The organism is Promicromonospora xylanilytica (assembly GCF_054782895.1).
Window position 1 is genome coordinate 1 of record NZ_BAAGRP010000010.1, and the last position, 57,671, is coordinate 57,671.

The window sequence follows — 57,671 nt, forward strand, 5'->3', positions numbered from 1 at the left end:
GGATCAGCATCGCGACGGCCTACCGGTACCTGCATGAGGCGATCGACGTGATTGCTGACCAGGCACCCACGCTCGCGCAGGCCTTGGAGCGTGGCAGGGCCCAGGACTGGGCGTTCGTCGCTCTGGACGGCACGCTGATCGCGACGACGAAGGTCGCTGCCCGCGGTGCTGGGGCGGCGGACCTGTGGTGGTCGGGCAAGCATGCTCAGCACGGCGGGAATCTCCAAGTCCTGGCCGGACCGGGCGGGTATCCCGAGTGGGTCAGCCCGGTCGAGCCCGGCACCGTGAACGACATCGTCGCGGCCCGTGCTCACGCCCTGCCGTTTCTCTACCCCGCCGCAGCCGGCGGGCTGCCCACGCTGACCGACAAAGGATACGAGGGAGCCGGGATCGGCATCATCGTGCCGTTCAAAGGCGCCAACCTGAACGCGGACGCGGTCAGCCGCAACGCCACGATCAACGCGCTACGCGCACCAGCCGAGCGAGCCAACGCTCTACTCAAGGCCACCTGGCCCGCCCTGCGCCGCATCACACTGGATCCCTGGCGCATCACCGAGATCGCCGCAGCTGCACTCGTCCTGCTCCACCTTCAACGCCCCGTCAGCGAATGAGGCGAGAAAACCTCATTGCGTCAAGGCGTCGGTGAAGTGGTTCTCCGTCGATGACGGTCAACATCAAGTCGCGCATCGTCTCCCAGTGACCCCTGGCGTTTGGGAGGCCCAGCGCAGAACCGACGACCCTGTCGTAAATGGGAATCAAGTCGCCGCGCTTACGAGCCATGAGCTTGCTCGTGGTCGTCCGGCCAAGCCCGTCCCTTCCTCCACGAAGCAACCACCAGAGTTCCACGGCAGCCGAGCGTGGGCCGATCGCGGATTCGGGGACTTCCCAAAGCGGCGCCCCAAGCCGAGGCATCGCCGCAAGCAATCTGTTGATGGAATCTGCCTGGATCTCAAGGATCCGGATCGCGGCAGCACCCGGTACATCGACCGATAAACACGACACTGCGACCACGTCACCCGCGGTGAAGCTGTCAGCGTACGACGGGTCGTTCCACCGCCCACCAAGTGTCTCGAACCGAGCACCGGTGAACGCCGGCCGACCGTTCACGGTGCCGGTGTAATAGTCGCGAAGCAGCGCGGTCGCGAGCGGTGCGAGCGCGGGCTCGAAGATGGCCGGTACTCGACGAGTACCGCAGTTCGCGGTCACCATCACACGCTAGCTTTGGCCAGCAAGTTCATGCGGGTGATCTCTGGTCGCTGTTGGGGCCGTGGAGCCCGTTCGGCCCTACTGTCTGGCTCATGCCGGAACCGTCGAAGTACGAGCGACGTGCGTGGGACGCACTGAGGTTTTCTCGCCTCATTCGGCCATGGGTCGTTGAAGGTGGAGTAGGACGAGCGCGGCGGCGGCGATCTCGGTGATGCGCCAGGGGTCGAGGGTGATGCGTCGTAGGACGGGCCAGGTCGCCTTGAGCAGGGCGTTGGCCCGTTCGGCCGGTGCGCGTAGCGCGTTGATCGCCGCGTTGCGGCTGACCGCGTCCGGGTTCAGGTTGGTCCCCTTGAACGGCACGATGATGCCGATCCCGGCGCCCTCGTAGCCCTTGTCGGTCAACGTGGGCAGCCCTGCCGCGGCTGCGGGGTAGAGAAACGGCAGGACGTGAGCTCGGGCCGCGCTGATGTCGCCCGTCGTGCCGGGGTGCACGGGCGAGACCCATTCGGGATAACCGTCCGGTCCGGTCAGGACCTGCAGATTCCCGCCGTGCTGAGCGTGCTTGCCCGACCACCACAAGTCGGCGCTGTTGTGGCCGGGAGCGGCGTTCTTCGTGGTCGGGATCAGCGTGCCGTCCAGACACAGGTACGGCCACTGGTCGACCTTCGCACGGGCCAGGACGTCCGGCAGTTCTGGCGCCCGGTCCGCGATCACGTCGATCGCCTCGTGCAGGTACCGGTAGGCCGTCGCGATGCTGATCCCTGCGTCCAGGGCCAGGATCCGCAGCTTGGTCGCGTCCTTGAACCAGCGCAACACCAGCAGCGCCTGCGCCCGGGCGGTTGCGGCCCGCTGGACCGGACGGCTACCGGGCCGGCGGCGGTGGGCGGCAAGCCACCTCGTCACCATCTCCAGGGTGGTCGCGGGCACGTCGAGACTGGCACGATAGGTGATCAACGCGGGGTCCTTGCTGGTGGGGATCAGGCTGTCTTGGCGGACTTCCGATCCTTCCGGTCAGGACCCCGCGTCCTGACCTCGACACACCGCGAACCTGCAGGTCATAGCCCTGCACGCCGATCTCCGCGGTCAGCCCCTTCCTCAAAAGACGCACCATCGCGCCGAGGAACGAGGCGAGAAAACCTCACTGGGCTCATGTGTAAAACCTGCGCTTGGGTCACTCGGGCTCAAACCCCGCGGCCGCTACGCGAACGGCAATAATTGCTCGCTCGCCATGGTGAGCCCGAGTGCCCACGCATGTCCGGAAACGAATCATCGTGACGCAGCCCGGAGAGCGCTGCCGGGGCTGCACAAGGCAGGAGCATCCTCATGACGAACTCAGCAGATACCCGGATCGGCGTCGGCCTTATCGGAGCTAGTGCCGATCGGGGTTGGGGCGGAATTGCTCACGTCCCGGCGCTGCAGGCGCTCGACGCGTTCCAGATCCGCGCCGTCAGTACGACTCGTATGGAGAGCGCGAACGCGACCGCTCGTCGGCTGGGCGCCGATCTCGCCTTCGACACACATGAGGCTCTGGTCGTGCGACCGGAGGTCGACCTGGTGGTGGTCGCGGTCAAGGTGCCGGAGCACAAGCAGATTGTTTCCGACGCGCTGGCCGCGGGCAAGATGGTTTATTGCGAATGGCCGCTCGCAAGAAACCTATCGGAGGCCGAAGCGCTGGAGGGGTTTGCCCGCGAGCGGCGGCTGCGGACGATTGTCGGGTTGCAGGGCGGCCTGCACCCGCCGATCCTCTTCCTTCGCGACCTCATCGCGCAAGGCGTGATTGGCAAGCCGCTCAGCACGAGCATCCGAGCGCATTTGACCGACGACATGTGGGTCGGCCGATATGACCCGCCGGTCGAGTACATGGCTCACGCAAAGCATGGCGCCACGCTTCTGAGCATCATGCTCGGCCACGGGCTCGAACCGCTTGCGCGCGTGCTCGGCACGTTCGAGAGTCTGTCCGCCGTCGTCGCCAATCAGCGCGGTGACGGCGTCCGCCTCTCCGATGGCGCGTCGCTGCCGAAGGACGCGCCGGATGAGATCGTCGTCGCCGGCGTTCTCGAAGGCGGGATCGTCACTTCGCTGCACTACAGTGCCGGGCAGTCCGCCGGCTCGGCGATGGTATGGGAGATCCAGGGCACCGAGGGCAGTGTGCGTGTGGAGTCGGCGTCGGGCTACATCCATTTCACCGATCTCACCATCACGCTGCGCCGCGGCAGCGAGCCTGTCCAAGTGCTACAGGTCCCCTCCGCTTATGCAGCTCCCGACCTGCAACTCGACGCACCCGCAGCGGGGGTCGCCCGCCTCTACGCCCAGTTCGCCGCCGACCTCCGCGACGGAACCGCCGTTGCGCCGGATTTCGCGGTCGCACTCGATCGCCACCGGGTACTCGAGGCGATCGCACGGGCCGCTGAAACAGGTCATCGGCAGCATCTGTCCCGCCCCGACCGAATGAACTCCGATCTTTGAACCCAGGAGAGGCACTGCCGCAGGACCCGAGGAGATGGCGATCCGCGAGCTAACCCTGACTTGATCACACAGAGCTGACCCGCACCGTGTCGAAGAACTCTGCCGACCAGCGGGACCTCGCTCTCCATCCCTCTTCTTCAATGCGGCGCCGACTGCGTCGCTCGTCAGGCAGACCACCCGGCCCTGCCCGGAAATAACGAATGGCCTGAACCTACGATCCGTAGGTTCAGGCCATTCCGATGTCCTGCGACATCACAAGGTCGGGCTGACTGGATTCGAACCAGCGACCCTCTGCTCCCAAAGGTCTCCTGGAGGCCCTTCGCTCCCCCGGATCGGCGCAGTTCTGTCCATGGACGTGTGGGGGTGTGCCCAGGGCCCCGGCAAAGTCATGACTGTAGGAGTGCGTGGATGGGCCGGTCGATGTCTCTGGCGTGATGGCGCAGGGCTTGGGCNAAACAATTCGTGCGCGTCCGTGGACACGAGCCTCACGCGCTGTCGGCAACGCGACGACTGAGGCCGTCGGGCGAGTCGGCGGCAAGATCGCGCAGGTGGTCGACAACAATCCTCGGCTGCAAAGGCTTCGAGATTCCGCGGGTGACATCGCCAAGCAAGTGGGTGACGCGATGCCCGACGCCTTCGAAGGTTGGACGCGCAGCGCAGTAGACGGCACGCAGTCTTTCCTGACGCGCACTTCACGTGTCGGACTCACGCCCGAGCACATCGTCCGGAAGCACACGGCTGCCGGTCACGATGTCGGCACGCTCGGTGACGTGCGGTCGCTGGATCTTGAGCTCGTAGACAAGGTCCGCGGACGGAATCTGGATCTGGGCTACGCCGGATTCGCCTCAGCGACTGGCGCCGGAACGGCCGCTGTCCTGACCGGTGGAACAATCACGGCGAGTACCGGAGCGGCCGCCGCGCCAGGAACCCTCGCGGTCGTCGGCGCGATTGCAGCCGACGCTGCGGCAGTCCTTGTCATCACGTCGCGCGCGGTGGGGCACATCGCATTGTCTTACGGGTACGACCCTGAAGACCCTGCAGAGAAGCTGATCATCCGGGCGGTGATCAACGTCGGTGCCGCAACAACCGCCACGACACGGATCGCCGCACTCCAGGACCTGTCCAGACTGACCCAGTTGCTGTATCGGGGCGCGCCGTGGGCGAAGCTGAACGAGTCCATTATCTCTCGCGCACTCACCGAGTTTGCGAAGCAGTTCGGGAAGACGTTCACGAAAAGGACGCTCGGCAAAGCCGTGCCGTTCGTAGGCATCGGCATCAGCGCAATGATGAACTGGGCGACTGTCGAGTCGATCATCGACGACGCCAATCGGGCCTACCGTCATCGCTTCCTGACCGAGAAGTATCCACAGCTCGCAGCGGGCGAAATCCTTGTCAGTTCCGCATCCACGACCCCGGGCGGCACGGATCAGGACGGGATCGATCAGGAGATCAGCATCGTCGAAATCGTCGAGGACGTTCTTGATGATGAGGCGAGCGCACGAGTTGAGGGCACATGACCGACTGGCTCTACCCCGTCGGACGTCACTCCGTGAACTGGGGTGACATCGATCCGGACGGCAAGCCGCTCGCCCCAGTTCTGTTGCTGTCAGGTGAAGCCGCCAACATGTGGGGAACCGCCCACTACGGCCCTGTGCGCGAGTGGCGAACCAGCGTCCGGCACCCCCTCGAACTCGAAGATCTAGTCTGGGTGCGGGAGAACCAACCAACCTCCGCAGTCATCGGGGTCGGAATCGTTGTGTCCGAGCCTGAATGGCGGCAAGAACAGTACTGGTTTCAGATCGATTTCAATACTCGCGAATGCCGCGACCTCGCGGTCAATCCGCTGAGCTTGCCGCTCGAGACTCCGCTGCGGCAGATGCGGCGCACAACCGCCAAGGAGCGAGAAGCCATCCGTACCCGCGTGCCAGCTGCTCTCGCCACCGTGACGGACTTCTCCGCCGGCAAACTAAGCCGAACCCGATTGGTCATACAACGGCAAGGCCAGTCAGCCTTTCGAGACCTGCTCCTCAAGGCCTACAACGGGCGATGTGCAGTTACCGGGTCCGACGTGCCAGCCGCCCTTCAAGCGGCACACATCGAGCGCTACGACGGCGCAAGCACGAATCTCGTCACGAACGGGCTGCTCCTACGCGCTGACATCCACAATCTATTCGACCTCGGCCTGCTCTGGCTCGACAACGGGTACACGATCCATCTCGCCGCGGAGCTCGCCACAAGCCAGTACCGCAAGCTCGCCGGCAAGAAGATCCGACTTCCTGCGTCGCGGCGGGACTGGCCGGCCCAGAAGCGCCTTCAACACCACCGCGAGGCTGTTGCAGCCGGCGCGTAGGTATGTCGGTCGGCAATACGACATCCATTCGAAAGAGAATTCGGCTTCTCAGGCAGCAGCTCTCCGCCGCAAGACCCAAGGATTGAGCCCGTAGCTCCCTGCCTGCGTCATCGTTGGAATTCCGCGGTTCCTGGCTGTAGCTACGGTGCGGCCGCTGCATGCGGAGTCGTCCTGGGTAGCGGCAGCCAGGGACCTTCGTGCTGCCGCCGCCAGCGTTGCGGGTCTCGCTTCCTCGCACGAGCCCGCGCGCTCCGGCTAGCCTCCTAGCGTGGAAGCGTTTGAGCAGTTCGTCGCACTAGCGCTCGAAACGGAGGGCCTCGTTGTTTCGAGTGCGCTGAAGTTCCGTGTACCAAAGCAGACTACGAGCGGCCTGCAGACCCACGGCTACGAGGTCGACCTCGTTGGAGCCCGCGTGGACAAGCTCGTGCTCGCTAGCGTGAAGTCGTTCTTCGGATCGGTCGGTGTCAAGGCCGACCATGTCAGCGGGGTGGGCGTGAAGAAGGAGCACAACAGCAGTTACAAGCTGTTCAACGACACTGCACTTCGGGACGCGATCATTACGCAAGCGGCCGAGAGGTTCGGCTACGCGCTCGACCAAGTAGAGCTTCGTCTCTACGCAGGCAAGTTCGGCCCGGGTGACAACGAGGCACGCACCCGCGCTTGGTGCGGCTCTCAGATCGTCGGAGCGGGACCGATCAAGGTGTTTGGAGCCTCCGAGGTTGTCGAGGTGGTGCGCGAGCTGGCGAGGCCGAAGCAGTACCGCGACAGTGCAGTGCTGGCGACGATCAAGGTACTTGACGCCGCCGGAGTGCTCACGAAGTAACCCACTCGCCTGGCGGCCCGGTTCGTGATTTGAGCCCGCTCCTTGCCAGGCACTATTCGGACAATCCTCGCCAAGACCTGACGTGCCATCGCTCGATTGAACGAGTCGGTGCCCAGTGAATCCGCCCGGTCCGCGAATACGCACACGGGCTTAGGCGGAGCCTGTTCGCAACCGTCGTGGGCGCCTGGGGTGCGATCAACCCAGCCGTCTTCCCGACCTGCGCGCGCCCAATCTTCCTCCGCCTGCCGTGCCCACATCGCTCGATTGAGCCGGCCCACACCCTGCGGCTACACCCGACCGGGCTAGCAGCTCTACCCATTCGGGTGATGCCGCGGTTGAGCTCGATGAGGGATCGTCATCCTGCCGGGCGAAAGAAAGGGACCACCGCGTCCAGACGCCCATCCACCTTTACCGACAACCAGACGCAGCACTGCGACTCCTGAGGAGCATGATGTCCGAGGCACTCGAGGCTCGTTCTGGATCGGCCACGCCCACGAGCGTCTTCCCACCTCATCGGCCAGGGCTGCTCTCTGTGCCCGGTACGTCACCGGGGACCCGGGACACGGATTTCACCGGCTCCCCGCCCGCACGCGCACTGCTGCCGATTGTTCGCGTGAACGCGGGCCACGGGTCCGATGACGGGACATGCGCCCGCTTCCTGCACGCAAAGACGCACGTGAACGAGAAGATCGAACGGCCATGGAGGCGATGGGAGCGTCAGAGTGACTTCCTGATCAAAGCTGTGTTCGGTGTGTTGGACCAGATCGAGGGCAAGGGGCGTCCGTGGTCCGACGATCTGCCTGCTCTTGCGGCCCAGCACGGCACGTTCGGTCCCGCCGAGATCGCCTGGATCATCAACGCCGTCACATTGTTCCCCGATTTTGCGGCTGAAGGCCTGCGCCCCGTGTCGGGGTACTGGGTCAAGAGCGGCGCTTCTTCCTCGGACTTTCGCGAGCTGTACTCATGGGGGCGCGGCTACACGGACGACAGCGGAAGCCTGCGGGTCTTGGTCCTTCCCGTCCTGTCGACCCCGTCCGCTCGTCTGCCTGCGCCGTCGAAAGTGGCAATCGCCGCGTTCACGACGGCGTTCGGAGCCCTGTCGTCCTGGCCGTCGCCCTGGAGCGAGCGATTCCAACCGGCCGAGAACCCGGGGACATCCCCCACCGTGGTCTCGATCCGACAGGTCGGATTGCTCGACGGCTCAGTGTCCGAACTCTTCGGCGGGACGCCGGACGAGGCCAAGGATCTGTACGAAGACGTCGGGCGAGCGGTGGCGGTCCAGGCCGCTGCGGGAGGCCCTGCTTCGCCCGGACGCGACTGCGCCTCCTGCAAGTTGCTCGACAACTGCGACGGAGTACCTCGGTCGACCGGGGTACTGGGCATCTCCGCTCCCGAGGCGCCTCTTCGGAAGGTATCGGCCACCACATTGCGTTACCACGAGGCCTGTCCTCGACAGGCGCGCCTGTCGTCCATCAATCTCTCGAGCGACGCACAGGAGCCGGCAGCGATCGAGGTCGGTCGCGTGGTCGACGATGTCCTGAACCGGGCCCATAACACGAGCGCCTCCGCTGCCTGTACTACTGACCAGCTGGCGACGCTGCTCGATGCGACGCCCACGGCTCCAGCGATCGCCGACCGCGCACTCAAGCTGCTTAGCCACCACGCGGAGATCTGCGCGCGTCTCGGCACCTGCGCCATCACCGACGTCCAGGTCCAGGCCACCGTCGTCGCCTTCGACCCAGCGGCTTCGAGCGTCGTCGTCGCACGACCTGACCTGCTGTACCGAGAGGACGGCGACCTGGTCTGGCGCGAGACGACGACGAGCCTGTCCTCGCCGAGCGCCAAGAAGCACCTCTTTAACACAAGCAAGCGCCTCCAGCTCGCCCTGGCCGTGCTGCTGTGCCACGCGGGAGCGCTCGGCGAGCCCGTAGTCCGTCTCGAGGTCGAGTACCTCACCGACCGCGGTCCCGACCTGCGCCCCCTTGACGTGACCGATCCTCGGCTCGTCGCCCAGGCCCGTGCCGTCGTCGAACCTGTCGCCCAGAGCTGGCGCCAGGACGAGACGTTTGCGCCGGCCCCGGGCCCCGCCTGCGGATCCTGTGCCTACACCCGGTGGTGCCCCGACGCCGCCGCGAACGAGAGGACCGACCATGCTTGACGCGATGGAGGAGACGAGCTTCCTCGCCGGCCTCGCGGCCGCTGTGAGCACGCTGGCCCAGCGTGAGGTACCCGGAAAGGTCGCGTACGACGACGTGGTGCAGCGCGCCTACAACCACTTCGTACTGCGCACCCTGGTCGAGGACGACTTCCGGACGCCGGGGAGCGTCCCCGAGATGATCGAGATCATCGCCGACCGGCCCGTCCAGGACTGGCTTCCGGGCTCGACGTCGGAGACGGTCCTGCTGCATGGTGACACGTTCAGCCCGACCCAGGAGTGCATCGAGCTGGTCGTGGACAACAGGCGAGATCCGTTCGGTGAGAAGTACGAGAACGAGATCCTCAAGCTGGCTCTCAGTGCCTGCCAGGAGGCCGACTCCCCAGAGTCCTACGTGGCGTTCCGGCGTCTGCTGATCACCCGGCCGGCCCTAACGCAGACCGAGCTGGTGATCCAGCGTGGTGAGCTCGATCTGCTGCCTGTCGCCGACCTCCTGGACCGGTGCTATCTGCCGGTTTCGCCACGGCTGCGCCGGGAGGGGCAGTACGCCGAGTGCGCGCGGTGCCACTGTCTCCTGCGTCCCGTCGCCCGAGGCGGCTGGCAGTGCGACCTGGATCGTTGCAGGACCACGACGGTGAAGGTTCATCGATATCTCGACGCGACGCTCCCAGGCGGCATCCTCCAGCTCGGTCTGCCGTTGCGCGCCTTCGTCACCGGGCCCGGCCTGTTCGAGATCGACCTAGAGATCGAGTTGGGCAAACGGGGACTTACCGTCGAGATGTGGCCCGGGTACGACGCCTACGACCTGCTCGTGACCTTCCCCGACAAGATCCGCTGGGCCGTCGACATCAAGGACTACGCCAACCCCGGCGTCCTCGGCCGCACGTTCGTTGGCCTTCCTTCTACCCCGCCCCGCGACCGCGGTTTCCTCGTCGTTCCTGACTACCGACGCAGCGCCAACAAGCAGTACGCCGAGAGCTTCCGCTATGCCCGGCAGTCCGCAGGACGGAGCAGCGACTCGCTCTCGGTGACGTTCCAGAAGGACTTCCTTCGGGCGGTCGACCGGAAGCTCACCTCGACGACCATCTTGGAGGGTTCGAATGCGTAGCACCAGTGGCTGGAGCCGTCCGATCGTCCAGGCCCTGCACGGCTGGCCGACCAATCGACCAGACCAGCTCCGCCCCACCGAGCTGGCCGAGGTTGAGCTCGCCCTGTACCTGCTCGCCGAGGTCGACCCGGCAGCCCGGGCGATCGACCTGTGGCCCCTGCTCAGCGGCTTCCCCTACGCCCAGGCGTTCATCCCGGACCTGACCGAGGAGACCCGACGGCGCCTCGAGACGGCCCGCCACTACCTGAGTGGCCTGCGCCGCAGGTACGTGTGGACCCATCGTCTCGAGCAGTACCTGGCCGTGGACCAGCACTTCCGCGGCTATGACCTCGACAACCCGGAGGCGGTGCCCAGAGCACGGCGGCCTTCCCTGGCGCCAGACCGATTCGATGTCTACGAGCGGGCCCTCGAGAGCCTGGACCCAGCACCGGGCAAGGCCCTTCCGATCGCCGGCGCCGGGGAGCACAGGTTCAGTACAGGTCGTGACACGCATGGCGTCACGATCCCTGCCACCCTGGCCAGCCTTCCCCAGCCTGCCCGGATGCCGTTCCGGCTGGGTAAGGCCGGCAAGGGCGAGCCGATCACCGTGAGCCGGAGCGATCTGCGTGAGGCAGCACGCGCTATGGACGCCGCCGAAGCCGCCAACCCGGACGCTAAACCGCGCCACTGGCTGAAGAGCCTCGGCGAGGTCGAGATGTCCGTGGCGACTCAGGGCGGGCCGGCGACCTTCGGCGACGACGGGTTCAGCCACGCCGCCGAGTGGGAGCTGACGATCGACCGCCTGTTCCACCTGGTTGGCATGGTGGGCGCCGGCAAGAGCACGATCATGCACCTGCTGACGTACCACTGCGTCGTCGAGCTCGGTCTCAAGGTGACGATCGTGGTGGGCGACGTCGCCGAGAGCCTGAGGACGACCACGACGTTCAACAATCTGCAGCACGGCAGTCTGACGGCGGCCCCCATCGTCGGCCGCTCCACCCGGGAGCGTCACCTCCAGCGGCTCCATCGCCGCAAGCACTCCGCCGGAGCCGCCTCGATGCTTGCCCACTCCGACCCCGCCTTCAACTACCTTTCCAGCGCGTGCCCGATCGACGCACTGCGCAACTACGAGGGAGTCGAGCAGCTCCGGATCGCCGAGGCCCCCTGCGAACGGCTGCAGCCGGTGCACACCGTGTCTCACGACGACCTGCTGAATCCGGAGAGTGCGACCGACGAGCCCGAGGAACCGCGGGAGAAGGTCGTGGAGAAGAAGCCGCACGGCTGCCCACTGTGGTCCGTGTGTCCGCGTCATCGTGCGGCCCGCGAGCTGGTCGACGCTCCGGTCTGGGTCGCCACCATGCCCGGACTCCTGCACGCCCGCGTCCCTCGCCACCAGACCGACGAGAACGTGCGCTATCTCGAGGCCGCGGCTGACCGCAGCGACCTGATCATCATTGACGAGGCCGACCGGGTACAGACTCAGCTCGACACTGCGTTTGCCCCGGCCGAGACCCTCTGCGGAAATGGGGACGAGTCCTCCTGGATCGACTGGCTGCAGCGCCACACGATCAGTCAACTCACCGCGCAGGGCCGCAAGGGGCTGACCGACACGTTCGTCTCCCGCTGGACCGGCTCGCTCGACGTCGTGCACCACGCGGCCGACCGGATCTACATGATGCTGAACACCTCCGACGATCTGCGTCGTTGGGTCGGCACCAACTACTTCTCGGCCGTAACGCTGCACCAGCGTCTCTACAGCCGTTGGGCCGGTCCCGAGGAGAACCGGACCACCGATCAGGAAGCCGACGCCAAGTTCTTCGAGAGCGTGCTCGACGCCTTCCGCGACAACCCGATTCAGCCGGTGCTCGACCGATCCACCGACAAGGGAAGGCTGGTCGCCGAGCTCGTCGACCTGACCAACATGCTGCTCACGTCCGGCGAGGATGTGGCTCGGCTCGACGCCTGCCTCACCGAGCTCACCCGGGGGGCGTTCCGCCAGTCGTCGGACCCGGAGCGTGACCGGAAGCGGTTCGCCCTGGCGATGCTCCTGGCCGCCCTCTCCGACCAGCTCACCGTCTTGACGAACATGTGGCCCAGCGTCGAGGCCGAGCTCAGCCTCGAGTCCGCCGCCAATACACTGACCCGCCGCCCACCCAAGGATTTCGAGGCCGTGATGGCTGAGTCCCCGATGGGAAACATCCTGGGTTTCCAGCTCACCGAGGAGCGGCCCGGCCCGCCCGCCCACAGCGGGTCGCTGCGGTTCTTCCACTGCAACGGCGTCGGCCGCGACCTGCTGCACCGTCTTCCGGAATTGGGCCTGTCCGAGGACGTCCCTGGTCCGCACGTCCTGCTCATGTCAGGGACCAGCTGGGCCGGCACCTCTACCCGCTACCACCTGGGCCTCCCGGTGAACGCGATCCTTCGGCCGCCGCAGAAGAATGTCGACGCGGTGCGCAGGACGTCGTTCTCGCTGAACCTTCAGTACGACCAGAACGGCGACGCGATCTGGATCTCCGGGACCCGCCAGCAGGACCGGCCCGCCGCGATGAGGGCCCTCCTCACCGGGCTCGCGGTCCCCGACCCCACCTTGGCCGGGTCTCTGAGCCCGCTGGAGATCGAGCTTGGGGACCTGCCGACCGACCGCCGTCGGCTCCTCCTGCTGACCGGCTCCTACGACGAGGCTCGGACCGTGGCCCAGTTCCTTCACGACCAGAAGCGTTGGAAGGACAAGGTCACGCTCCTCATCGCCGACGACGCCGACCAGGACGACGTCTGGTACTCCTTGCGCCGCGGCGACGTCGCGAACTACGCGGCCCTGGACAGTGAGATCCTCGTCGCCCCGCTGCTCGCCGTGGAACGCGGGCACAACATCGTCCTCGACGACGGAACCGCCGCGATCGGCGCCGTGTACTTCCTCGTACGCCCGCACGACAAACCCGACGACATCAACCTCGCCATCCACGCCATCAACGACTGGGCAATGCGCTACACCCGGCCCTACAGCGGCGAGTTCTTCTGGCTCCCCGGAAAGTTCCCGACCATCGATGCCGCCGCCGGCGAGTTCCGTCAGGAGGCACGCCGCAAGTGGTACCGGTACCTAACTCGCAAGGTTGCCTGGAGCGGACTCGGCGATTCCGAGAAGGACTCCTTCGCCTGGGACCAGCTCGTTGTGATGTGGCAGGTCATCGGGCGACTCGTCCGCGGCGGTGTCGAGGCCCGCGTGCGGTTCTGCGACGCGGCGTTCGTCCCCGTCGGCGCCCGGCCGGATCAGCTGCAGGACACCCCGAGGACCTCGCTCCTGGTCCGCTTCCGGCAGATCCTCGCCCCGTACTTCGACCCCCAGGACACCACGACTACCCCGGCGGACAAGACGGTCGCCGCTGCCCTGCTCCAGCCCTTCTGGGACGCCCTGACTGAGATCAACGAAAGGGACTGAGATGACCCACGACGTCGAGACCGCCGCCTACCGGCTGCGGCAGACGGCCGACCTGCCGGACCTGCTCGGTAGCTTCTACTCGTTCGCCATGCCCGAGCACTGGCCGGACGTCATCCGTCAGGTCTGGGACCACGGCGGCAAGCCTCATGACCCGAGCTGGAGCCTGCCGATCGCGAAGCGTCTGAACCACGCCCTCCGCGCACTCGTGCCCGACGTCCTGTACACGGGAAAGTTGGGGCTGGCTTCGGCGGACACTTGGCTCTACGCCCGGGAGCCCATCGACACGGGTCTACTGAAGCGGACGATGCAGACCTACCTGCAGGGCTGGCTCGACACGAAGAGCGACTACCCGAAGCTGCGGGAGGCGGTCGTGGCTCTCGACGTCGCCTCGCACGCCGGTGACTGGCGGCCCGCCAATGTCGACCCGGCCTGGGTCGGGGTGAACGCGGCCGGGACAGCCTCCGTCGACCCGGTGCTATACCGGCTGATCCCAGAGGCCATCGCGGCCCGCATCCTGGCCCAGGGGAAGTACGACGGCGAGCTGTCGTTCGTCCAGGTCGCCACCAAAGAGGGGGCTGAACTCATGTCGTGGCCGCCGCTGGAGCACGTCGAGAAGGGCAAGGGTCGCGAAACCAAGGTCAGCCGCTACTCGGCCGTCATCACGATCGCTCTGATGATCACACCGTTCGACCCTGCGCCCCGCCTGCACCTGGGAGTCAAGATCCGCCGCTGGGTCTCCTCTGGAAAGCTCTTCATCCCTGCCGGGTCCTCCGCCTCGGTCTACCTCCGCCCGCCCACCGACCCCGCCGCGGGACCCGGCCAGACGCGGTTCGCGGTCCCCTACCTGCAGTACGACAAAGCGACCCGGGCCAACGCCTGGACAAGCAACGGCCCAGCAGGGGTGCTGGCCGGCCTCACGGTCACCGGCCGATTCCCGGACGCGGCTCGGATCTCGACCGACCCCGGTGCCTACCTCCCGCCCACTATGGGCCTCGAGGCCGCCGTGACCCACCACACCCGCATGACACCGCACCCAGTCCAGACCGGGATCATGCCCGACGAGCGCCGCCGGATCCTCAGCTGGGCCGCTGCTGCGCTCCCAGAGGAGGCCTTCGAACCTGCTCTCAACCTGGAGGCCGTCGTCGGGCGGCCGAAGATCGAGCGCCAGTACATCAAGCGCACCTCGATACCCGACGAGCCCAGGCCCCCGAAGAAGAAGCCCGACCCGGACGACGCCACGGCCGTGGCGCAGTACGCGGCCGACTATGCGGAGTTCGAGCAGAAGTACGCCGTCTGGACGGTAGAGCACCCCCTGGCCGTCGCGCGGCGGTCCGAGGACGACGCTGAGAACGCCCGGCGCCACCGGGAGCTCCTCGCGCGAGGGATGCAGGGCCGCGAGCTGCGAATCGACGTTATCACCGACACCGACGCCGTCCGCGCCGCCCTTCTCGCCGCGGCACGGAACTGGCTCGGGCTCGAGCCCACCGAGACCGACGCGCCGCCGCACCACGTCGTCTTCCGCGAGGGCGACCTCGCCGTGCGCCTCGTCTGCCACACCGCGGGCCGACTGACCGGACCGCTCGGCGACGGGATCCACCCCGCTCGGGGAGACGCCCACGAGCGGGCGATCCGCGACCGTGCTGCCGTCGTCCAGGAGTACCTGAACGAGCAGGAATTCACGAGCGAACTTGTCCTAGCCGAGATCCTTCCGCCCAAGGAGTTCACCAAGAACAGGATCCCCCGCAGCGACCCCTACGACGCCGTCCGGCAGGGCGCAGCCCGGGCCGGACGGGTCACACAGTTCATCACCACCAGCGGCGAGGGCGACCTGGACTTCAGGGCGGAGGCCGCCTGGGCCGACGGCCTCCGATCCCTCGGTATCAGCCTCGTCCCGCCGCACTCCAAGAACCCCAGCCTGCCCGAGTCGATCGACCAGGTGGCATTCTGGCAGGTACGACGCAACGTGACGGGAAACGTGCCGAAGGCGGTCTGGATGCCGATCGCCGTCCTGGTGAAGCCCGACCAAGCCCGGGTCTTGGCCCGCACCCCCGAGAGCCAGGGCTGGATCCCCTACAACCAACTCCTCTGCGAACTGGCCACCGCCGAGCCTCGCCCCAAGGAGCTGTCCAACGCCCAGCGGCAGACCGAGGAGATGGCCCGCTTCCTCCGGGTGACGCTCCCCGCGCTCAAGGGTCGCCCGCTCCTGCTCCTGGCTGAGGCCGCGAACCTCCGGACCCGGTGGACCTGGCTGACCGACTCCGGCCTGGAGGCAGACCGCATCTCCCTCGGCGAGCCCGACACAATGCGCCTGGCGACGCACAACAAGCAGCTCCGCGTCGTCCGGGTCCGGACGGACGCGGGCCGGCTGGAGACCCCGATGTGGTGGGCGACGCCCCGCGGGGACAAGCCGGCCGGCTTTACGAAGACAGTCCTCCAGGCGGAGGACGCGGGCGAGGCGAACCGTGTCTTCTACAGCCTGGCAGAGAAGAACAGCAAGCTGAACACTCACAACAAGGCGCTGCGAAAGCTCACCGGAGACGGCGCCAAGGCCCCGTCTCCGGACAAGGCAGCTCCGGTCCCGCGGATGATCGAGCTCACCGTCGCCGGCCTTGCCCCGTCCGACGACGACGTCGCAGCCGCTGCCTGGGCGACCTTCGTCCACCAGCAGCGGTTCACGGCCGATTACCCAGAGGGCCGGGCGCTTCCCTACGCGCTCGACCTCTGCAAGCGGGCGGGGGACTACGCGTTCCCCGAGAGTGCCCGGGAGGAGGAAGAGGACTTCCCGGCGCCGGAGGGTCCCGAGCTCGACCAGGGCGTCCTCGAACTGTGAACGGTGGCGGCCAGACCGGGCAGATCAGCCGGTCTGGCCACCACCCGGGAGTATGGGCTCAGCCCGCGACTCCCTCTGGCCGTTCCCACGGGATCCTGGCATCGACGACGAACCGGCCGCCGGCCGCCCCCGCGGAGAAGGTGCCGCCTAGGCTCTCCGCCCGGTTCCTCATCCCGGCGATGCCTGAGTGTGCGCGCTCCTCAATCTGTGGAGACGAGCCGCTGCTGGGCAACGGGTTGTTCACGACGATCGTGACGCCCGTGCTGGGGGCACCGCGTAGCACGATGTCGATCGGCTGGCTCTCGGCGTGCGCCAGTGCGTTGGAGACCGACTCCTGCACGATGCGGTAGCAGGTCCGAGTCAGAATCCGGCTCGCGGTCTCACCCTCCGTGACCTCGAAGCTGCTCGTGATCCGGAAACCTTGGTTCCGCAACCGGTCAAGCAGCCCACCTAGATCGTCGAACGAGACGTCGGCCAGTCCTTCTGCCCCGGTGCGCAAGGCGTCCAGCACCGTCCGGAGCTCAGCATGGCCTCTACGAACGACTGTCCGGAGCCGGGCGAGCTTCTCCCGGACTGCTGGGTTGTCCTGGACCTCGCGCTCGAGCTGGGTGATCACCGTGGCAATCTCGGTGAAGGCGTAGCCGACGCCGTCATGCATCTCCCGCGCCAGATCATCGTGCAGGTCGTTGCCCTGGCCTGAGACCTGATCAGCGACGAGCGCCCTCGCCGGCCGCACCTCTGGCAAGAGCTCGGTCGGGGTGCCGTGCCACACCACCACGACACGCTCGCGCGCCCGAGTAGTCGCCACGTACAGCAGCGACCGCTCACGCTGCAAGGCTTCTGCCGGGTCACCCACGACGACTCGGCTGGCCATCCTGGTGGACTCCGCGGTCGCGCCAAAGACGACGACGTGCCGGAACTCCATGCCCTTGGCCCGGTGCCTCGTCATGACGACGACGCGGTCCGTTCCTGGCGTGTCGTGGTTGCGGACGTGCTGGGCGGGGATGCCGCGTGCTGCCAGCTGCCTGGTGAGCGCTACTGCCTCGTCACCGGACCAGACGAGCACTGCGATCGTCTCGAGGGCGACCCCGGCGGACAGCCAGTCGTCGATCTCGCGAGCGGCGGCGCCATAAGCCGCCTCCAGCGTCTCGCAGCCAAGAACCATCGGCGGAGGCCCGGAACGCGCCGACCGGAGGCCGGAGTCATCGACGACGCTGTCCTCCAGGTCCACCGTCGGATGACCCGCGAGAACCGCCGTGGCATAGCCGAGATTCTGCGACGTAGTCCGGTAATTGAGTTGGAGGCGTCGGGACCGGCCAGTGACGAAGATGCCGTACCGAGACAGCACCGTCCGGGGAGCGTAGATCCGCTGCTGAGAGTCCTCGGCGAGCAGCAAGTCGTTGGCATCGCGAGCCACCAGGGCCCGGAGCAGATGCAAGTGAGCCGGCCCGAGATCCTGCGCCTCGTCGACGAGGACGTGGTCCGCCACACGGGACCCGCCGTTCTCCGCGGCGGTGTCGAGGGCTGTGGCGACGATCATGGCCTTCTCGTCGAAGTTCGTGGTCCCGACACCCGCAGTCATCTCCCGGTACGCCTCGATCACCTCCCAGACGGCGTTCCGCTGTGCCCGCCCGAGCGCGATACCGCGGCCGGGACGCCGCACATGCAGGTACTCCTCGCGCGTCGTGATCCGCTGCGGGACGACGACGGCCGAATACTCCGCGTCGAGGAAGGCCGCAGTCCGAAGCTGCGCAGGCAAGTCCTGCCCGCGTCCGCGCAGCACCGCGTCCCACACCCCAGGGTCCGTGGACGGCACGAGCTCCCCGCGCACCCGGCCGAGAAGACGGGTCGCCGCGCGCCGGGCATCGAGCCCGTACTCGTGCGCGCGGACGAGGAGACGACGCGCAGCGGCATCGAGCGTGCCGACGTAGACCCCCCGACCCCCCGGCTCCTTCGCAAAGACGATGCTCGGATCCAGCAGTTGGAGCTGGGACCTGAGAGCAGCGGCGAGAGTTGTGGTAAAGGTCGTCAGGACAATCCGTGCAGCGGGATTCGCCCGATGCAGGTACCGCGCCCGGTGCACCAGCACGACGGTCTTGCCCGTCCCTGCCCCGCCAGAGAGCCGGACGGGACCCGTTGTGGACGCCTCAACATACGCGCGCTGCTCTGGGTGGAGGAAGACTCGCCAGCTGGCAAAGTCCTCCTGCTCGATCGCCTCCCGCAGCGCGACGTCGTCCGTGAGGTAGGCGAACTGCATGCGCGCGACGGGGTGGTCGAGCGCCGCGATGAGGTCGTCGTCGGTGTCTTCGCCGGCGCGGCCCTCGGGTGGCTTCACGCCGTAGGTCTCCCGGACCTTGTCCACGGTCGCCCCGCCAGCAAGGAGGACGATTGCGTCCCCTTCGTACGGCGACGACGCGGCATAGACGACGGTCAACAGGCTCTCCTCGTCGGCCGCGTTGATCGCGTCATAAGCGGTCCTGGCGTCGATACCCAGGTCTATGAGCTGGTCGAACGTCACGCCGACGGCCTGCAGCAGGGGCAGGGGTACCGCGCCGGTGCCAGTAGCCTGAGGCTCCCCCACAGGCTCATCCTCGATCGCTTCCTCCGCACCGCCGAGCGGTACTGCCTGGCCCAGGTCGACCCGGACCACCTCGGCGGCGCTGGTCTGCGGGTTCCGTCGGAACACCAGGTTCGCGGCGTGCTCGTTCGCGACGTCGTGCTTGAAGATGCCGAGGAAGATGTAGCGCGGCTCCTCGTCGGACCCTGTGAGCTTGACCAGGACCGCGCGGTAGTTGTCGTTGACCCGGCCTGTCCGGATACGGCGATCAGCGGCGCCCTTGAGGGCCTTTATCCTCAGGCCCGGGGCCGTGTCGTCCTGGCGGAGCTTCTCGATAAACTTCCATGCCTTGCCAGCGACATCTCCGTCGAGCGTCGGGACGTCGGACGGGATGATGACGTAAGGCATCCACCCAGGTTATCTGGCAGGTCACGGCTGTGGTGGGACGCTGATCCCGGCCAGTTCCGCGAGCGCCGCGAGCTCCGTGCGGCGCCGGAGCCCGAGCTTGGTCAGGGCCTGGCTCACATGGGTCTTGACCGTGTGCTCCGAAATGTACAAGTCCGTCCCGATCTCGGGATTCGTTCGACCCGCGATGCGCGCGACGACCTCGCGTTCCGCGGCGGTGAGCGCCTCAAGGGTCGCGCGAGCCTCGGCGGCCTTGTCCGTCGTGATGCTGTCGGACGACGAGTACTCGTCGATGAGGCGCTTCGCCGCAGTCTTGCTGAAGGCGCCGCCGCCGTCGAGAACGTCGCTGAGGAGGTTCACCCAGGCCTCAGGGGCGTCGTGCTTGATGAGGTACCCGACGGCCCCGGCCGCAAGCGCCCGCTTGATCATGACCGTGTCCTCGAACGTCGTCAGGGCGACGCAGGGCGGGGCTCCCGGCAGAGCCCGAACCCGGCGGATCGCCTCGATGCCATCCACCCGCTGCATCCCGAGGTCCATCAGGACTATGTCAGGGCGGTGCTCGACCACTGCGGGCAGGACCTGGTCGCCGTCCTCGACCTCGCTGGCGACCTCGAGGCCGTGGTCGGTCAGGATGCCCCGGATGTACTGCCGGACCAGGGCGTCGTCGTCCACGATGAGCACTCTCGTCACGGAACACAGCGTAGGCCGACGGAGGCTGCTTCTGCCGTTGGCTCACCCGATCGAGCGATCTTTCCGTTGAGGACGTACCCGGTCAGGCGATGTGTCGCGGGCGCCTACCGGGCGAGAGTTGAACCACCGGCACGGTCCAGGCCCACCGGGGCCAAGGTGCCCAGACACCGCGGGCCGCGCCGGGCCACAATCAACGCGACGCCGCACCATTCCCAAGAGCTACTCGGAGCGCCACCATGTCCCAGCACCTCTCCCAGCCACGGCCGGGCCGAGATTTGTGGTCGTCGACATCACTCGGACCGTCAGGTAGCTCTAGGACGGGGCGCGTTGTCTGCGGTCTCACAGGCAACCTTCCTCCCACCCGAGACCTGCGCGATCACATCCTCCCAGGGCAGGGACACCAGCACTTCGTGGAGACGTTGCTCGGACGTCCCACCCGATGTACGGCCGTACTTGTCCGCCGTGTACTGGTGCCAGCGGGACGGATGTCGTTGGTCCGGACCGACGCTCCAGGCCTCGTCGAATCCTGCAGCCTTCGCGGCCAAAGCGAGCCAGCTGATCTGGGCCTGGGCGTGCACGCGCGCCGGGCCCAGATCGTAGAGACGTCCCCAGGCTACGAGCAACTCATCGGCGGCGGCGATCGTCGTTGCCAACGACTCCCTGGAGGCGAGCCAGGTCTTGGGCTCGCTACCAATGTTCCGGACGTCGCGAGAGGACGCCGTCGGAAGAGAGAGGAGGTTTCCGACAGTGACCGTGTCGAAGCCCAGCACTGAGGCTGCCCGGCCCACGGCAGCGCGCGTCCGGTTCCCCGACGTCGTGGGCGGCGAGAGCAGTACGGCGGTCAGTGTTCGCCCCGAGGCCGAACTCGTTAGACCAGACGGAGAGACGGGCACAGCCTCCAACCCTGCCTTGTCGGGCGCTCCGCTGCAAGATTCCCCTGGCAGGGACGGAGTTCGTCAGGTTTCACCTCGCACGTCACCCGGCGGCGAACGGCCTGCCGGTAGCCCCAGTCATATATTGGGGCAGGTGACGTCACTCCCACCCCGCCGCAAGCTGATCGAAGTCTCACTTCCGCTGGAGGAGATCAACGCCGAATCGGCAAGGGAGAAGTCGATCCGACACGGGCACCCGTCGACGCTGCACCTGTGGTGGGCGCGTCGCCCGCTCGCGGCCGCGCGGGCAGTGCTGTTCGCCCAGCTCGTGGACGACCCGTCGTCGGACGAATCGCTGTCGCCCGAGGAGCAGAAGGCCGAGCGCGAGCGGCTGCACGGGATCATCCGGCGGCTGGTCAAGTGGGAGAGCATCAACGACGAGCGCCTCTACGCCGAGGCACGTGCGGAGATCCTCAAGTCCACCGGCGGCAACCCGCCGGCGATCCTGGACCCGTTCGCCGGAGGCGGCACGATTCCGCTGGAAGCCCAGCGTCTGGGCCTGGAGGCGCACGCCTCGGACCTCAACCCAGTCGCGGTGCTCATCAACAAGGCACTGATTGAGATCCCGCCGAAGTTCGCCGGCCGCCCGCCGGTGTTCCCGGGAGCTGCGGAGTCTCGACTCGGGGACTGGCCCCGTGCCACCGGCCTGGCCGAAGACGTGCGCCGCTACGGCGCCTGGCTGCAAGACCGCGCCGAAGAGCGAATCGGCCACCTGTATCCGAAGGCGCTGCTGCCGTCCGGGCAGAAGGCCACCGTCATCGCGTGGATCTGGGCACGCACAGTCACCTGTCCGAACCCGGCGTGTGGCATCCAGATGCCGCTTGTCCGCTCATGGTGGCTCGGCAAGAAGAAGGGCAAGGAGGCCTACATCGTCCCCGAGGTGGTCCACGACGACACCGTTCCGGCGGGCAAGCGGGTCGCCTTCCGCATTAGGCACGACAGCGTTCAGGCGCCGACAGCGGTGAACGACGGAACGGTGGACAGGAAGGGCGCGACCTGCGTCTCCTGCAGTACGGCAATCGAGCTCAAGGCAATCCGAGCCGAGGGCAAAGCAGGCCGGATCGGCGCTCAGCTCATGGCCGTTGCCGCAGAGGGAAAGCGGCAGCGCATTTATCTCGAGCCAACCGAAGAGGACACAAAGGTCGCAAATTCGGCCTCTCCGACGTCCACGCCTTCGGGTTCGCTACCAGACGCGGCGCTCGGATTTCGAGTTCAGGGGTACGGGATTACTGCATGGTCGGACCTGTTCACCAACCGGCAACTCGTCGCGTTGACCGCTTTCAGCGATCTCGTAACCGAGGCGCGGGATAAGGTCCTCGAGGATGCCGAAGTCAAAGCAAGATCGGGCAGGATCGATTCTCCTGAGGGGAATCTAGATGTCAAAGACTACGCCGACGCCGTTGCGTCGTACCTTGGGCTCGGCGTGAGTAGATACACAAACTTCATGAATTCACTTTGCCAATGGCGCCCAGATGCAGGAAAGGAACAAGTCGGTCACCTGTTCACCCGTCAGGCAATTCCCATGATCTGGGACTTTGCGGAGTCCAACCCTGGCAGCAATAGCGCAGGCGGTTGGACTCCCGCATTTCAATTCATACCGAAGGCGATTGAATTGCTCCCAGCGGTTACCTCAGGTCAAGTACAGCAGGCCGACGCGGCGACACGCCGATACGAGCAGACACTCGTCGCCACCGACCCGCCCTACTACGACAACATCGGTTACTCCGACCTCAGCGACTTTTTCTACGTCTGGCTACGCCGCTCGCTCCGCCAGATTCACCCGAGCCTGTTCAGCACGATGCTCGTCCCTAAAACGGAGGAGCTTGTCGCCAACCCCTTCCGCCACGGCGGGAAGGACCAGGCTGAGAAGTTTTTCGAGACCGGCTTCGAGCACGTATTCGGCCGCGCCCGCCAGTCCGCCACGCCCGACTACCCGATCACCATCTTCTACGCCTTCAAGCAGAAGGAGCTCGAGTCCGAGGGCGTCGCGAGCACCGGCTGGTCCACCTTCCTCGACGGCATGATCCGTGAAGGCTGGACCATCACCGCTACGTGGCCCGTGCGCTCCGAACTCGGCAATCGAATGCGTGCCGTTGGATCGAACGCCCTCGCCTCAAGCATTGTCCTCGCACTCCGCCCCCGCCCCGAGACCGCGGCCGCCACCGACCGCACCGGCTTCCTCGCCGTCCTTCGCGAAGCGCTGGAAGAAGCCCTCCCCCGAATCCGCGAGGGCGCCATCGCCCCCGCGGACCTCCGCCAGACCATCCTTGGCCCCGGCATGGCCGTCTACTCCCGCTACTCCCGCGTCTTGGAGTCCGACGGCGCCCGTATGCCCGTCAAGACCGCCCTGGCCCTCATCAATGCCACCTTCGACGCGATCGAGACCGAGCAGGACGCCGATGTCGACCCCGACACCCGCTTCTGCCTCGACTGGTACAAGTCTTACGGCTGGACCACGCGCCCCTACGGGGACGCCGAGTCTCTCGCTGTCCCCCTCGGCCTGAGCGTCGATGGCATCGCACGCGGCGGCATCCTGACCTCCGGCGGCGGCAAGGTGGCCCTCATCAAGCCCCTGGACCTCGACCCGTCCTGGGACCCGACCCGCGACGACCGCGCCTCCGTCTGGGAGGTCACCTGCCACCTCGCCCGCGCCTACGCCACCGAGGGTCGGGAGGCCGCCGCCCGCCTCATGGCGGGCCTCACGGGTGAGGCGACCGGCACACCGTCGTCAGGCACGGGCAAGCTCTCTCTCGACGACGTCCAGCGCCTCGCCCTGCGCCTCTACGAGCTTATGGAGACCAAGGACGCCACCACCGCTGGCCTGTTCAACGGCCTGGGCGGCGCCTGGGCCGAGGTCGCCGCTACCGCCCAGAGCCTCCCGAAGCCCGCCGTCCAGGACGGCTTCGACTTCGACACCGTCACCGAGGAGACCAACTGACATGGCCACCCTGACGAACAACGAGAAGGTACTGCGCGGCCTCGACATGCTGCAGGAGGGGATCCTCCCGTGGGTCGAGATGCGCATGGCGATGCACGCCCCCTCCGGGACGGACTGGCTGGAGCTGTGGTCCTCGCAGGAGAACGCCAAGTTCGGCACCGCCAAGACCTACACCAAGGACGACGTCCGCGTTCTCCTTCGCATCGTTACCGAGCGGTGGCAGGTCTTCAAGGACGACCTGGAGCGCCCCCAGTCGGCCCTGGCGACCGAGCTCCGCGACACCGCCAACCGCGCCCACCACGGCGAAAAGTTCTCCTCGGACGACACCTACCGGGCCCTGGACACGATCGAGCGCCTGCTGATCGCCATCGGCGCGGCCGACCAAGCCGACGCCGTCGCGACCCTACGCTCAGAGCACCAGCGTGAGGTCTACGAGAAGCAGGCCCGCAACCGCGCCTCGAAGGTCGCCCCGATCGCCGTCGCCGGCACGCTGGCGGGCGTGGCGGTCAAGCCGTGGCGCGACGTCGTCGTCCCGCACCCCGACGTCATGAAGGGCCAGTTCTCCAGCGCGGAATTCGCCGCGGACCTCCACCAGGTCGCGACCGGGCAGTCCACGTCGCCGGAGTACGCGGACCCGCTGGAGTTCTTCGCCCGGACGTTCATCACATCCGGGCTGCAGGACCTGCTGGAGCGGGCCCTGCGCCGCCTCTCCGGGGACGGTGGCGCCTCCCCGGTCGTCAACCTGCAGACCCAGTTCGGTGGCGGCAAGACGCACTCAATGCTCGCGCTATTCCACCTGTTCTCCGGGATCGAGGCGCGGTCACTGCCTGCCGGCGCCCAGGACGTCGTCGGGCACGTGCTGACAGCTACGACCGACGAGCCGGACCCGCTGGCCGCACTGCGGGTGCGGCGGGTGACGCTCGTCGGGACTCGCCTATCCCCTGGCCAGACGGCAACCAAGCCGGACGGGACGACGATCCGCACCCTGTGGGGCGAGCTCGCCTGGCAGCTCGGTGAGGCCGGCGCCCCGGGCGGCGGCCAGGCCACCTACGCGCGCGTGGCCGAGGCGGACGCCAACGGCACGCCGCCGGGCACCGTACTCGACGAGCTGGTCCGCGAGATCGTCGACGGCGGCGAGCGGATCCTGATCCTCGTTGACGAGTGGGTGGCCTACGCCCGCCTACTCGTCGACGCGCCGGCGCCGCTGCCCGGCGGCACCTTCGAGGGCCAGTTCACGTTCGCCCAGCACCTCACCGAGCTCGCGAAGTCCACGCCGGGCGTGATGCTCGTGGTCTCAATCCCCGACTCTGAGTCCATCGACAACGGTGGCGGCGGGTCCGCGCTGGAGGTCGGCGGGCCCAAGGGCCGTGTGGCGCTGGAGATGCTGCAGCAGGTCATCGGCCGCAACGCCGACGACTGGCGTCCCGCAACCGGCCTGGAGTCCTTCGAGATCGTCCGGAGGCGGCTCTTCCAGCAGCCCGACGCGGCCGCCCTCGCGGACATCGCGGCCGTGGCCAAGCAGTACGTGAAGTTCTACCAGGACAACCACGGGTTCTTCCCAAAGGACGTCACCAACGGCGCCTACGAGGCCCGTATCAAGGCGGCCTACCCGATCCACCCCGAGCTGTTCGACCGGCTCTATGAGGACTGGTCGGCCCTGCCGAAGTTCCAGCGCACCCGCGGCGTGCTGCGGCTGATGAGCCAGGTGATCTCGGCCCTGTGGAATGCCGGGGATACCGCGCCGCTGATCACGCCGGGCGTGGTGCCGGTCTCGTCGTCGGACGTGTACTCGGAGATCACCCACTACCTGGACGACAACTGGCGCCCCATCATCGACAAGGACGTGGACGGCCCGGGCTCGACGCCAGTGGTAATCGACGGCGAGCGGCCAGCCTTCGGGTCCCGGCACCTGACCCGCCGGATCGCCCGCACGGTGTTCATGGCGACCGTGCCGACACTGCGCACGCAGCACGTCGGCGTCGACATCCGCCGGCTGCGGCTCGGTGCGGCCGTCCCCGGCGACGTGATGAACCACCTGGGCGACGCCCGGGAGCTCCTCTCGACCCGGGCAACGTACTTCTACGAGGACGGCGACCGATCCTGGTATGACACGGCGGCGTCGTCGACCCGGCTGGCAGCTGAGAAGGCTGCTGGGTACTCGGAGGAGGACGTCTACGCGGAGATTGTCACGCGGCTCCGCCAGGAGAACAGCAAGGCCAAGGGCCAGTTCGGTACGGTGCACGCCGCGCCGGAGGACGCCGGCGACGTGCCCGACGGTGACGCGCTCCGGCTCGTCCTCGTCCACCCGCGGCGCACCTGGGCGAAGGACGCGTCCCAGGCGACCGAGTTCGCCGAGGAGGCACTCACGCGGGCCGGGTCGGGCCAGCGGCAGAGGCGGAACCAGGTGGTCTTCCTGGCCGCCGACCGCGGCCGCTACGGCGACCTGGAGAACGCGGTCCGCGAAGGGCTGGGCTGGCGGTACGTCGTCGAGCGCGCCGAGGAGCTCGGCCTGTCCCTGCAGCAGAAGAATCAGGCGATCAAGCGCGCGGCGGATCTGGACGTCATGGTCGAGGCTCGGCTCCGGGCGGCGTACACGGCCCTGCTGACCCCGGTGGGGCAGCCGGGGGCGAAGGTCACGCTGTCGTTCGACCGGCTCACCGACGGCCCGACCTCGATGGCCGAGCGGGTCACCGCCAAGCTCAAGAGCGTGGGCAAGCTGGCCGACCTGTACGGGACCGCGCTGGTTCGGATCGCCCTGGACGGACCGCTCGCCTCGGCCTGGGCGGACGGGCACGTCGCGTTCGGGACGCTGTGGACCTGGTACACCCAGTACCCGTACCTGCAGCGGCTCCCCCGCCGCGAGGTTCTGGAGCAGGCAGTGCTGGCGGTCGGCAGCTCTCTGGTCTGGCAGGCGGAGGGATTCGCCCTGGCTTCCGGGTACGACGACGCGAGCGGGCGCTACCTTGACCTTTGGCTCCCCGGCGACCTGCCGGAACCCCCGTCGGTACCGGACACGTGGCTGCTCGTGCGGCCGGACCGAGCCGTCGCGCAGCGCGCAAGTGACCGGCGGCCAGTCGCCGGTCCCGAGGACGAACCCGCGGCCGACAACAACGACGGCCGGGTCACCACCGAAGCGAGCGGCGCGCAGCTCGCGCCGCGGGACCAGCCGAAGCGCCGGTTCTTCGGTTCCAAGACCCTTGATCCGGTCTCCTACGTCAAGGATTGGAACCTGCTGCGTGAGGAGATCCTCAGCACTCTGACCGCTGCGGACGGGACGTCGTTGCGGATCACCGTCGAGGTCGAGGCGCAGAACCCCGACGGCTTCTCGGAAAGCACCATCCGGACGGTCAGCGAGAACGCGAACGTGCTCGGACTGGAGCAGAAGGGCTTTGAGGAGAGGTAACGATGTCGACGGCGGATGGACGCAAGACCGTTTCCTCCCGCGAACTACTGGACATCCGGGAAGAGAGCTGGAGCAAGCGGCTGTCGCACGTCTCGCTGGTAGCCGAAGCACTGGACAGAATCAAGCCGGAGTTCCGGCAGCAGGCCCTCGGCGTTCTGGGCAGGCTCTACCTGCGCGCTGAGCCGCGCGACCACCGCCGGATCCTCCAGCGCTGGCCGGCGGTCCACGTCCTCGCGACGACTGGGGCGGCGACCGACCACTACGCCTCGAACACCTTCTGGCCGTTCTTGGCGAAGTCGGTGGGGATGAGCAGCCCGGTCCAGGGGTTCCAACAGACCTGGGGAACCGCGTTCCTCGACAACCTGCACGCCCTGGGCCTGCCTGCCTTCGAGGACAGCGACGACGCCGGGACCCGGTACGTCGGCCGGATCCTCATGCACTCCGGTATGCCGACGTCCTGCCTCCCTGTCTACTTCGAGCTGGTCAGCAGGCGCCGCACCGGGATCGCCGGCCTGAGCGCCGAGGCTTTCGTCTCCTGGGCCTCCGCCCAGGCGGGTCGAGGTGCGCTGCACAACGTCGACAAGCCGGTCGCCCGGTTCCTCCAGTACGGCGGCGAGTTCGCAGTTGACGTCACCAGTCGCGTCTTCGACCTGCTGGACGCCGTCACCGGTGGCGGTGATGGGTCGGATGTCGCCCTGCCAGAGCGGTTCGCCGCGGTGGCCCAGGATCTGCAGCGCAAGGGCCGGGTGGCACGGGCGGCCCGCGGTTCGATGTCCTCGGTCGCGAGCGCAGCGGACCAGCAGCCGCGCCTGGTGCTGGACCCCTTCGGTTTTGGGGTTGTCCTGCGGCTGCCGTCGGCGTCGTCGGTGAGCGACCGGGCGACAACCTGGATCGTGGACGCAGATGGGACCAGGCAGCGCGTTAAGGCCAATGTCGTCCCACCGGGTCTCGACGAGGCTCCATCGACCGACGTCCCGCTGCATCGCCCTGTCCGGCTGGTCTCGGCAGCTCTTACGGATCATGAGGACCTGACCGCCACGGTCGACGTAGTGGATGATGCGGATCCCCTCCTGGCATTCGACGAGAACGGTGAGCTGCGGTCGACTGCAGTGCCGCTACCCGGTCGACCCGTCTGGTTCCTGTTTCCGGGCACGCCCGACGACCTGGTGGTAGCGGGCACGCGGAACGTACGGACGGAGAGTCCGTTGCCACCCGGCTGGGCCGGCTGGTGCCTGCTCCTGGTCGATCTTGAGGGTGCGCAGTCAGTCTCCATCGCAGGCACGGGATCGCCGCGTGCCGTCCGCAATTACGCCTCGGCCCGGATCCAGATCAGCGATCCGGTGGCTGGGGTGCGCACCACGCTGGGACGGCCGGTCCATGCCCACCTGCCATCGATCGCGCTGCCGGAAGAGCTGCGCGAGGCCGAGTGGGAAGTCTCTCTGCTTGCGGCCGACCGTCTCGCCGTGGCGCGGTGGCGGAGCAGCGACGGCGGCAACCCTGACGAGATCTGGGAGCGGATCGACCGGCCGCTGGTCGGCTCGTTCACCCTCCAGGTCCGCGGGCCCTGGGGGCGCGGGACGTCTCGGGCCTTCGACGTGGTCGAGGGGCTGCGAGCGACGTCCACGCCAACCTGGCGGTGGTTCGACGCCGGTGGTGGGCTTCAGCCCGCGAAGGTCACGCTCCGAGCCGACGACGGGGTGGCGCTCGCCCGCGACACCCTCGAGCTACCCTCAGTCGCCCGCGTGACCCACGTCCGGGCGGGCGCTCGGGACCGGTGGCTGACGCTCGTCGTTGGCCCGCCGCACATGACAGTCGCCTACCAGGCCGCGGGCTCAAGCCTCGCGCCGTCGATCCGTCCGCTACAGCTCTCGCAGGAGGGCCTGGGCAGCGATCCGGGGACACTCGTCCTGGACGTGGGGCAGGCGGCCGAGCCGCGGCTGCACTTCCTGACGGCGGGCGGAGTCCAACAAGTAGTCGAACCCGGCGCGGGACGCAACGGGATGTACCAGTTCAATCTGGCGCGGTTGACGGACACGCTGGCCACCCACCCGCACGGGCGTCTTGCCCTCGATCCGGAGGGTGGGCTCGTCGTCGGGCACGTGCGACCCCAGCGGTTGTGCTCTTTCATACGCCCGACGGCCGCGGGACTGGAGCTGGTCGACTCCGTGGACGTCGAGGGCTTGACAGCGATCGTCTATGCGACGACAGCACCTTGGCGGTCACCCGTGTCGCTTCCTGTGAAGGCCGGCCGGGTGGAGCTCCCGGAGGACCTGCGGAACGCGGGACCGCTCCTTGTCACGGTCCGGATCGAGGACCCGTGGGTCCCCGCTGACGTGCCTGAGTGGCCGGGACCTGGTGACAGCAGACTCGTCGAGATCAGCGGCCACGTGCGGTCCGACCAGGCAGACCTCACCACGCTATCGGCGTACTTGGCGGACGAGGGTCCCGAACCTGACGACGTCGCCGACCTTGAAGCCGTCTGGACCACCCGCGGACTGGCCGAACGGCTCGGGATCGGTGCCCGGGCCACGACCGTTCGCACGGTGCTGGATCGGATCCTGCGGTCCCGCCCTCGTGAGGCCCTCCTGTCGGTGACCGAGTCCCGGGCGCCGGGCGAGATGGTCCCGTCGTTCATCGTCCAGTCGGGCTTGGCGTGGGCAGATCTCGCCAACGCCCACGACGACGAGCCGCTCGTCTGGAACGTCCGTAACGCGCTACCGGCCATGCTGCTAGCAGCGGCAGACGGCGACTGGTCCGACGAGGAGGCCGAGGCCGCGATCGCAGTGTGCGGTCCTGAGGTGACCGCGCTGCGCACTGGGACAGACCCCGCCCCGCAAGCGGGACTGCTCGACCAGTCGGCAGTGATCTTCGACGGGTTGCCGTCGGCCGCGCGAGACTCGATGGTCAAGCAGATGGGTCTGGTACCGAAAGGCCTGCTGAGCCTCGACGCGCGCGTTGCAGCAGGGATGGCGTTCGTAGAGCGACGCCGTGACGAACGCCTGTCCTGGCTCATGAAGAACGCCCACGACCTGTTCGCGGAGAGCCGCCGATTCCTGACCGTCCTCGCCGATCCCGTCGCCTCGGCGAGCGTGCTCGCCCGCTCACCCCGTGATGCGGACGGCGGGTGGCGGGTCGTGCCAGCGATCTCGCTGACCTACGCTTTCGCCGCCCGGCACGCGGCGCGAGGTCACCTGATGGGAGCGACCTGGCTGAGCGGTCGCCGGAAGTCGACCTGGACCACGCTCGCCGAGGTCGCCCCCGAGCTGGTCACCGTCGACCTGATCCTTGCTGAGCTGTTGGTCTCCAGCACTACCACCGACCGAACGGAAGCCTAATGGCCGAGAGCCTGGACGCGATCCGCACCTCCCGCGAGATCACCTCGACGTACCGCCGCTACCTCCAGACGCTACTGGCGGTCCGGGACTCCGAGATCAGCGATGCGCTCGCCGAGACGATCGACCGGACCCCGATGCTGGACAAGGGCCCGTACCTGGAGGCCACACCGCCGTACGCGCCCGGCGCCACGCTGCAGTCCCTCATCGACGACGGCGTCCTGTCCCCCGGGTTCGCCGAACTGGGCAGCGCTGCCTTGCCGCTGGACCGTCCGCTCTACGTCCACCAGGAGCGGTCGATTCGGAAGGCCGCTGAGGGACGGAACGTCGTCGTCGCAACCGGTACGGGTTCGGGCAAGACGGAGTCGTTCCTCCTGCCGATCCTCGACAGCCTGGTCCGCGAGCGCGAGGCCGGCACGCTGGGACCGGGCGTCCGGGCCCTACTGCTCTACCCGATGAACGCCCTGGCCAACGACCAGATGAAGCGTCTGCGCCAGTTGCTCGCCGGCTACCCGGACATCACGTTCGGCCGGTACACCGGCGACACGGAGACCGATCCCGCCCGTGCTCGCGAGGCCTTCGGGAACCTCAACATCGGCGAGCCGATCCTGGACAACGAGCTGCTCAGCCGCACCGAGATGCGGCAGGCACCGCCGAACCTGCTCCTGACCAACTACGCGATGCTGGAATACCTGCTCCTGCGGCCGCTCGACCTGGAGCTGTTCGGCAGCGGCAAGGACAGCCCGTGGCGCTTCATCGTGGTGGACGAGGCCCACGTCTACGATGGCAGCCAGGGTGCTGAGGTGGCCATGCTGCTGCGCCGGGTGCGGGACCGGGTGGCCCCGGACCGGCCGATCCAGTGTCTTGCGACCTCCGCCACCGTCGGCGCCGACACCGACCCGTCGGCGGTGACCAAGTTCGCGACCAACCTGTTCGGGGAGCCCTTCGAATGGCAGGCGAACGACCCCGCCCGGCAGGACCTGATCGGCGCGCAGCGCGTTGCGGTGCCCCCAGGCCCGTTCTGGGGCCCCCTGGGCGCGAAGGACTACGTCAGCCTGGCCGAGGGCTGGGACCGTGAGCAGGCTGTGCTCGACGCGGCCCGATCCGCCGGCTGGCAGGGCACGGGTTCGGCTGTCGACGCGATCCTGCACGAGCAGACGCTCGCGACCCTCCGCACCCGCCTCGCCGACGGCCCGGACACCTTCGGCCACGTCCAGCGAGCTCTCTTCGGTAACGACCCTGACGGCGAGCGCGGACTCGCCTCACTGGTCGAGCTCGCGAGCGCCTTGCGCCGCCCGGACGGGACGACGGCGCTCTCGGCGAGGTACCACCTGTTCCTCCGCGCGACCGAGGGCGCGTTCACGTGCCTCTCGCCCTCGGGACCGCATGTTCAGCTCGCCCGGCACACGGAGTGCGCGGAGTGCGATGCGCCGGTCTTCGAGATCGGGTCCTGCAGCCGGTGTGGTTCCGTGCATGTCCTGGGCAGCCCAGAGATCCACGAAGGTCTGCTCCGTCTCCGGCCGCGGAAGGCGATGACGCGCGGTACCTGGTACGTGCTTGGGGACCAGGAGTCGATCGACGACGAGGATGAGGACGCGACCGTCGATCTCGTTCCCACGGACGGACGCGAGACCGAAGCGCCGGCCCCAGGCTCGGACGCGCCCGTGACCGCGGTCGGCGAGGACGAGAAGCTCTGCGCGACCTGTGGCGGGATCAACCCGGGTGCGGCCCGGACCTGTGCGGGCTGCGGGTCGAGCTCGCTGCGGACGGTCCGCAAGCTCAAGCAGAAAGGGGACGAGATCTCAGGTTGCCTGGTGTGCGGAGCCCGTGGGCCTGGCACGGTACGCGTCTTCGAGACGGGCTCGGACGCGAGCGGCGCGGTCATCGCGACCTCGCTCTATCAGAACCTTCCGCCGGCGCCTGACCAGGCAGCAGGCGGCTCCCTGCCGGGCGAGGGTCGGAAGCTCCTAGCGTTCAGCGACTCACGGCAGGCAGCCGCATATTTCGCACCGTACCTGCAGGATTCCTACGGGAAGGTCCAGCGGCGACGCCTGATCGCCCAAGGCCTGACCAAGGCTCGCGCCGATGATGAGCCCGTCTCCGTGGAGGACCTCGTCTTCACCACACAGGCTGCCGCGAAGAAGGTGCAGTTCTTCAAGGGCGGGAAGACTGCGCAGAGTGAGTCGCGGATCGTCGCACCGTGGGTCATGGCTGAAGCTGTGGCCACTGACGACCGTCAGTCGCTTGAGGGCCTGGGGCTGGTCGGGATCTTCCTGGAGCGGCCATCAGGACCCGCGCCCCGCCCGCTCACTGCGCTGGGGCTGTCCGACGATGAAGCCTGGGACCTCCTCCAGGAGCTTGTGCGCACCCTGCGCCAACAGGGCGCGGTGGAGATGCCGGACTCCGTCAAACCGCACGACGAGATCTTCGCTCCGCGTCTCGGGCCGATCTGGGTCCGTCAGCAAGGTTCGGAACCGACGCGCAAGGTGCTTTCGTGGCTGCCGACCAAGGGCACCAACCGACGCGTCGACTACGTGACCAAGGTCCTTGCGGAACTCGGCTCGGACGCCGACCCGCAGGAACTCCTCGCAAACATCTGGCGGATGTTGACCGCGCAGACCTCTCCGGTCAAGTGGCTCCGCGCGAACCACGAGAAGTCCCTGGGCCTTGTCCACCAGATCGACCACGAGCTACTGCGGTTCTCCCTGATCACGGAGAAGACCCCTGTGTATCGCTGCTCGGTGTGCCGCCGGACCACTCCTGTGTCGGTCCGTAAGGTCTGTCCAGCCCTGCGCTGCGACGGGACGCTTGAACCCTTCTCCCCGCCGCCGGTCGGCGAGGATCGGGACCACTACCGGACCGTGTACCGCACCCTCAACGCCGTCTCCCTGTCGGCGATCGAGCACACTGCCCAGTGGGCCAACGCCAGGGCGGCCGAGATCCAGCACCAGTTCGTCAAGGGCGAGGTCAATGCCCTGTCTTGCTCGACGACGTTCGAACTCGGAGTCGACGTCGGCGAGCTGCAGGCAGTCATGATGCGCAACATGCCTCCGACAACCGCGAACTACCTGCAGCGGGCCGGGCGGGCTGGGCGACGGTCCGGCGCGGCCGCCCTTGTCGTTACCTTCGCGCAGCGCCGGTCCCACGACCTGACAAGGTTTGCCGAGCCCGAGGTGATGATCAGCGGACATGTCCGCGCGCCGTACATCCCACTCGTCAACGAGCGGATCGATCGACGCCACGCCCAGTCCATCGCGATGGCGGCCTTCTTCCGATGGGTCTTCGAGAGCACCGAGCGGATCTATCGGACGGCCGGCGAGTTCTTCTTGCCAGACGACGAGGGCAACGACCCACCGGTCACTTTGGTCAAGGACTTCCTCAGCCCGGTGCCGCCGGGCGTAGCGGAGTCGCTGGCGCGCGTAATCCCGGCCGAGATCGCCGCACAGGTGGGTGTGGCAGATGACAGCTGGGCCGGTCTTCTCACTGACCTCCTCGAGAAGGTCCGCCTGGAGCTGAACAGCGAAATCGAGGAACTCGAGAAGCTCAGCGCCGAGGCGTCCGAGCAGAAGAAGTACGGTCTGGCCGAGCGGTACCAGAAAGTCAGCAACACCCTCCGCAGGCGCAACCTGCTCGGCTACCTTGCGAACCGCAACGTCCTGCCGAAGTACGGGTTCCCCGTCGACTCCGTCGAGCTCCGCACCGATCCTGGGTACGGAAAGGGCGGCGCCGAGCTCGACCTCACGCGAGACCTCTCCTCAGCCATCCACGAGTACGCCCCCGACGCTGAGCTGGTGGCCGGAGGTCAACTGTGGGTATCACGTGGAATTTACCGGCTCCCCGGGCGCGACCTCCAGGAGTTCAAGTACCAGGTCTGTGGTCGCTGCGGCGCATTCCGGCGGGGCATCGGGGCGCTCGACAGCATCTGCTCCGTCTGCAAGCACGTCAACCAGACGGGTCCGCGGACCCTGACGATCCCTGAGTTCGGCTTCGTCGCAGGCTCCGAGCCGAAGCGCCCTGGCGCTCGCCCCCCGAAGCGCTCGTGGAGCGGGGCGGTGCACGTGCTGGCGAAGTCCCCTGAGGCGCATACGCGGGAACTGCGGCTCGCCGGCGGCAGGATCGAGGCCGAGGCTGGCCCCCGCGGGCGGCTCGTCTCCGTGGCAGACGGTCCTGCAGGGATGGGGTTCTGGATCTGCGAGTGGTGCGGGTTTGGTACGTCGCGCGCGAAGCACCCGAAGGTTCCGCCAGCCAAGCACAAGCATCCCCTTCGCAACAACGAATGCACGGGACCGATGGATCTGCTCGACCTCGCGCACCAGTACGAGACGGATCTCGTGTCCCTCCGGTTCTCCGTCAGTGGCGGTGGGAGGGCGCAGGGCGCCTGGAAGTCGCTCCTGTACGCGATCGTCGAGGCCGCCAGCGACACGCTGGAGATCGCCCGTGACGACCTCGGAGGTTCTCTCGTCCCGGAGGGACTCGAAGACTGGTCCATCTCCCTGTTCGACAGAGTCCCGGGCGGCGCCGGGCACGTGCTGAACGTCGAGGCAAACCTAGAACGCGTGCTCGACGCGGCGCTGCAGCGGGTCAGCTCGTGCGAGTGCGGAGCCGAGACGTCCTGTTACGGCTGCCTCCGGTCGTTCAGCAACCAGCGCGATCACGACGAGCTCTCCCGCGGCGACGCGGCCGAGATCCTACGCAGCCTCCTGGGCGCCGAAGGCTCGGCTGTCCCGTCTGGCTGGGAGCAGGCCTTCTCGCTCGCGAACGGCGCAGAGCGCGCCGTCCTCCAGATTCTCGCAGAGCACGGCGTTCCCGTGCCGGATCTCGGGTTCGAGTCCGACGCTGGCGTCCCGATCGGGATCTCCTGGGCCGACAGGAAGATCGCTTTGGAGATGGACGACCTTAACGATGCGGATCGGCGCGACCTCGCCGCCGAGGGCTGGGTGGTCCTGCCTCTGGGCGCCGAGCTCTGGGATCGGCTCGCAGGATGACCGCGGACGACGATTCCCGGATCTCGGCGGCGCTCGGGACTGAGCTGGAGAAGCTCGTTCCTGGGCTTCGCGTGCGAGGCGTTGCCGGAGACGTCGTCACTGTCGTCGCCGCACGATGGATCGGCATGAGCGCCGTCGAGCTGACCTACCGCGACGCGTCGGGCGGACTGGGCGAGGCGCTTCTGCGACGGTCCGACGAGACACGGCTCCGTGTGGAGAGCTCGACCCACCGAGCCTTCGACGCCGACCCTGCCGAGTGGCGGCTCGCCGCAGAAGCGCTACGGATCCGGTATGCGGCGCTCTACGATCCAATGCTCGCCGTCTCGACCTCGGACCTGGACCCCCTGCCCCATCAGTTACGCGCGGTGTACGAGGACCTGCTGCCCCGCACGCCGCTGCGATTCCTGCTGGCCGACGATCCCGGTGCCGGTAAGACGATCATGGCCGGCCTGTACATCAAGGAGCTCCTCCTCCGCGGCGACCTAGAACGATGCCTCGTCATCGCTCCAGGCTCACTGGTCGAGCAGTGGCAGGACGAACTCGCGGACAAGTTCGGGCTGAAGTTCGACATCCTCACTAAGAGTACGATCGACGCCGCCCGCGATCCGGCTGATGTCTTCGCCAGGTCGCCGCTCCTCATCGCGCGGATGGACCAGCTCTCCCGGCACGAGGGCCTGCTCGAAGCGCTGAAGACAACCGACTGGGACCTGGTCGTAGTCGACGAAGCTCACCGCATGTCGGCACACTGGGCAGGCCAGGAGCTTAAGCGGACCAGGCGCTACCAGCTTGGGATGCTGCTAGGGCGGATTGCCAGGCATCTGCTGCTCATGACCGCGACACCGCACTCCGGGCACTCCGACGACTTTCAGCTCTTCCTCGCCCTGCTCGACACCGACAGGTTCGAGGGCCGACTCCGAGGTGGAGCCCCGGCGAGGCCGGACGACCTCATGCTGCGCCGAGTTAAGGAACAGCTGCTCACCCTGGACGGCAAGCCGCTGTTCCCCGAGCGGCGGGCCTACACGGTGCCCTACGCCTTGTCGCCCGGTGAGGTCGAGCTGTACGAGCGGGTCACCGAGTACGTGCGAACCGAGATGGGTCGGGCTGAACGACTCGCAGCCGACGCAGGACGTCGCAGCACCGTCGGCTTCGCCCTCACCGTGCTACAACGCCGTCTGGCCTCCAGTCCCGAGGCGATCCTCCGGAGCCTGGAGCGCCGCCACGATCGGCTCGGCTCACGCGTCCGCGAGATCGAAGCAGGAGGAGCCCTTGACGCCGTCAGCCACCACGAGACACAGCTGGAAGCTTGGGAGAAAGACGACCTCGACGAACGCCTTGACGACCTCGACGCCGGCGAGCTCGAAGGCCTCGAGGACGAAGTGCTTGATGCTGCCACGGCCGCCCGGACGGTCGCCGAGCTCCGAGCCGAGATAGCAGCGCTCGACGACCTCGTCGTCCTGGCGCGGCGGGTCCGGCTCGCAGGCGCCGACCGGAAGTGGACCGAGCTGCGGTCCATCCTCATCGACCAAGGCGTGGCGGCCGGTGCCGACGGTGCGCCCCGCAAGCTGATCGTGTTCACCGAACACAAGGACACACTGACCTACCTGGTCGGCCAGGTCGGGACGCTGCTCGGCGACCCCGGCGCCGTCGTCTCAATCCACGGCGGACTGGCCCGTGCGGCGCGCCGGGCAGTGACGGAGCGATTTACACAGGACCGCGAGGTCAGGGTCCTGGTTGCCACCGACGCGGCCGGCGAAGGGCTCAACCTGCAGCGGGCACATCTGATGGTCAACTACGACCTGCCCTGGAACCCGAACCGGATCGAGCAACGGTTCGGACGCATCCACCGGATCGGGCAGACCGAAACCTGTCACCTCTGGAACCTCGTCGCCGAGGGCACCCGTGAAGGCCAGGTCTTCACCAGGTTGCTGGACAAGGTGGAACAGCAACGCAAGGACTACGGCGGACAGGTCTTCGACGTGCTCGGCGAGGCCTTCGAGAACCAGCCATTGCGCGGCCTCCTGCTTGAGGCTATCCGATACGGCGACCGACCCGACGTCCGGGCCCGGCTCGACGAGGTCATCGACGCGACGGTCGGCGAAGGACTGGACCGGCTGCTCGCGGAACGGGCTCTGACCTCGGACACCCTTACTGCTACCGACTCCGAGGAGATCGCACGCCGGCTGGAGCTCGCCCGGGCGCGACGACTGCAGCCCCACTACGTGCGGGCGTTCTTCCACTCGGCGTTCTCCCGGCTCGACGGGCGCATCGTTGCGCGAGAGGCAGGGAGGTACGAGATCACCCGGGTGCCGCTCCGGGTCCGCGAGCTCCGTCGGCGCGGTGCAGCACCCTCGGTGCTCGAACGGTATGAGCGAGTGGCGTTCGAACGCTCCGAGATCCGGAGGCCTGGGCGTCCTGTCGCAGAGCTTCTCGCGCCAGGGCATCCCCTGCTCGACGCCGTCGTCGACCTGACGATCGAGGATCTCGGTTCCGCTCTCGAGCGTGGCACCATCCTCTACGACGGGGAGTCTGAGGAACTCGACCCCTGGCTGCTCGTCGCGTCCACCGAGGCGATCCACGATGGCCACGGACGCGTGGTCTCTCGACGGTTCGCGTACACCGAGCTGGATCCGTCAGGTGAGGCGCGGGCAGGGGGCCCCGCACCGTATCTCGACTACGGGCCGGTACCAGTCGGCCTGTCCGACGCCGCCGAGCAGGTCTCCGGTCAGGCCTGGCTCGCCGACGGTGCCGAGGCGCTGGCTCTCGCCTGGGCGACCGAGCACACGCTGCCAGCGCATGCCGACGACGTCGGCCACGCGGTCGCCGCGATAGTCGGTAGAACCCGAGCAGCGGTCCGGACACGTCTGATCGCGGAGGTCAACTACTGGGACGCCGAGCACGCCAGGCTGACGGACCAGCTCGCGGCCGGGAAGAAGGTGCGGACGAGGCCGGAGACGGCCTACCGGCGAGCCCGCGAGCTGGAGGACCGCCTTCTTCGACGAATGGCCTCGCTCGATCTGGAGGAGCAGCTAACAGTGCAGCCTCCGCTGGTGCGTGGGGCGGCGATCGTGGTCCCGGCCGGGATGCTCCGGCCGGGCGCGCCGGTCGACGCGGAAATCGACGTTCCGCTGCATGCGGGCGACACCGCCCGTGTGGACCGCAGAGCAGTGGAGGCCGTGCTGGCCGCCGAGCGGGCGCTCGGCGCCGAACCTGTCGAGATGCCGCACAACAACCCGGGCTTCGACGTCAGGTCGGTCAGGCCGGACGGATCCGTGGTGCAGATCGAGGTCAAAGGGCGGATCGTCGGCGCGGTCGATTTCACCGTCACGAAGAACGAGGTCATCTTCGCCAAGAACCTCGGTGACGGTCACCGGCTCGCTCTCGTGGAGGTCTCGTTCGGTTCTGCAACCGAAGACCGCCTGCGATACATCCTGCGCGCCTTCGACGACACCGACACCGATGACTTCACGACGACGAAGTACGTCAAGGACTGGAAGAAGCTCTGGAACCTCGGAGGTGAGCCACAGTGATCACGAGTGGCCTACGGCGTCCGAGCGGTACCAGACTGCGAGCTACTACCTCGCGCAAACTGCGCGCATCGCTCAGAACCGTCCGTGAAGATAGCGGGTTACCTCCCGCTAGGGCTATCGCATCCTGAAACAGTTCACCCTCGGTGAGAGGACAACTTGCCGCTAGCCTGCAAGCGCGAGCGAGGGGGCTGCTGTGGATCCGTTGCGAAGCGAACTGACGCGCTCTGTTGTTCCGCCCGATCCGAGGGCGGGGTGGGAGTCCATGATCGTGCTTGCCACGGTCAAGGCCTACCCAGCGATGTCTAGTAAGTACGGCGAATCGGTGTGCGTCGCCGGACTGCGGCTCGACAGCCCAGAACCGGAATGGGTCCGGCTGTTCCCGGTACCGTTCCGGTCGCTACCGGACGACACGCAGTTCGACAAGTACCAGGTGCTTGCTCTGCGTGCTCAGCGAGGAACGACTGATCGCCGGCCTGAGAGCTGGAAGCCGGATCTCGGTTCCCTGCGGCTAGGAGCCACAGTGGGCACGGACAACGGGAAGTGGCGACGCCGCTGGCAAATCGTGGAACCGCTTGCTGACTCCACGACGACCTGCGAGCTGTTGAAGGGAGCGCGCGAGCACGGCCAGAACGCACCGTCTCTAGGGCTAATCCGCCCTGCGGACATTAGTGAGCTGGTCGTGGAGACCAACCCGGACTACAAGACAGGCAGCACCGAACAACTCGACGTCGACTTGTTCGGGACGGAACGTGCACTACTGGAGGCAACACCGTTCCTGGTGCACTACCGCTATCGGTGTGCCGCGCCAACTTGTCGCGGGCACCGGCAGTCCATCGTGGACTGGGAGTCTGGGCAGCTGGCGCGACGTAATCTGCGCACGCACAGCCTTACTGAGGCGAAGGAGCTGCAGAGGAAGAGGTTTCTCGACGAGATGTGCGCGCCGGGGCGGGAGACTCTCTTCTATGTGGGCAACCAGCATCAACACCCCATCTCGTTCCTCGTGCTGGGCTTGTTCTGGCCGCCGAAGCATTCCCGGCCCGCGCCGACGCTATTCGATTAGGCGCTGACCAAGACCTCGGTCAGCGCATTGATGACAAGGCTGCGATGGCAGCATCGCGCGTCAGCCTCGAAGCAGACCAGGACTACGGGTCCGGAGTCGAGCAGGCCGCTGATCCGGTCGAGCGCCTCGGCCGCTTCTGGCTTCTGCATGACCTCTTGGTTGAACCTGTGATGCGCAGCGCGTGCTGCGTCGGACTGGGGATCGGCGAACCCTGCGCGGTTGTCGACGGGGTTGCCCAACGCGGGAAGGTGCAGATAACCGATGCCTGCAGATTCGACGTGCTCGGTCAGGATCCGCTTGGAGAAGCCACGCTTACGAGAGACCGGGTTGAGCCGGACGTCCACGACTGTCTGAGCACCAACCTCGCGTGTGTAATCGAGGAGATCCTCAACCGTGCGGCCTTCGTAGCCCCAGCCGTGCAGTCCTGAAACTCGGTTCTCGGCCATGCGCCCGATCCTCCCACGATGACGACGTCACGGTTGACCACCGACCGTAGTGGACTGAGGCAGTACGTCGCGCCGATGCCCGCCCTCAGTCCATCCTGCGAGGAGCTGAGGTTTCCGGCCCCGATCTCACATGCCGATCGATGGCGAAGGTATAGATCGCGCAGGGATCAGGGGCGCCAACTGCGTCGGCCTCCGAGCCTTGCTGATCGCGGCGCGGACCGTCTTGCGGTCGTGTCCTTGACGCGGGTCGTTCACCGCTGGGCCGAGCGGTTCGCGCCCCGTGATGCCGTACTTGTCGCGGTAGGCGGCAACAACGACGAGTTCGCGTGGCACCGGCCCGTGGCCGTACAGCCTGACGCCGTATCCCATGCGGTGCACCCATCCGGCCCGGTCTTGGATCGCGGTCCGTGCCAGTGTCGTGGCGCGTTCTTCGAGCAGGCGAGCACGTTCGTCGAGGGCTTCGCGCACGTCGTCGGGCATCGGTCCGCGGGCAGGTGGGATCAGGCCGGCGATCAGCGCTACCGCGCGCTTTGACGGTCGTGCGTTGCGACGCTCGTCACGGGCGAGGCGGGTCAGGACGACGGCACAGGGGTCGTCGGCGTCGATGAGGTTGCGCTGCCCGACGACCCGCCGCAGTGCCGCGTGGACGTCATGGCCGGCGGCTTCGATGCGGCGCAGTTCGGCACACAGGGACCAGAACGAGTCGCTGTCGATCGCGGTGCGTGCTTCGGCGGGCGTGAGCCTGCCGTCCGTGATGAACGTGCGCAGAACCAGGTCGGTCCAGCGGTCGCGTTGGGCGAGGCTCGCGATGATGTCGTACTCGGCCGCGAGCTGCGCAATGCCGGTCCACTTGTGATGTTCGGCGGTCCGGGTCTGGTGGGCGGACAGTTCGGCGCCGGAGTGCTGGAGCACTCCGAACAGGATGCTGCGGGCGGTGGTCTTGTCGTCGGGGCGTGGGTTGTGGTCGGTGGTGGGCTCGTCCAGCGCGACGTACGCCATGTTGGTGTCGCGGCCGCGGGTCATCGCGACGTAGAGGTTCTCGCGGGTAGTGGTGCGGGTGACTAGGACGTGGGAGGAGTCCACGGTCAGGCCCTGGGCACGGTGAGCGGTGACCGCGTAGCCGAGGTCGAGGTGCTCGGCGACATAGTCGGCCGGCAGCAGCACGCTGGCACCCAATTTCTGTCCTTCGCGGCGCGCCTCGACCGACCCGTCCTGGTGCACGGCGGTGATCTGCCAGCGGTCGCCGTTGCGGACGAAGCCACCGTCGAGCACGTCGCGCATGGTGGTCAGGGTGCGGTCGTTGCGGCGGGTGATGACCAGGTCCCCCACCGAGGCGCGGGCGCCGTCGGACAGGGGGACGTCGCGTCCGGGGCTGGTGAGGCCGGTCAGTATGCGGTCGGCGCGGGCGCGCTGGTTTAGGTCGTGCACGACGGTGGTGGCCTCGGCCACCAGCACACTGGTCTCCCCGGCCGCGATGGACCGTTGCCAGGCGGCATACGCTGTGTCGATCATCTCCGCGGTGGTGCCTTCGCGGATGCGGTCGTGGTGGTCGTAGGTGTCGATCACCGAGGCGTCCCCATCGCGCAGGGCGAGGGAGGTGGTCTTCTCCCAGTCGCGGCGGAACCGGCGCACCCCGGTCAACGTTGGCGCACCCCCGCCCACGCGCGTCCCGTTGTCGGCGACGGTGGTGTTGCGTGCTTCGACGAGCATGCCGAATGCCCCTCCGGCGTCCACCGACTGCAACTGCGCTGGGTCTCCTACGAGGAGCACCTTCGCGCCCGCTTGTTCGGCAGCAGCAGTGATGCGGTCCAGGTCCATGGTGCTGGCCAGGGAGGCCTCGTCCACGATCACCAGCTGCCCCTGTTCGAACTCGGTGTGCCCGTGATGGTGGGAGGTGAGCCACCGGGCGGTGGTATCGCATGGGATGCCGAGGTCGTCGGCCAGGACCTTCGCGGCGGCGGCCGAGGGCGCCAGCCCGATCACCGATCCTGGCCCGTGGTCGTGGTGCCAGGCCGTAAGCAGGGCGGACATCGCGGTGGTCTTCCCGGTCCCTGCTGGGCCGACCAGCACGTCCACCACGCGGCCCGACGTGGCGATCGACGCCAACGCCGTGGCCTGCTCGGCACTCAACCGGTGACCCCGGTACCGCGCCCGGACCGCGACCAGCAGCCCGCCCCGACCGGCCACCGGACCGGTGGTGTCCTGGGCGCGGGTCAGGAGGCGGGTCTCGGCAGCCATAATCCGGGTGTTGGAGTACACGACGTGATGCCGCGGCCGCAATGCGCTCGACCCGTCCGCACGGATCAGCATCTGTGGCGTCGGGACGATCTCCGGCGGGGTCAGCGGCAGGGACCTCGCCTGGGCCGCAGCCACGACCCGTGACACGAGCTGTTCGCGTTCCTCATGGGAGACGATGCGGACGCCCATGGTCTGACGGGTAGCTTCGGCCCACAGGTTCCAGTACGTCCACGTCGCCCGCTTCTGCGACACGACGTCGACGACCCGACTGCCGAGCTTGTCGACCAGATCTGCCGACACGTCATCGGCGCGGAAGACGTACCCGAGGCCGGAGGTGATCACGTCGTGCGCCCACTCGGTGGTCTCACCGAGGTGGGGTTGAGCGCGGTGGTGCCACTCGGCGGTCAGGTCAGTCAGAGACCGGATCTGCTTCTCCGGCCGCGTCTCCAAGGTCGCCTGAGCACGCAGCTTGTTGATCGTCTCGGGCGAGGGACGCCGCCCGTGACGCGCCTCATACTGGGCGATGAGCTCGTCGGTGCGGATATCGACGTCGCGTGACCGAGACGAGAACTCACTGATGAGGTCTTCGGGGACACCGGTGATCTCCCATGCCTTGGTGCGCCGCTCGCCGCGGTCGCGCTGGTCCCAGCCGATCCCGAAGGTGCCGGTGAGGCGGTCCATCAGGACGGCGTTGTAGTGCTCCGAGAGCGCAACCTGCGCCTTGTACATCGCCCGAGAATCCAACGTGCGCCACTCGCCGTCGATCAGGGTGCGGACCTTGTTGGAGATGACCAGGTGGGTGTGCAGCTGCGGGTCATGGGCGCGCGAGTCCCAATGGTCATACGCGACGGCGGCGACCCCGGCGACGTCGACCTGCGCTATCCCGCCGTGTCCAATCCGAGTGGCGGCGATCTCCCGCTCGAAGAACTCGATCACCTCCGCGAGCGCGGCATGGTGGGCGGCCAGGATCAGGGCCTGGTTCTGCCGGTCGGCCAGGCCCCACAGAACCGAGACCGACTTCGGCACCGAGAACGTCAGATCGAACCCGGCCACCACCTTCCGGTCACTACTCCCGGCGGCCTCTGGGAACGTCAACCCGAGCGGCTCTCCCGTGACCGGGTCCAGGCCGACGCCGACGAGACGCTTGAGGTGTTCCTCGGTCACGGTGTCACCGGGCTTCAGCGCGCCGTCGCCGAGCTCGGCGACGCCCTTGCCGAGCCACCGCCCCGGCGGTGTGCCGGCCTCGGTGTAGTAGCGCAGCACCGCTGACGGCTCGGCCAGGTCGCAGTCGCCGCGCACGACCGACCGCAGCAGGTAGCCGACTCCGTCTCCTGCCGCGACAACGCTGATCGAGACCGTCACACCCTTCAGGTGTGCGGCACGTTCCAGGCCCGGCGCGATTATCGGAACGCGCCGCTGCGAGTGTTCGGCAATCGCTATCAAGCGACTCGATCTGCCATTGGTGCCAGAGGTGTGATGGCTGTGGCGGCGGGCTGTGGCGGCGGGCTGTGGCGGCGGGCTGTGGCCAGACGCGTGCCGGATGAGCTGACGAGGCAAGACTTCCGCCTTGCGTCAGCTCGTCGTAGGCCAGACCTCAAGCCGACCGCCGCGCCCCTTGCGCACTTCGCTGTCCGGGTAGCGATCGACGAGCGCTTGTAGTTGGGCGACGGTCTCGCCGGTCGAGAGACCTGCCTTGACGAACCCCAAAGGTTCCTGCTTGATCGGCAGTACGGCGCGTTCGGTTCTTTCGCGTTCCGCGGAGTCCTTGATCTGCTGGAACGCTGATCGGACTCGGGCGGACCAATTCGGCCATGCGGGACACGGGCCGTCGAGGAAATCGCGATCGCCACTGCTGGTCCAGCCGTGGTAATTCATCGGCTTCGGGCACTCGGAGCACATGTCCGGTGCCTCTTGACGGGGCAGCTCGTCCCACGCCCGCAGCCGTCGCGCGGCACGCGACCTGCGCTCCCGCAGCTCCTTACGGGCAACTTTGTCCGTGGACAACTTGAGCTCGGCCTCGATCGTGGTGATCTCCTCGCGGCGCTGCCGGACCTCGCTCTCACGCTTGAAATGGAGTTCCCAGAGCCAGGACTGGAGGCGGTCTCGTGGCAACCTGCCCTGAGCGTCCACAACCTCCTCGGGATCGCCGACGAGCGCCCGGAGACTCTCAATGATGGCCGCGACGGACGTCGCCTTCGCCTGGAGATCCTCAACCTCCCGCGTCCGCCTCCTGCCGGCCCCGGATGGTTCAGCGCCGCCCACGTTGTACTGGCTGAGCTCGGCCGTCACGTGCGCCAGGATCGCCTCGTGCTCAAGCAACGACAGCCGCGCCTTCTCGCGCTCCGGGTCATATCGGTGCCGAGCCTCGGCAATCCGCTGCTTGTCCGCACGGCGTTCCGCTTCGCGCTCGACCTCGCGTGTGGCCTGCTCGGCCTCGAGTTCTTCGAGGGTCAAGAACCGGTGAGCAGGCTCGGCGCGATCCCACTGCTCCATCACCTCGACTGCCGAGTTCTGTCGGACCCGGCACTCGTCCCGGCGCCATGGAGACCAGAAGCCCTCGTACATCGCGGCCATGAAGTCGTCGCGAGCAAGGATGAACTCTTCCGCGGTCGCGACCGCATCAGGCTTTGGACGCCACAGCATCCCCTCGATTTCGATGACACCTTCATCCAAATCTGCGGCTCGTGCGGTCATGCGAAGAAAGTACGGCTCCCCGGAGGCTCCCGCACCTGGCCGAGCTCCGAGCTGTCGACTCCAAGCGACCCACCTGCAGCCGACAAAGTGGCACGCGGTCACGCGCCATGCCCCCGACAACCCTGGTCAGGCGTGGAGTCCTCAGTACCTCATCCTTCACTGGCTTGCCGCCGGGCAATGCCCAGGCGTACTCGTCAAAGCCCCTAACCAGACAGGTTCGTCGCGCCACTCGCTTCAAGCGCCGTCAACATAGTGAGAACTTCCGAAACCGCATCCTCCTGATCCACTAGCGGATCCGGCAATCGCTCGGAGGTACTCGGCCCTGATCGGAGCACCACCCCGCCGGAGGTATCTCGTTCGGCGAAGGTTGGCCGTGGTGCTGCACCGGTGGCGTGCGAAACGGAAAGAACGGCTGGGTCCACGGAGGAGAACCCGAGAGAGTCGAGCGAGGAGGCGAGTGTTGGCCAGCACCCCCGCGGATCAGAAGCGAAATCGTCATAGCGGAACACATGCGTACTCTCGGCTGGCAGCCGAGCTATGTTGCGGTAGAAGCGAAGCCATAGTTCGACACGCTCCGAAATTCCACTCCCAGCCCATTCGAAGCCCTGATCGTATGATCTCTTCAAGCTCGCAGACACTTCGGATACGCCCCGGAAGCACAGAATAAACTGCGCTTCCGGGAGCACCTCTCGAATCTCTTCGGCGACCAGAAGATTCAACGGAGAGGAATCGCAGCAAAAAGGAGCATCGTGAGCCGTTCTATAGTAGTCGGCAGTAGCTTGGGCTAGGAACTTCTGATAATCCTTCTTGTGTGACGCGAGTGCCCGACCCCAACGCAGGTCTCTCCACACCAGGTAAAGGCCAGCCAGTTCGTCGAGATGGTGAACTTCAGGCGAGCTCCCGAGGACGGCGCCCATCATCGAGGTTCCAGATCGTGGGCTTCCCAGAACAAAGATCGGTGTAGACGACCGCATAGCACTCCTCTTGGACAGCCTTACAGGCAATGGCAAAGTGACACGTTTATGTTAGAAGAATCGGCCGCGACTCTCGCGCAGCACCTCGGCTATCAGGCTGTGCCCAAGCTGCTCGTACCCTTCGTGCTGAATCTGAAATCCCCAGGCCGCCGGGCCGATCGCCTCGCGGACACGGGCGCCGAACCACCCCGCCTCCTGCCGGGGGTCGGAGCCGTATCCGTCGAGGAAGGCTTCTTCGAGCCGTCGATCACGACTGAAGTACTTGGTGTGGAGAAACCAGAAGTCGGTCCAAGCGGGGCGCAGCATGGCTCGGCCGAAGTCGATCCCGGCGACCCTGCCCTCTCGGAGGATCCAGTTGCGCGGCTGCCAGTCGCCATGGGTCGGGACGACCGTTACCGGCGGGGCCTCCAAGGTTTCCAGGAGCTCGCGGAGGCGGTCGACGACGTCGGGTGCGATCCGGTGGGGGTGGTCGAGCCGCTCGGCGACCATCGCATTCTCTGTGGCCTCCCAGTCCGGATCGACGGAGGCGTACTGGGCGTGAAGCTCGCGGAGCATCACGCCGGCCTGCTGGTAAATCGCCGGATCGTCCTCGTGGGGCGTGCCGAGGATCGGGTCGCCGTCGAGGTATCGGGTGACCAGGAGCTTCGCTCCGACGTCGGCATGCTCGAGTCGGGGCGCGAGACCGTTGGCCGTCCACGGCGAGGTCCACTCCTCGTGAGCGCGGATTTCGCGACGGACGCTGCGGTCGGCATCGTCCCCTGCCTTGACCACGAAGGCGCCTTCATCTGTCGCGACTTCATAGACCACCGAGGCTTTCAGACCCCAGCTACGGTCGTGCGTGACTACAGCTCCGGGCAGCCACTCGTCGAGCAGTCCCCGTTGATGAGCGCTGAGGCCGGCGGCAGCGCGCAACGCGGCGGCGGACGGGCGCACGAGATCCATCAGTGCTCCCCTCGATCGGCGTGAGCGACGACGTGCTCGTCACCGCTCACACAAGACCGTATGGACCCGGAATCCGTTGCACGACGTCCTGGCTCCGAACGGGGACCGAACCCGCCCTGAACTCCGAAGCCCCGGAGCCCCAGCGGTGGTGGCTCGCGACGGCACCTACTCGTCGTACGCGACCGAGAGCACCTCGATGGACGCGTCGCCGAGCAGCGTACGGAAGGCGTCGATCGCCACGTCGATGCGTGCGGTGACGTCGTCGAGGTTCGTGCCGCGCGTCGAGATCGTCGCCTGCATTCGCACGTCGGGCCCGAAGCGCTTGGCACGGGACTTGAGGTAGACATCGAGACCCGAATGGGCGGCGTCGAACGCGGCAAGAGTTCCGGAAAGCTCGGACTCGTCGTTCGTTGAGGTCACTATCGTCGCGGAGCGGAAGTACCCCGTGCCCAGCACGCGCTGAAGGTACTCGCCCGCGGCGTTTGTCATGATCCACTTCAGTTCGGAGGGCACGCCAGGAAGGTTGAGCACGGACAGGGCTTCGCCGTTGGGCGGAGTGTGGTCGAGCCAGACACCGGGTGCCGCACCGACCTGGTTGTCCAGGGCGTGCGCTCCGACGGGCAGCCGCGCCATCTTCGCGCGGGCCTCTTGTGCTGCGGGGCTTGTCGTGTCCGAGACACGGCCCTGCGCGGCCAGGGTCGCGTACCGGTCGGCCACGATCGCAGCGCCGGCCGCGTTCTCCTCGACCGGCAGTCCGAGATGGGCGGCGACAGCCTCGACGGTCAGGTCGTCTCGGGTGGGCCCGAGCCCGCCGAGCGTCACGACAAGCCGCGGCCGGGCGGCCAGGAGGAAGTCGAGACCGGCCGTGATCTCCGCACGGTCGTCGGGAACGACGGCGGTGCGGACGACCTGGGAACCGCGTCCCTGGATCTGACGGGCGACCCACCCGCTGTTGGTGTCGGTGGTGGAGCCGTCGAGGATCTCGTTGCCGACGACGAGCAGGGCTACGTTCACGTGTCATCTCTCCTGACGAGAAGGTAGGTGGAGGGCTGATCGGTGTCCTCGCGCAAGGCGTTCTGCGCGCCCAAGAGGAGTGCGTCCAAGCCGCTGGTGGTGACGATCGCCTCGCGTAGCATCCGTACCTGTACCCACTCGTTGGCGCGAGCCGAGGTCATGCGAGTTCGAGCGGCTCGGAGAAAGCGCCACCCGTAGGTGTCAGTGATGCCGGGGTCGCGACCTTCCTCGATGGCTTCCTGGATGTGGCGGGCGTAGCACCACATGATCTGCAGCGAGACCTCAAGCTCTACGAAACTCTCGACGGTCAGGCTCCGGGCGGGGTCTAGGGGGTGGTAAGCCACCCCCGACCATGACGAGCATCCCGTCGCGATGCCCGCCATGCCGATCGAGATCGCACCGTGGCGTTCGAACCCGGAGGCCACCATGTCGTACTCGACCTCGGGACTCACCGGTCGGATCTCGGTTCCCGTCCGGTCGAGCATCATCGAGAGATGCGCGGCGAGCCGAACTCCCGTGTCCCGGTGGCGCTCCTCCCAGGGGACCTGGTGCAACCAGTAGCCGGAGAAGACGTAGCCAGGGCGCAATTTGGCCAGGTCGGGCTCGCCAAGGAGCTCCGAGAGAGCACCTGCGACCCAGTCGGGGTCGTTGCGGTGCGAACGGTGCCGCCAGTGCGCCAGCTCGCCGAGGGAAGAGACCTCTGGCGTCTGGACGAGGTGGACCAGGGCGACACCGCATGCCGACAGGTAGAGCGAGCACGCATCGGCGTTCTCGTGCCAGACCGGAGCGACCGACAGATCCAGCCATGAGTCGGTCGCCGGCGCACCGACCAGGTCGACGAGGCGAGCAACTCGCTCGGCTCCGAGGAACACAGGCAGGAACTTGTGCGATTCCACCTGGAGACCGGTGGTCGGCTCCGACGCCATGCCGTCTGCCGGACGCTCGGCCCCGAGCGCTGTGACGAAGCGGGTTCGGGCATCGTCTTCGGCCCGTGCTAGCGCCGTGTCGAGCAGTCCTTGGGTCAGCGGCCGTTGTTCGTAGTCGCGCCCGCCGCGCTCCCACTTGGCGATGGCACGCTCGCTGACGTCCAGCAGCTCGGCGAACTGCCGCTGCGTCAGGCGCATCGCTGCTCGGAGCAGCCGTGCCTCGTGGCCTGTCCACCGTTGGACGGTATCGCCCACTGTTCCCCCTGCCTGCGATGTCGGGCCGATCCGAGCCCGGAGTTCAGCACCAGTTCGGTGCGGGTACGGCGATCGTTCCGCATGCTGTGCTTCCGGGGCGGGAGCGACACGAGCTGTCCGGGATTCGCCATGCATCCGGTCGTCACCAGCCCTCGCGAGTGCGGGAGAGGTGCGGTACCGGTTCGTCGCCGGGACATTCCGCGAAGCGGCCGACGACGAGACGGTTGAGGGCATCAGCACGGTCCGTCTTACGCCAAGGAGAAGCCTGTGACCGCAGACCTCGATCTCCGCCCGCCCGACGCCGGTTCCGTGTCGGCACCGGACGCTGACGGTGATCTCCGCTCGGTGCTCAACGCGATCGCCGTCGGACATCCCGTGGAGCCCGCCTCGGTCGCGGCTTCTCTCCGCGCGGTCTTCGCCATGCCCTCCCCCGCGCGGGACGTCGCGCTAGGCACCCTCATGGCCGAGGCGATGGCAGCTGGGCCCACCGCGGGCGTCGCTGCCGAGGCGATAGCCATCGCTCTCGACCTGGATGGCCGACGTCCGCCGACTCAGGTAACCGCAGAGCGCACCCGCGTCGTCCTGCTCGCTGGGAGCGGCAAGAAGGGCGTCCGAACCCTCAACATCTCGACGCCGGCGGCCCTGGTCGCCGCGGCGGCGGGCGCGACGATCATCAAGATCGGGTCCAGGGCGACGACCTCGGCCCTGGGCTCACGCGACCTCGCGCAGGCTCTCGGACTGCGCGAGCGCACCACGGTAGAGGAGGTGCGCGACGACGTCGCCGCCCACGGTTTCTCCTTCCTCGCCGTCGAGTCGCATATCCCGACCCTCGACCGGCTCTACGGCGGACGATTCCACGCGCCCAACCTCTTCTCGTTCGGCCTTGCGGCTCTCGCCAGCCCTGTCCGCGGGGACGTCACGCTCTTTGGCCTCGCACACCCGCGGGTCGACGTCGCCGCCCGTGTCCTCGCACGACTCGGCGGGAGCCCCGTCGAGGTCATCGGAACGCGGCTCCCCGGCGGCCTCTACCTCGACGAGATCGGGCTCGATGGCGACCTCCTCCGTGCCCGCGCGGAACCGGGAACCGATGGCAGTGTCGAGTCGATACCGCTGGCCCCGACACCTGGCATGTCCCTGCCGACGCCCACCGACGCCCACGAGGCTGTCCAGCGGACCCTCGACCTCCTGGCCGGCGCCGGATTGCCCTCGCACCGCGCCCTCGTGGTGCGCAACGCAGCCCATCTCCTCCTGACCAGCGGGGTCACGCGGTCTCGTCGCCGCGCGACGGTCCTCGCCAAGGAAGTCCTCAGCAGCGGCGCGGCGATGCGCTTGACGACAGGAGCCTGATCATGACCCTGGATCCGACCCTCCACTTCCTACGTACCGGTTACGAGCAGCGTTTCCCCCCGGAGTACTTCAGCGACGTCGACGACGGCGTTACCTGGCAGCCCGACGTCTACCCCGAGACGCTCGCCCTGGCCAAGGCCCACGGGCGGGACACTGTCATCGATCTGGGTTGCGGCAAGGCCGCGAAGCTCGTCGCCCTCACGGTCGCAGACCCCACGATCGAGGTTGTCGGGGTGGACTACGGCTCCAACATCGCTTGGTGCCGCGACAACTACGAGACAGGCCAATGGATCGAGACAAACCTCGAGACGGCCACGAGCCTCGATCTCGCCCCCAAGACCGTGGCCCGGTCCGTGGTCGTGTGCTGCGACGTCCTGGAACACCTTGTCGACCCACGCCCCGCGATGCGGCTCATCTACGGACTCCTGAACCAGGGCGCCGCCTGCGCCGTCCTGTCGACCCCGGCCAGAGACCGTCGTTCGGGCACCGGCAACCTCGCGCAGCCGAGGAACACCGCGCACGTACGCGAGTGGGCGCAGGACGAGTTCCGGGCGTTCGTCGAGAGCTTCCCCCTGGACGTCGAACGCGCGGAGCTGACCCGCAGCGACGACGCGGGTGGCGGGTTGACCACCCAGCTCGTTGTCGTTCGGGAAGCTGGGGCAGCGCGATGAGCATTCGTGTCGTGCATCTCCCCGCGAGTACCCCATACGCACGCAAGCTCGATGGCGGAGGCATCGAAGCTGTCAACGGGCAGACGCTGCCCGACGGCGCCACGGTGCCCGCCGCGGTGTCGGCACGCTGGCTCGTGGAGCACCGGCCGCTGAACTGGGTCGACGTCGTTCACCTGCACCACGTGGAGTTCGAGGCGATCGACGATCTCGAACGGCTCCTCTCCGAATGCCGTGACGCCGGAGTTCACGTGGTCCATACGGTGCACGACCTGCGCGCGATGTTCGGATCGCAGGAGGCGCTGGAGGAGCGCTTCAGGCTGCTGGCGAAGGCCGACGTGGAGTGGGTGACGTTGACGCCCGGGGCCGCCGCCGAGGTGGACCACGTCGTCGGCAGCCCTTGTCACGCGACCGTGGTCCCGCACGGCTTCGTCGTACACCCGGACGATGTCGTGCGAGCCGAGCGGCCCAGCCAGCCCTCCACGCGATATCTCCTCTTCGGAGCCACGCGGCCGAATCGCGAGCAGCTCGCGACCGTCGTGAACTGGTCCTTGGCCGCCCAGCCCGACGACAGCTTGCAGCTCTTGATGCGCGGGATCAGCCCAACCCACCTCGCGGACCGCGACGACGTGTATCGGCTCATCGACACAGCGCGCAGCGACTCCCGGATCGAAGTCACCATGCGCGGCTACCCGACGGACACAGAGATCACGACCGCGGCCCACGCCGCCGACGCGCTCCTGCTGCCGTACCTCTGGGGCACGCACTCCGGTCAGCTTGAGCTGGCCTTCGACGTCGGACTGCTGCCCGTGGTCTCGCGCGTCGGGTTCCTGGACCAGCAACACGAGCGGGTGCGAGACCTTGTCGAGGATCCAATCTGGTTCAACTGGACCGACGGCAACCCCTACGCGTTCGGCGAGCGCTTGGTGGCGGCGCTCCAGGCCGTCCCGGATCGGGTCGCGCAACGGTCCCGGTGGAACCGCGAGGCGTTCGCCGAGTTCCGGCGCTCCGAGCACGAGGAGATCCTCGCGGCGCACGTCGCAGTCTATGAGGTGCCGGCATGAGCGGCCCAAGCGTGACGATCGTCGTCATCAACCACGACTACGAGCGCTACGTTGGCGAGGCGATTCGGTCCGCTATCACTCAGGAACCGGGCGGGTATCGGCTCACCGACGTCGTCGTCGTGGACGACGGCTCGACCGATGGCAGCGAGGACGTCTACGCGACGTTCCCTGGTGTGCGTGTGGTCCGGCAGCCGCATCTTGGTTTCCCTGCCGCGCTGACCCGAGCCGTCACGGAGGCCTCCGGCGAGTGGGTGGCACTGTGCGATGCGGACGACGCGTTCGAGCCGCACAAGCTCCGCACCCTCGCACCTGCCCTGGCCCGTCAGGAGATCTCCTTCATCCAGCACGCTGAGCGCGTCGTCGACTTCCGCGGCCGGCTTTTCGTCGAGGACACGCACCCTGGCGGTGCGACGAGCACGCTTGTCGTGCGCGCCGCGCATGCCCGTGACCTGCTGCCTGTGACGAACGAGCTCTTCTTCCATGTCCTGGCCGACCTCGGGCGCGGTGCCGTCCTGAACGATCCGCTAACCCGATACCGCGTCCATGCCGGGAGCATGACCGACCGCATCACGCCCGGCGTCTTCGCCGAGTACATGGCGCATGTCTGCGACGACGTCGCCGAGCGGCTCGATGCGCTCACGAGCAGCCCGCCGGCCTGGACGCAGGCGGCAGAGCTGGAGCGGCTCCGGAGCACCTACCGCGACCGAGCCGCCACGTACCGAGCCGATGCCACCAAGCAGATCGAACGAGGAGTCCTGCGATGACGAACGCCGTCCTCTTCTCCGAGCCGTACTACCGCGACGTGGTCGCCGAGCACGGCTACACGACGCTCGACCTCGACCAGTTCGGCTTCGCCCTGGCCGGGCTCGACCCTGCCACGCTGAATGCTCGCTACCTGTGCCACCACCGGGGCGAGCGGTTCGCCGCGACGCCTGTCGAACGCCGGGCTGTGACCACCGGCTTCGGTATGTCCGGTGCACCGCACATGGCGACCGTCTCGCACATCCTGAAGATGGTCGAGCTCCAGCGCGGCGGCGAGACCTGCCAGATCGTCCTGGGCGATCTCGATGCCTACAACGGCAAGGCCCGCACCTTTGCTCAGGTCACCGAGCTGGCCGCGCAGTTTCGCGAGTACGCCGTGCGCCTCGGCTTCGATCCGCAACGCGGCATCCTCCGAACCCAGGTCGGACACCTGCCGACGCTCGAATCCATGTACCTCCTCGCCCGGTACGTCGATCAGCCCGACTTCGACGCTGCTGAGGAGGCCAATCACTCCTACTACGCGTCACGCGGCCTGGTGGACGGCACGATGACGTTCCGCCGCAGCATGTCGCTCGCGCTCATGGCCGCCGACTTCGTCGTGCTCGGCCAGGAGCACGACGCCGTGCTGGTGCTGCTCGGGCTGGACGAGCACAAGTACGTCCGCTTCGCGCAGGAGGCCCGGCGGCGTATCGACCTGGATGCACCGCTACGTGCGGACTTCTCCCTGAGTGCCGTCTACACGCGCATGGTCAACGGGTTCGGCGGGCACCCGAAGTTCTCCAAGTCCATCGCTGGCTCCTCGATCGACGTGGACACTCCGAGCAGCCAGGTCCGCCGGCTGCTGCAGGACGAGCCGCTCGTTCCTGAGGTGAGCGTCACTTACCAGCTCATGTGCCAGCTGCCACACTATGACGCCGACCGCCTCGCGGCGCTGCACGGGCACTGCCTCGAAGGCGGCCCGCAGTGGCGGCGTGAGGTCGACGACCTGGCCGACTATCTCACGTCTCTCATCGACTTGTGGCCACGGTGACAAGGCTCCACATGACGCATCTCGAACCGCAGCCGGGCCGCCCCACCGATAGGCTCTGCCAGCACGAATTCACCACTCACTTTCAGGAGCAGACGACCATGACTCGCCTCGCCAAGTCCGTCCAGACCGTCACCACGCTGCTGCGCGGAGCGGACCTGGCCGGCTATCAGGCGGTCACGGATCTGCTCAGCGAGACCACGGCCCGCCGCACGATGGACCTGTCGGACCTCTCGCCGTCCGCGCAGGCCGACCTGATCGCAGCCCGCACGCAGCAGCTCCAGCCGTCCACGGCCGCGCTCGCCGAGCGCGTCGCGAAGGCCGCTGCCGAGGATCGGAAGTTCATCGCGAAGTTCGGCATCGACCCGACCGGCTCCGAGGTCCACATCGGCCACTCCGTGCCGATGATGCTGCTGTCCCGGTTCCAGAGGATGGGCCACCAGGTCGTTTTCATCGTCGGCGACGTGACCGCGAAGATCGGCGACCCCTCGGGGCGGTCCGACGAGCGCCCGGCGCTGACCGACGAGGACATCGCCCGGAACCTTGCGACCTACAAGGATCAGGTCACCCCATTCTTCGACTTCTCGCACGCCCAGTTCCGCTACAACGGCGACTGGTTGCGTGACGTGAAGCTTCCGCAGATCATCGAGATCCTCGCGAGGATTCCGGTCTCGATGCCGCTGCAGCGCGAGGACTTCCGCAAGCGGCTCGAGGCTGGCCAAGGGCTGTCGATGGCCGAGCTGATCTACTCCGTCGTCATGGCCTTGGACTCGGTCGAGATCAACAGTGACGTAGAGATCGGCGGGATCGACCAGTTCCTCAACATGCAGATGGGCCGCAAGGTCATGGAGATCAGCGGCCAGACCCCCGAGATCGTCGCGGCGACCTCGCTCATCGAGGGCACCGACGGCACAGGGGCGAAGATGTCCAAGTCGCTGGGCAACTACGTGCCTGTCGCGGCCCCGGCAGGCGAGATCTTCGGCAAGCTCATGTCGGTGCCAGACCGGCTGGTCGAGCCGTACTTCCGCGCACTGTCGGAGTGGACCGATGCCGAGCTCGCCGTCGTCACCGAGCGGCTTAATGCCGGGACCCTGCACCCGATGGACCTGAAGAAGATCCTCGCGGGCGAGGTCACCGCTGCGATCCACGGTGTCGACGCCGCGATGAAGGCCCGTGAGGAGTTCACTGCCCAGTTCTCGAAGCGCACCTTCAGCGACGTCTCCGACCTTCCGATCGTGGCTGACCTCGACCTCCCGGTCACCGAGATCGTGAAGGGCCTCAGATTCGCCAAGTCGAACGGCGACGTGCGCAGGGTCGCAGAACAGAATGGACTGCGAATCGTCGTCGAGACCGATGGTGGTCAGGAGCAGACGACGCTGACGCCGGACGACGCCCGCGAGAGCCTGGCGGCGGTTCTCGCGAGGATCGACACGACGGCCGGCGAGGTCTTCCTCAAGGTCGGCCGCAAGCTGGCCAAGATCGCCGGCTGAGCCCATGGTCGGGGGCGCCGACGGGAGGTTCCGGGCCGTCGTCTTCGACCTCTTCGGAACCCTGGTCGCGGCGCCGACCGTCGCCGACCGTTCCTCGGCGGCAGCCGTTCTCGCGGCTGCCGTCGAGCGACCGGTGGTGGACGTCCTCGATTACCTCCGAGGGTCTTGGCAGGTTCGCCACGACGGGACTTTGAAGACGGTCGAGCAGCTCAGTGCTCATCTGCTGGCTGAGGTCGGTGGCAAGGCCCTGAGGCTGGACGCTGTGATGGAAGCCTGGAGATGCCTTGCTTCTCGACGGCTGCGTGCCGATTCGGCCGTACTCACTGCGCTCGACGCGCTGTCGGGCGCCGGCCTCCGGATGGGACTGCTCAGCGATGCGAGCCCGGAGATCGCCGAGGCTTGGGCTCCGAGCAATCTCGCACCGCGCTTCGGCAGCACCGTCTTCTCGTGTACTGCCGGTGCGATCAAGCCCGACGAGTCTCTTTACCGACGGACACTGAGCGAGCTCGACGTCGTTGCCGACGACACCGTGCTCTATGTCGGCGACGGTGGCGGCGACGAACTTCGGGGCGCAGAACGTCTCAGGATGACGGCAGTGCGCGTCCGACGCCGAGGAGGCGAATCTGCTCTCTCCTTTGGAGAGCACGACGGGTGGAACGGCCAGGCCCTCCCGGACGTCGATGCCGTACCCGCCTGGATCGGAGCGCAACGGTGAGAGCGTGGGAAGTACACGACGGCGTCGTTGCAGTTCAAGACGTACCCGATGTCGCCGCGGGTCCAGGAGAGGTTGTCGTCACGGTAAGTCAGGCCGGCGTATGCGGTTCTGACCTGCCGAAGCTGCGTGCCCCGCGCTCGTTCGATCTCCCGCAGCGGTGGCGGCCCGGCCACGAGATCGTCGGAACGGTCGCTGAGGGACCTCTCGTTGCGGTTGACCCGCTCGTACCGTGCGGCCGGTGCGAGGCCTGTCTCAATGGCCGCACGCACCTGTGCCCGAGTCTTCGACGGATCGGTTGGGATCTCCCGGGCGGGCTCGCCGAACACGTCGTCGCCCCGGTGGCGAACCTCCACTCGGTTGCTCCCGAGGATGCGTCAGCGGCAGTGCTCGCCGACCCGATGGCCGTCGCGATCCATGGCCTGCGTTGTGCCGGCCTAGAGCGACCTGGTCGGCTCGCGGTCGTGGGTGCTGGGACGGTCGGGTTGCTGACGGCGGCGTACGGCTCGTTGATCGGCTGGGATGTCACCATCGTTCACCGAGGCACCCAGCTCGATGAACGCGCCGCCGGCATCGACGCCCAGTTCGTCTCGCTCGAGGAGGCCACGACGTCGAATCCCTACGACGTCGTTGTGGATGCCGCTTCCGGATCGTCACCTGCCCCGCTGACCCTGGCGCTGGACCTCGTACGTGACGGTGGCACCGTCGTTGTCCAGAACGCCTACCATCCGGGCGTTGGTCTCGGGACGCCGCTGCGTGACATCTTCCGACGATCCGTGCGACTGGTCGGTTCTTTCTCGTTCTGCCGCCGCCACGGAGACGACTTCGGCCTTGCCCTCGCCACGCTCACGAGCTCTCGCGCAGCCTTTGGGCCGCTGCTCGTGGATGTTGGAGGTCTTGAGGCCCTCGGGTCGGTCGTGGATCGTGCCG

35 protein-coding genes and 1 pseudogene (1 of these 36 running past the window's edge) are annotated in these 57,671 nt (G+C 67.5%); 24 read left to right on the plus strand and 12 right to left on the minus strand.

Annotated features, from left to right (window positions below):
- A partial coding sequence (locus tag ACYVK7_RS12035; protein ID WP_460887949.1) for a transposase family protein occupies nucleotides 1-611 on the plus strand: 611 nt, incomplete at its 5' end.
- Here ACYVK7_RS12035 and ACYVK7_RS12040 read toward each other — a convergent pair.
- Nucleotides 601-1,206, minus strand: coding sequence for a DUF6308 family protein (locus tag ACYVK7_RS12040; RefSeq protein WP_460887950.1), 606 nt, complete (start codon nucleotides 1,204-1,206; stop codon nucleotides 601-603). The genes ACYVK7_RS12035 and ACYVK7_RS12040 overlap by 11 nt on opposite strands.
- 150 nt (nucleotides 1,207-1,356) lie before the next feature.
- A complete protein-coding gene (locus tag ACYVK7_RS12045; protein ID WP_460887951.1) occupies nucleotides 1,357-2,160 on the minus strand; it encodes a transposase family protein in 804 nt (267 codons plus the stop codon).
- Nucleotides 2,161-2,529: 369 nt separating this feature from the next.
- Between ACYVK7_RS12045 and ACYVK7_RS12050 the strand changes: the two genes are divergently transcribed.
- From ACYVK7_RS12050 to ACYVK7_RS12085, 8 genes are all read left to right on the plus strand, one after another.
- The gene (locus tag ACYVK7_RS12050; protein ID WP_460887952.1) at nucleotides 2,530-3,672 is read left to right on the plus strand and encodes a Gfo/Idh/MocA family protein; all 1,143 of its coding nucleotides are present in this window, start codon (nucleotides 2,530-2,532) and stop codon (nucleotides 3,670-3,672) included.
- A gap of 548 nt (nucleotides 3,673-4,220) precedes the next feature.
- On the plus strand, nucleotides 4,221-5,189 hold the full coding sequence (locus tag ACYVK7_RS12055) for an EcsC family protein (RefSeq protein ID WP_460887953.1): 969 nt from the start codon (nucleotides 4,221-4,223) through the stop codon (nucleotides 5,187-5,189).
- Nucleotides 5,186-6,022, plus strand: coding sequence for an HNH endonuclease (locus tag ACYVK7_RS12060; protein ID WP_460887954.1), 837 nt, complete (start codon nucleotides 5,186-5,188; stop codon nucleotides 6,020-6,022). The genes ACYVK7_RS12055 and ACYVK7_RS12060 overlap by 4 nt, the downstream gene beginning before the upstream one ends.
- A 268-nt stretch (nucleotides 6,023-6,290) precedes the next feature.
- The gene (locus ACYVK7_RS12065) at nucleotides 6,291-6,845 is read left to right on the plus strand and encodes a hypothetical protein (protein ID WP_460887955.1); all 555 of its coding nucleotides are present in this window, start codon (nucleotides 6,291-6,293) and stop codon (nucleotides 6,843-6,845) included.
- Between the two features lie 676 nt (nucleotides 6,846-7,521).
- Complete coding sequence (locus ACYVK7_RS12070; RefSeq protein ID WP_460887956.1) at nucleotides 7,522-9,003, plus strand: PD-(D/E)XK nuclease family protein; 1,482 nt, start codon at nucleotides 7,522-7,524, stop codon at nucleotides 9,001-9,003.
- Complete coding sequence (locus tag ACYVK7_RS12075) at nucleotides 8,996-10,108, plus strand: restriction endonuclease-related protein (protein ID WP_460887957.1); 1,113 nt, start codon at nucleotides 8,996-8,998, stop codon at nucleotides 10,106-10,108. The genes ACYVK7_RS12070 and ACYVK7_RS12075 overlap by 8 nt, the downstream gene beginning before the upstream one ends.
- Nucleotides 10,101-13,523, plus strand: a complete 3,423-nt coding sequence (locus tag ACYVK7_RS12080; protein ID WP_460887958.1) for a pPIWI_RE_Z domain-containing protein — start codon at nucleotides 10,101-10,103, stop codon at nucleotides 13,521-13,523. Before ACYVK7_RS12075 ends, ACYVK7_RS12080 begins: the two co-directional genes overlap by 8 nt.
- 1 nt (nucleotide 13,524) lies before the next feature.
- The gene (locus ACYVK7_RS12085) at nucleotides 13,525-16,353 is read left to right on the plus strand and encodes a pPIWI_RE module domain-containing protein (RefSeq protein WP_460887959.1); all 2,829 of its coding nucleotides are present in this window, start codon (nucleotides 13,525-13,527) and stop codon (nucleotides 16,351-16,353) included.
- Nucleotides 16,354-16,411: 58 nt separating this feature from the next.
- Here the strand turns inward: ACYVK7_RS12085 and ACYVK7_RS12090 are convergent, their stop codons facing one another.
- The 3 genes from ACYVK7_RS12090 to ACYVK7_RS12100 all read right to left on the minus strand — a co-directional run bounded on the left by ACYVK7_RS12090 (nucleotide 16,412) and on the right by ACYVK7_RS12100 (nucleotide 20,775).
- Complete coding sequence (locus ACYVK7_RS12090; protein WP_460887960.1) at nucleotides 16,412-19,318, minus strand: UvrD-helicase domain-containing protein; 2,907 nt, start codon at nucleotides 19,316-19,318, stop codon at nucleotides 16,412-16,414.
- A gap of 21 nt (nucleotides 19,319-19,339) precedes the next feature.
- Nucleotides 19,340-20,005 carry a response regulator gene (locus ACYVK7_RS12095; RefSeq protein ID WP_460887961.1) on the minus strand — a complete coding sequence of 222 codons (666 nt, stop codon included), beginning with the start codon at nucleotides 20,003-20,005 and terminating at the stop codon, nucleotides 19,340-19,342.
- Between the two features lie 302 nt (nucleotides 20,006-20,307).
- Complete coding sequence (locus ACYVK7_RS12100; protein ID WP_460887962.1) at nucleotides 20,308-20,775, minus strand: hypothetical protein; 468 nt, start codon at nucleotides 20,773-20,775, stop codon at nucleotides 20,308-20,310.
- A gap of 256 nt (nucleotides 20,776-21,031) precedes the next feature.
- On the opposite strand from ACYVK7_RS12100, the gene ACYVK7_RS12105 reads away from it, so the two are divergent.
- The 6 genes from ACYVK7_RS12105 to ACYVK7_RS12130 all read left to right on the plus strand — a co-directional run bounded on the left by ACYVK7_RS12105 (nucleotide 21,032) and on the right by ACYVK7_RS12130 (nucleotide 40,182).
- Complete coding sequence (locus tag ACYVK7_RS12105; protein WP_460887963.1) at nucleotides 21,032-23,875, plus strand: DUF1156 domain-containing protein; 2,844 nt, start codon at nucleotides 21,032-21,034, stop codon at nucleotides 23,873-23,875.
- A 1-nt stretch (nucleotide 23,876) separates the two neighbouring features.
- A complete protein-coding gene (locus ACYVK7_RS12110) occupies nucleotides 23,877-27,278 on the plus strand; it encodes a Swt1 family HEPN domain-containing protein (protein ID WP_460887964.1) in 3,402 nt (1,133 codons plus the stop codon).
- Between the two features lie 2 nt (nucleotides 27,279-27,280).
- On the plus strand, nucleotides 27,281-30,613 hold the full coding sequence (locus ACYVK7_RS12115; RefSeq protein WP_460887965.1) for a hypothetical protein: 3,333 nt from the start codon (nucleotides 27,281-27,283) through the stop codon (nucleotides 30,611-30,613).
- A gap of 134 nt (nucleotides 30,614-30,747) precedes the next feature.
- Nucleotides 30,748-35,595, plus strand: coding sequence for a DEAD/DEAH box helicase (locus ACYVK7_RS12120; RefSeq protein WP_460887990.1), 4,848 nt, complete (start codon nucleotides 30,748-30,750; stop codon nucleotides 35,593-35,595).
- Nucleotides 35,592-39,122 carry a helicase-related protein gene (locus tag ACYVK7_RS12125; RefSeq protein ID WP_460887966.1) on the plus strand — a complete coding sequence of 1,177 codons (3,531 nt, stop codon included), beginning with the start codon at nucleotides 35,592-35,594 and terminating at the stop codon, nucleotides 39,120-39,122. The genes ACYVK7_RS12120 and ACYVK7_RS12125 overlap by 4 nt, the downstream gene beginning before the upstream one ends.
- A 262-nt stretch (nucleotides 39,123-39,384) precedes the next feature.
- A complete protein-coding gene (locus ACYVK7_RS12130) occupies nucleotides 39,385-40,182 on the plus strand; it encodes a hypothetical protein (protein WP_460887967.1) in 798 nt (265 codons plus the stop codon).
- Here the strand turns inward: ACYVK7_RS12130 and ACYVK7_RS12135 are convergent.
- The 7 genes from ACYVK7_RS12135 to ACYVK7_RS12165 all read right to left on the minus strand — a co-directional run bounded on the left by ACYVK7_RS12135 (nucleotide 40,179) and on the right by ACYVK7_RS12165 (nucleotide 50,043).
- Complete coding sequence (locus tag ACYVK7_RS12135; protein WP_460887968.1) at nucleotides 40,179-40,628, minus strand: DUF488 domain-containing protein; 450 nt, start codon at nucleotides 40,626-40,628, stop codon at nucleotides 40,179-40,181. The genes ACYVK7_RS12130 and ACYVK7_RS12135 overlap by 4 nt on opposite strands.
- A gap of 126 nt (nucleotides 40,629-40,754) precedes the next feature.
- Nucleotides 40,755-44,228, minus strand: a complete 3,474-nt coding sequence (mobF, locus tag ACYVK7_RS12140) for a MobF family relaxase (RefSeq protein ID WP_460887969.1) — start codon at nucleotides 44,226-44,228, stop codon at nucleotides 40,755-40,757.
- A gap of 210 nt (nucleotides 44,229-44,438) precedes the next feature.
- A complete protein-coding gene (locus ACYVK7_RS12145) occupies nucleotides 44,439-45,560 on the minus strand; it encodes a hypothetical protein (RefSeq protein ID WP_460887970.1) in 1,122 nt (373 codons plus the stop codon).
- A 203-nt stretch (nucleotides 45,561-45,763) separates the two neighbouring features.
- Nucleotides 45,764-46,534, minus strand: a complete 771-nt coding sequence (locus ACYVK7_RS12150; RefSeq protein WP_460887971.1) for a sulfotransferase family protein — start codon at nucleotides 46,532-46,534, stop codon at nucleotides 45,764-45,766.
- Between the two features lie 51 nt (nucleotides 46,535-46,585).
- Nucleotides 46,586-47,476 (minus strand): phosphotransferase family protein, encoded by an 891-nt coding sequence (locus ACYVK7_RS12155; RefSeq protein ID WP_460887972.1) that lies wholly within the window; start codon nucleotides 47,474-47,476, stop codon nucleotides 46,586-46,588.
- A gap of 165 nt (nucleotides 47,477-47,641) precedes the next feature.
- On the minus strand, nucleotides 47,642-48,490 hold the full coding sequence (locus ACYVK7_RS12160; RefSeq protein WP_460887973.1) for a competence/damage-inducible protein A: 849 nt from the start codon (nucleotides 48,488-48,490) through the stop codon (nucleotides 47,642-47,644).
- Nucleotides 48,487-50,043 (minus strand): helix-turn-helix domain-containing protein, encoded by a 1,557-nt coding sequence (locus tag ACYVK7_RS12165; RefSeq protein WP_460887974.1) that lies wholly within the window; start codon nucleotides 50,041-50,043, stop codon nucleotides 48,487-48,489. The genes ACYVK7_RS12160 and ACYVK7_RS12165 overlap by 4 nt, the downstream gene beginning before the upstream one ends.
- Here ACYVK7_RS12165 and ACYVK7_RS12170 point away from each other — a divergent pair.
- The 9 genes and pseudogenes from ACYVK7_RS12170 to ACYVK7_RS12210 all read left to right on the plus strand — a co-directional run.
- Entirely contained in the window at nucleotides 49,939-51,018 is a 1,080-nt protein-coding gene (locus ACYVK7_RS12170; RefSeq protein ID WP_460887975.1) for a hypothetical protein, read from the plus strand. The genes ACYVK7_RS12165 and ACYVK7_RS12170 overlap by 105 nt on opposite strands.
- A 2-nt stretch (nucleotides 51,019-51,020) precedes the next feature.
- Nucleotides 51,021-51,689 carry a class I SAM-dependent methyltransferase gene (locus ACYVK7_RS12175; RefSeq protein ID WP_460887976.1) on the plus strand — a complete coding sequence of 223 codons (669 nt, stop codon included), beginning with the start codon at nucleotides 51,021-51,023 and terminating at the stop codon, nucleotides 51,687-51,689.
- A gap of 11 nt (nucleotides 51,690-51,700) precedes the next feature.
- A complete protein-coding gene (locus ACYVK7_RS12180) occupies nucleotides 51,701-52,750 on the plus strand; it encodes a hypothetical protein (protein ID WP_460887977.1) in 1,050 nt (349 codons plus the stop codon).
- Nucleotides 52,747-53,514 (plus strand): glycosyltransferase family 2 protein, encoded by a 768-nt coding sequence (locus ACYVK7_RS12185; RefSeq protein WP_460887978.1) that lies wholly within the window; start codon nucleotides 52,747-52,749, stop codon nucleotides 53,512-53,514. The genes ACYVK7_RS12180 and ACYVK7_RS12185 overlap by 4 nt, the downstream gene beginning before the upstream one ends.
- The gene (locus ACYVK7_RS12190) at nucleotides 53,511-54,542 is read left to right on the plus strand and encodes a nucleotidyl transferase family protein (protein ID WP_460887979.1); all 1,032 of its coding nucleotides are present in this window, start codon (nucleotides 53,511-53,513) and stop codon (nucleotides 54,540-54,542) included. The genes ACYVK7_RS12185 and ACYVK7_RS12190 overlap by 4 nt, the downstream gene beginning before the upstream one ends.
- A 98-nt stretch (nucleotides 54,543-54,640) precedes the next feature.
- Nucleotides 54,641-56,029 (plus strand): tyrosine--tRNA ligase, encoded by a 1,389-nt coding sequence (gene tyrS, locus ACYVK7_RS12195; RefSeq protein ID WP_460887980.1) that lies wholly within the window; start codon nucleotides 54,641-54,643, stop codon nucleotides 56,027-56,029.
- A 4-nt stretch (nucleotides 56,030-56,033) separates the two neighbouring features.
- A complete protein-coding gene (locus ACYVK7_RS12200) occupies nucleotides 56,034-56,744 on the plus strand; it encodes an HAD family hydrolase (protein WP_460887981.1) in 711 nt (236 codons plus the stop codon).
- Nucleotides 56,741-57,091: pseudogene (locus ACYVK7_RS12205) on the plus strand (alcohol dehydrogenase catalytic domain-containing protein); the annotation flags it as partial. The gene ACYVK7_RS12200 and the pseudogene ACYVK7_RS12205, both read left to right, overlap by 4 nt.
- Before the next feature lie 36 nt (nucleotides 57,092-57,127).
- Nucleotides 57,128-57,671, plus strand: partial view of a hypothetical protein gene (locus tag ACYVK7_RS12210; RefSeq protein ID WP_460887991.1) — the 5' portion only. It continues 56 nt past the right edge of the window; only the first 544 of its 600 coding nucleotides appear in the window; it begins with the start codon at nucleotides 57,128-57,130; its stop codon lies beyond the right edge, outside the window.

What these genes read in the sequence shown, in the direction of transcription:
- ACYVK7_RS12050 (WP_460887952.1), top strand. Translation starts at nt 2,530, where the DNA reads ATGACGAACTCAGCAGATACCCGGATCGGCGTCGGCCTTATCGGAGCT.
- ACYVK7_RS12060 (WP_460887954.1), top strand. Translation starts at nt 5,186, where the DNA reads ATGACCGACTGGCTCTACCCCGTCGGACGTCACTCCGTGAACTGGGGT.
- ACYVK7_RS12075 (WP_460887957.1), top strand. Translation starts at nt 8,996, where the DNA reads ATGCTTGACGCGATGGAGGAGACGAGCTTCCTCGCCGGCCTCGCGGCC.
- ACYVK7_RS12080 (WP_460887958.1), top strand. Translation starts at nt 10,101, where the DNA reads ATGCGTAGCACCAGTGGCTGGAGCCGTCCGATCGTCCAGGCCCTGCAC.
- ACYVK7_RS12085 (WP_460887959.1), top strand. Translation starts at nt 13,525, where the DNA reads ATGACCCACGACGTCGAGACCGCCGCCTACCGGCTGCGGCAGACGGCC.
- ACYVK7_RS12090 (WP_460887960.1), bottom strand. Translation starts at nt 19,318, where the DNA reads ATGCCTTACGTCATCATCCCGTCCGACGTCCCGACGCTCGACGGAGAT.
- ACYVK7_RS12110 (WP_460887964.1), top strand. Translation starts at nt 23,877, where the DNA reads ATGGCCACCCTGACGAACAACGAGAAGGTACTGCGCGGCCTCGACATG.
- ACYVK7_RS12115 (WP_460887965.1), top strand. Translation starts at nt 27,281, where the DNA reads ATGTCGACGGCGGATGGACGCAAGACCGTTTCCTCCCGCGAACTACTG.
- ACYVK7_RS12120 (WP_460887990.1), top strand. Translation starts at nt 30,748, where the DNA reads ATGCTGGACAAGGGCCCGTACCTGGAGGCCACACCGCCGTACGCGCCC.
- ACYVK7_RS12125 (WP_460887966.1), top strand. Translation starts at nt 35,592, where the DNA reads ATGACCGCGGACGACGATTCCCGGATCTCGGCGGCGCTCGGGACTGAG.
- ACYVK7_RS12130 (WP_460887967.1), top strand. Translation starts at nt 39,385, where the DNA reads ATGATCGTGCTTGCCACGGTCAAGGCCTACCCAGCGATGTCTAGTAAG.
- ACYVK7_RS12135 (WP_460887968.1), bottom strand. Translation starts at nt 40,628, where the DNA reads ATGGCCGAGAACCGAGTTTCAGGACTGCACGGCTGGGGCTACGAAGGC.
- ACYVK7_RS12145 (WP_460887970.1), bottom strand. Translation starts at nt 45,560, where the DNA reads ATGACCGCACGAGCCGCAGATTTGGATGAAGGTGTCATCGAAATCGAG.
- ACYVK7_RS12150 (WP_460887971.1), bottom strand. Translation starts at nt 46,534, where the DNA reads ATGCGGTCGTCTACACCGATCTTTGTTCTGGGAAGCCCACGATCTGGA.
- ACYVK7_RS12155 (WP_460887972.1), bottom strand. Translation starts at nt 47,476, where the DNA reads ATGGATCTCGTGCGCCCGTCCGCCGCCGCGTTGCGCGCTGCCGCCGGC.
- ACYVK7_RS12165 (WP_460887974.1), bottom strand. Translation starts at nt 50,043, where the DNA reads ATGTCCGACGGCGATCGCGTTGAGCACCGAGCGGAGATCACCGTCAGC.
- ACYVK7_RS12175 (WP_460887976.1), top strand. Translation starts at nt 51,021, where the DNA reads ATGACCCTGGATCCGACCCTCCACTTCCTACGTACCGGTTACGAGCAG.
- ACYVK7_RS12185 (WP_460887978.1), top strand. Translation starts at nt 52,747, where the DNA reads ATGAGCGGCCCAAGCGTGACGATCGTCGTCATCAACCACGACTACGAG.
- ACYVK7_RS12190 (WP_460887979.1), top strand. Translation starts at nt 53,511, where the DNA reads ATGACGAACGCCGTCCTCTTCTCCGAGCCGTACTACCGCGACGTGGTC.
- tyrS (WP_460887980.1), top strand. Translation starts at nt 54,641, where the DNA reads ATGACTCGCCTCGCCAAGTCCGTCCAGACCGTCACCACGCTGCTGCGC.
- ACYVK7_RS12200 (WP_460887981.1), top strand. Translation starts at nt 56,034, where the DNA reads ATGGTCGGGGGCGCCGACGGGAGGTTCCGGGCCGTCGTCTTCGACCTC.